37 protein-coding genes and 1 rRNA gene are annotated in these 54,230 nt (G+C 50.4%); 21 read left to right on the forward strand and 17 right to left on the reverse strand.

The features are described from left to right. Together J7438_RS18635 and J7438_RS18640 are read left to right on the forward strand one after the other, a co-directional pair. Positions 1-3,698 (forward strand): transglutaminase-like domain-containing protein (locus tag J7438_RS18635; RefSeq protein WP_209277743.1); only part of this gene is annotated, 3,698 nt, incomplete at its 5' end. A gap of 440 nt (positions 3,699-4,138) precedes the next feature. Continuing rightward, positions 4,139-10,471: an AAA family ATPase gene (locus J7438_RS18640; RefSeq protein ID WP_209277744.1), complete on the forward strand. Its 6,333-nt coding sequence runs from the start codon at positions 4,139-4,141 to the stop codon at positions 10,469-10,471. Between the two features lie 100 nt (positions 10,472-10,571). Here the strand turns inward: J7438_RS18640 and J7438_RS18645 are convergent, their stop codons facing one another. The 4 genes from J7438_RS18645 to gorA all read right to left on the reverse strand — a co-directional run bounded on the left by J7438_RS18645 (position 10,572) and on the right by gorA (position 14,331). Then, the gene (locus J7438_RS18645) at positions 10,572-11,144 is read right to left on the reverse strand and encodes a VapC50 family PIN domain-containing toxin (RefSeq protein WP_286196706.1); all 573 of its coding nucleotides are present in this window, start codon (positions 11,142-11,144) and stop codon (positions 10,572-10,574) included. Further along, complete coding sequence (locus tag J7438_RS18650) at positions 11,144-11,602, reverse strand: helix-turn-helix domain-containing protein (RefSeq protein WP_209277745.1); 459 nt, start codon at positions 11,600-11,602, stop codon at positions 11,144-11,146. The genes J7438_RS18645 and J7438_RS18650 overlap by 1 nt, the downstream gene beginning before the upstream one ends. A gap of 604 nt (positions 11,603-12,206) precedes the next feature. Further along, positions 12,207-12,494: a hypothetical protein gene (locus J7438_RS18655; RefSeq protein ID WP_209277746.1), complete on the reverse strand. Its 288-nt coding sequence runs from the start codon at positions 12,492-12,494 to the stop codon at positions 12,207-12,209. 469 nt (positions 12,495-12,963) lie between these two features. After that, complete coding sequence (gene gorA / locus J7438_RS18660; RefSeq protein ID WP_209277747.1) at positions 12,964-14,331, reverse strand: glutathione-disulfide reductase; 1,368 nt, start codon at positions 14,329-14,331, stop codon at positions 12,964-12,966. A gap of 710 nt (positions 14,332-15,041) precedes the next feature. On the opposite strand from gorA, the gene J7438_RS18665 reads away from it, so the two are divergent. Beyond that, entirely contained in the window at positions 15,042-15,401 is a 360-nt protein-coding gene (locus tag J7438_RS18665) for a nuclear transport factor 2 family protein (RefSeq protein ID WP_209202915.1), read from the forward strand. Positions 15,402-15,871: 470 nt separating this feature from the next. Here J7438_RS18665 and J7438_RS18670 read toward each other — a convergent pair whose 3' ends face one another. Further along, the gene (locus J7438_RS18670) at positions 15,872-17,554 is read right to left on the reverse strand and encodes an NAD-dependent malic enzyme (protein WP_209277748.1); all 1,683 of its coding nucleotides are present in this window, start codon (positions 17,552-17,554) and stop codon (positions 15,872-15,874) included. A 689-nt stretch (positions 17,555-18,243) separates the two neighbouring features. Further along, positions 18,244-19,143: a DMT family transporter gene (locus tag J7438_RS18675; RefSeq protein ID WP_353620159.1), complete on the reverse strand. Its 900-nt coding sequence runs from the start codon at positions 19,141-19,143 to the stop codon at positions 18,244-18,246. Between the two features lie 246 nt (positions 19,144-19,389). Here J7438_RS18675 and J7438_RS18680 point away from each other — a divergent pair, with 246 nt between their 5' ends. Continuing rightward, positions 19,390-19,719 (forward strand): ArsR/SmtB family transcription factor, encoded by a 330-nt coding sequence (locus tag J7438_RS18680; protein ID WP_209277749.1) that lies wholly within the window; start codon positions 19,390-19,392, stop codon positions 19,717-19,719. Positions 19,720-19,730: 11 nt separating this feature from the next. Here the strand turns inward: J7438_RS18680 and J7438_RS18685 are convergent, their stop codons facing one another. Further along, entirely contained in the window at positions 19,731-20,375 is a 645-nt protein-coding gene (locus J7438_RS18685) for a hypothetical protein (RefSeq protein ID WP_209277750.1), read from the reverse strand. Between the two features lie 323 nt (positions 20,376-20,698). On the opposite strand from J7438_RS18685, the gene J7438_RS18690 reads away from it, so the two are divergent. Both J7438_RS18690 and J7438_RS18695 read left to right on the forward strand, forming a co-directional pair. Further along, positions 20,699-22,900 (forward strand): zinc/cadmium/mercury/lead-transporting ATPase, encoded by a 2,202-nt coding sequence (locus J7438_RS18690; RefSeq protein ID WP_209277751.1) that lies wholly within the window; start codon positions 20,699-20,701, stop codon positions 22,898-22,900. A gap of 50 nt (positions 22,901-22,950) precedes the next feature. Beyond that, the gene (locus J7438_RS18695) at positions 22,951-24,120 is read left to right on the forward strand and encodes a pentapeptide repeat-containing protein (protein WP_209277752.1); all 1,170 of its coding nucleotides are present in this window, start codon (positions 22,951-22,953) and stop codon (positions 24,118-24,120) included. Between the two features lie 60 nt (positions 24,121-24,180). Here J7438_RS18695 and J7438_RS18700 read toward each other — a convergent pair whose 3' ends face one another. The 6 genes from J7438_RS18700 to J7438_RS18725 all read right to left on the reverse strand — a co-directional run bounded on the left by J7438_RS18700 (position 24,181) and on the right by J7438_RS18725 (position 34,110). Further along, positions 24,181-25,866, reverse strand: a complete 1,686-nt coding sequence (locus tag J7438_RS18700) for an HlyD family type I secretion periplasmic adaptor subunit (RefSeq protein WP_209277753.1) — start codon at positions 25,864-25,866, stop codon at positions 24,181-24,183. 6 nt (positions 25,867-25,872) lie between these two features. Further along, positions 25,873-28,041, reverse strand: coding sequence for a type I secretion system permease/ATPase (locus J7438_RS18705; RefSeq protein WP_209277754.1), 2,169 nt, complete (start codon positions 28,039-28,041; stop codon positions 25,873-25,875). A 232-nt stretch (positions 28,042-28,273) separates the two neighbouring features. Beyond that, a complete protein-coding gene (gene phoU / locus J7438_RS18710) occupies positions 28,274-29,008 on the reverse strand; it encodes a phosphate signaling complex protein PhoU (RefSeq protein ID WP_163370418.1) in 735 nt (244 codons plus the stop codon). Positions 29,009-29,057: 49 nt separating this feature from the next. Then, a complete protein-coding gene (pstB, locus tag J7438_RS18715) occupies positions 29,058-30,077 on the reverse strand; it encodes a phosphate ABC transporter ATP-binding protein PstB (protein ID WP_286196709.1) in 1,020 nt (339 codons plus the stop codon). A gap of 5 nt (positions 30,078-30,082) precedes the next feature. Further along, positions 30,083-31,771, reverse strand: coding sequence for a phosphate ABC transporter permease PstA (pstA, locus tag J7438_RS18720; protein WP_209277755.1), 1,689 nt, complete (start codon positions 31,769-31,771; stop codon positions 30,083-30,085). Between the two features lie 26 nt (positions 31,772-31,797). Next, positions 31,798-34,110, reverse strand: a complete 2,313-nt coding sequence (locus tag J7438_RS18725) for an ABC transporter permease subunit (RefSeq protein WP_286196711.1) — start codon at positions 34,108-34,110, stop codon at positions 31,798-31,800. A 554-nt stretch (positions 34,111-34,664) separates the two neighbouring features. On the opposite strand from J7438_RS18725, the gene J7438_RS18730 reads away from it, so the two are divergent. Next, on the forward strand, positions 34,665-35,984 hold the full coding sequence (locus J7438_RS18730) for a Na+/H+ antiporter family protein (protein ID WP_209277756.1): 1,320 nt from the start codon (positions 34,665-34,667) through the stop codon (positions 35,982-35,984). 79 nt (positions 35,985-36,063) lie between these two features. Here J7438_RS18730 and J7438_RS18735 read toward each other — a convergent pair whose 3' ends face one another. After that, entirely contained in the window at positions 36,064-37,083 is a 1,020-nt protein-coding gene (locus J7438_RS18735; RefSeq protein ID WP_209277769.1) for a phosphate ABC transporter substrate-binding protein PstS family protein, read from the reverse strand. 482 nt (positions 37,084-37,565) lie between these two features. Here J7438_RS18735 and J7438_RS18740 point away from each other — a divergent pair, with 482 nt between their 5' ends. The 10 genes from J7438_RS18740 to J7438_RS18785 all read left to right on the forward strand — a co-directional run bounded on the left by J7438_RS18740 (position 37,566) and on the right by J7438_RS18785 (position 49,761). Next, entirely contained in the window at positions 37,566-39,695 is a 2,130-nt protein-coding gene (locus tag J7438_RS18740; RefSeq protein ID WP_209277757.1) for a WD40 repeat domain-containing protein, read from the forward strand. Positions 39,696-39,761: 66 nt separating this feature from the next. Continuing rightward, on the forward strand, positions 39,762-39,905 hold the full coding sequence (locus J7438_RS28415; protein ID WP_209277758.1) for an IS1/IS1595 family N-terminal zinc-binding domain-containing protein: 144 nt from the start codon (positions 39,762-39,764) through the stop codon (positions 39,903-39,905). Positions 39,906-39,991: 86 nt separating this feature from the next. Further along, positions 39,992-42,112 (forward strand): F-box/WD repeat-containing protein, encoded by a 2,121-nt coding sequence (locus J7438_RS18750; RefSeq protein ID WP_209277759.1) that lies wholly within the window; start codon positions 39,992-39,994, stop codon positions 42,110-42,112. Between the two features lie 104 nt (positions 42,113-42,216). After that, positions 42,217-44,337, forward strand: a complete 2,121-nt coding sequence (locus J7438_RS18755; RefSeq protein ID WP_209277760.1) for a WD40 repeat domain-containing protein — start codon at positions 42,217-42,219, stop codon at positions 44,335-44,337. 244 nt (positions 44,338-44,581) lie between these two features. Beyond that, positions 44,582-45,124, forward strand: coding sequence for a TRAP transporter small permease subunit (locus J7438_RS18760; RefSeq protein WP_209277761.1), 543 nt, complete (start codon positions 44,582-44,584; stop codon positions 45,122-45,124). Further along, the gene (locus J7438_RS18765) at positions 45,124-46,497 is read left to right on the forward strand and encodes a TRAP transporter large permease (RefSeq protein WP_209277770.1); all 1,374 of its coding nucleotides are present in this window, start codon (positions 45,124-45,126) and stop codon (positions 46,495-46,497) included. Before J7438_RS18760 ends, J7438_RS18765 begins: the two co-directional genes overlap by 1 nt. A 169-nt stretch (positions 46,498-46,666) precedes the next feature. Next, positions 46,667-47,035 carry a glutaredoxin family protein gene (locus tag J7438_RS18770; protein ID WP_209202931.1) on the forward strand — a complete coding sequence of 123 codons (369 nt, stop codon included), beginning with the start codon at positions 46,667-46,669 and terminating at the stop codon, positions 47,033-47,035. Between the two features lie 7 nt (positions 47,036-47,042). Further along, positions 47,043-48,839, forward strand: a complete 1,797-nt coding sequence (radD, locus tag J7438_RS18775) for a DNA repair helicase RadD (protein ID WP_209277771.1) — start codon at positions 47,043-47,045, stop codon at positions 48,837-48,839. Beyond that, the gene (locus J7438_RS18780; RefSeq protein WP_209277762.1) at positions 48,839-49,351 is read left to right on the forward strand and encodes a hypothetical protein; all 513 of its coding nucleotides are present in this window, start codon (positions 48,839-48,841) and stop codon (positions 49,349-49,351) included. Before radD ends, J7438_RS18780 begins: the two co-directional genes overlap by 1 nt. 59 nt (positions 49,352-49,410) lie before the next feature. Beyond that, a complete protein-coding gene (locus J7438_RS18785; RefSeq protein WP_209277763.1) occupies positions 49,411-49,761 on the forward strand; it encodes a cystatin family protein in 351 nt (116 codons plus the stop codon). On the opposite strand, the gene J7438_RS18790 is transcribed toward J7438_RS18785, so the two are convergent. Then, positions 49,707-50,450 carry a glutamine amidotransferase-related protein gene (locus tag J7438_RS18790; protein WP_209277764.1) on the reverse strand — a complete coding sequence of 248 codons (744 nt, stop codon included), beginning with the start codon at positions 50,448-50,450 and terminating at the stop codon, positions 49,707-49,709. The two genes, J7438_RS18785 and J7438_RS18790, sit on opposite strands and share 55 nt — an antisense overlap. Before the next feature lie 394 nt (positions 50,451-50,844). On the opposite strand from J7438_RS18790, the gene J7438_RS18795 reads away from it, so the two are divergent. Genes J7438_RS18795 through J7438_RS18805 form a run of 3 tightly spaced genes read left to right on the forward strand, consistent with a single transcriptional unit; the run spans position 50,845 to position 52,679 of the window. Continuing rightward, a complete protein-coding gene (locus J7438_RS18795; RefSeq protein WP_209277772.1) occupies positions 50,845-51,093 on the forward strand; it encodes a hypothetical protein in 249 nt (82 codons plus the stop codon). Further along, positions 51,035-51,520 carry a glutathione peroxidase gene (locus J7438_RS18800; protein WP_209202936.1) on the forward strand — a complete coding sequence of 162 codons (486 nt, stop codon included), beginning with the start codon at positions 51,035-51,037 and terminating at the stop codon, positions 51,518-51,520. Before J7438_RS18795 ends, J7438_RS18800 begins: the two co-directional genes overlap by 59 nt. 46 nt (positions 51,521-51,566) lie before the next feature. After that, positions 51,567-52,679: a PilT/PilU family type 4a pilus ATPase gene (locus tag J7438_RS18805; protein WP_209277765.1), complete on the forward strand. Its 1,113-nt coding sequence runs from the start codon at positions 51,567-51,569 to the stop codon at positions 52,677-52,679. A 52-nt stretch (positions 52,680-52,731) separates the two neighbouring features. Here J7438_RS18805 and J7438_RS18810 read toward each other — a convergent pair whose 3' ends face one another. Then, positions 52,732-53,220 (reverse strand): GNAT family N-acetyltransferase, encoded by a 489-nt coding sequence (locus J7438_RS18810; protein ID WP_209202938.1) that lies wholly within the window; start codon positions 53,218-53,220, stop codon positions 52,732-52,734. Between the two features lie 78 nt (positions 53,221-53,298). Here J7438_RS18810 and J7438_RS18815 point away from each other — a divergent pair, with 78 nt between their 5' ends. Further along, positions 53,299-53,844, forward strand: coding sequence for a hypothetical protein (locus J7438_RS18815; RefSeq protein WP_209277766.1), 546 nt, complete (start codon positions 53,299-53,301; stop codon positions 53,842-53,844). 299 nt (positions 53,845-54,143) lie between these two features. On the opposite strand, the gene rrf is transcribed toward J7438_RS18815, so the two are convergent. Continuing rightward, positions 54,144-54,230: ribosomal RNA gene (rrf, locus tag J7438_RS18820) — 5S ribosomal RNA — on the reverse strand; the annotation flags it as partial.

Here is a 54,230-nt window from a genome sequence, read left to right on the forward strand (position 1 = left end):
TGGCCGGTTTAACCCGGCAGCCGCCGGTGCTTCATTATCAGGGCCGGGAGTACGAACTGAACGACCGGCACCGGATTATTCTCACCGGTAATCCGGACCATTATTCAGGGCGGCACCTGGATAACACGCTGAAATCACGGATTCCCACCTTCTTTTATAACCCCTTGCCGGACACGGTGCTGGCCAACGCCATCATTCTGCCCAATCTACCCCGGGCCTGGCCTGATCACCTGAAACAACAGGCCCGTGACCGGCTATTAACTCTGTACAACCAGTTCCGGGAGCTGCTGGAGACCACCCCCAGAGATATCACCGATGTGCTGGCCACCGTCCGCCAGATTCTCCGTCACTGTTCCGCTACCGGGGAAGCCACGTCAGCTCAAGTCAACGCCCTGATCAGGCGGGCATTTATGGACAGTCTGGCCGGTGCTGTAACCACGGAATACCAGCAACGGCTGAACACCCTCAACGTCTGGTACCGGGGCCAGTTCCAGGAAGATCCGTCCCTTTTGGCAGGGGTTGACTCGAGCTTTACTGATTTTATCCAACGACTGCAGGCCGCCAACCCCGATGGTGACTTCTCTGCGGAGCCTGTTCGGCAGCTGGTCTACCACTACTGGCAAAGTCTGGACAAGGATGACTCGGGACGCACCGCCATGCTGGTGGAAGGGCCGGCGGGCTGGGGCAAGGATTTTGTGCTGAAAAGAACCATCCGGCTCTGGCAACAACAGCAAGAGAGGAAACAACGGCCAGTACGTCCGTTTGTCCATATCAATGCCAACCCGAACCAGTGGGCCACTCTGGCCGAGAGCGTTAAACAGGCGATGAGCGGGGGGCAACTGATTGCCATCAGTGAGCTTAACCTGATTCCCAGCCACTATGTAGAAGGGTTGCTGAATAATGTGTTGACCGGCCATGCAGCACGGGGATTTCGCCTGTTTGCCACCATCAACCCCGGCTATTTTGCCGGACGGGAAGCGCTGAGCAAGGCCCTGACGAGCCGCTGCACCCAGGTCAGGCTGGCTGCCCTGACCCCGGAAGACCTGGCAAGGCTGGTGCAGGGATTACCCGAGATACCCGACGGGTTGCCCCAATGGCTGGCGGGTCACTTCCATCAACTGGCCACAGCGCTGAATCAGCAGAACAGCCCAGTGCAACTGGCACTGGACGACCTGTTCAGCAGTGCACGGCAGCTGGCCAGTCACCGCCCTGAACAGTGGGACCAGGCTTTGCAACAACACCTGTCACTGCCCTTTCGCGCCTTGCAGACACCGCTGCCTCCGCTGAAGGAGGATACCGCACGGCTGGAACGAATCCAGCAGGAAGAACAACGGCGCCGGGACCTTGAAGCCAGCGCCAACAGCATACCCGGACTGTTGATGCCCATCACGGTAACATTCGGGCCTGTACTCCGTTGTGGTGATCGGGTAATCACGGTGACACCGGAGGCAACAGATCAGGACGTCATAACGATTGTACAAGCCATGCAGCAAGGAATGGAGATCAACCGTAATAGCGGGCCAATGGTAAACCCGCAACAAAGCGGTCATTCGGCTTACCCTTGTGAATTTGGCGATATTGTTGCTCCCCGCCACTACAAGGTCACCAGGTACTTCCCCAAACACCCTTTAGATTCCCGCCAATATCGTCTCTTTTTTCTGGAGACCCGTCTGGATGAAGACGGCCGGTTGCGCAACTACCCCATCGACTGGACAAATGGCACGGTAACACCTTTGCCAGGATGGCCTGATGAGACCGTCTGGCGGACCGACCTTGGCGCAGATGAACTGCCCGGCAAGTTTACGCTAATCCTGAATAACCAGTGGCAGCCCCTGCCTGCCCTGACGCCCAAAGACCAGCTCCGGGCACTGCGCTGCACCCCGGACACCCCCATTGAGCTGGCCCGAAGCGAGCTGACAGGGCAACTGTTAATCAAAAGTAAGGCATCCTCAGCGTCACCGGTAACGGTGGACTTTATCATTGCCCCCGAGCAAGCCTATTTTACCCGACTGGGACCGGGCGAGTGGCTGACATTACCAGAGAGATTGTGCAGTCAACGGCTTGCAGGTCTGCTGACAGAAAAGATTTTTTCCAAAAAAACCACCACCTGCAAAGCCTATGCAGAGCTGCGTAACATCCATGGGATCCCGGATATCCCGCAACGACTCAGGGCGTTGATGGGTTGGCTGGATACATTTTCCGATAGCAAAAATGTGACCGGGCAAGATGAACAGCTGTTGCTGAATATGCTCAGGGAGAAACAGGGGGCTTGCCGACACAAGGCGACGATTTTCCAGGTGCTCTGCCACTATTGGGGTATTCCTGCGCGGCAAGTAGAGAATGCTTCGCACCGTTTTGTTGAAATCAGCCCCGATGGCGGCCACACCTGGCGACAATACCAACTCGGGGGGGGCGGACGGTCCACTGCAGATATCACAGAACCCGACTGGGGGGATTATCATCAACCAGGCTATTGTGAGCTGATACCAATCGAGGGGTATGCCGATTCCGACCAACTTAGCGATTCAACGGAAGACATCATTATTTCAATTAACATTTATCTGGATTGTCTTACAAAACAATTGCAGTTAAGCAAAAGCGCAATCCTTTTTACCACAATTTTGCATGAACTTAGAGATATCTACTCTGCACTCAACAGAATACCTGAAGACTCCGACATTTGTATCAGAGATTTTGGGGAAAATTGGGGGATACTGTTATCGCCACAAATGTTTTATCGGTTTGGTGAAACCATAAAAGATTGGGAAAGTATCATAGAAAAAAGCACCTGGCGTATGGCGGAGAATAATAGCAATAGCGGTATGAAAGGTTGCTTCATTGAAAGTCAAATGAAGATATTATCTCAGCTGATACGGGCACAAGAGCCTGATGTGCACTATTTGAACTGGCTATGTGACCTTTACCGTTCAGTGCCTCAATTTCTGAAATACATATTATTGGCTATCTTACAGAGTTTCTCTGGGTCCTGCGACTCCTGTCAGTTAAAAGACCGGATAAAATCATTGCTTATGTCTTATTCTCTAAAGCCTATAAAAACTAATAGTCTCAGGCCAAGAAGAAATGATGATATACGACTTGCACAGTGCTGCATAAACCTTATCAAAACGATGACCATGAGTCGGTCCCTTTTGGAGCGGCTATCGCAGCATCGCATCCATCAACAACTCCACCATCAGCCTGTGGGCAATAGCGTTATCATCCCTGATAAGCTTATGTCCGGCGAGGCGGCTTTCCTGAACATATCAAAATCTACAAGCTACAAACCCATTATCTTCGATTGCACTTCTTTACCAACAGTAGAGGTAAACAGCAAGATTATTCGAAGAAGAAAATCCGGAATAAGGTCAGAAATTAGAGAAATATATGAGAGTGAAAAGAGTTTTGTAGCGTTAGACAAGTTAATAAAAAAGACATTCTTTTATTGGCTGGCAGCACACCACATGAATGACACTCCTCCCATTTGGCTGACTCGCCTTTATGATTTCTATTATGTTACGGCGCAGCCTTTCTGGGAGATGCTCCTTACGTATAACAATCACAATGTTGATCCCATGGCCCAATTAAAATTACCCCCGGAACCTATAAAAAACTGTTTTAACCAACCTTCCGCTGTCGTTCTTCAAAAGGATGATCTGCTTGCTCTTTTAGACGAGTTTCTTGCATTGATTGCAGATTAGGAAAGCGGATTAGGAAAATAGAGGAAAGGGAAAAGCCTTCCGGGTATGACAAAAACAAGATGGCTTGCCACCATAGAATGAGTCACCCAAGTGGCTGTTCGAGAATGTTCATGCGTTTGCCGTGGAAGGAACTTACTTATTATCTTTTTGTCCAAGAATTTTTTGAACTCACGAACACCGGCATTTATAAATCAGGCACGGATGATCAAATGGACAAAACAACAAATGAAACTATCAACTACTACTCCTTTCCAAATCAAACAATAACCCATTCTTTATTACATCGGGCGGAAGACATAAGGAAAATATCGGGTTTTTCCGATGGAGACGTCAAGCTTCAGCAACCTTCAATCAAGCGAATAAATTTAACAGAATCCCAGTCAGTCCCAACGCCTGATCTGGCACGAAGGCCTGCTGCTGCCTGTCAAGTTACCTGTCACTTGCCAGCTGATCACTCTCCCGCCTGCTTCCCGGATCAGGAAGCGGTCCATCAGAGCCTGAGCACCGGTGAGTTTTATTTTGCCAATACCCCGTTAACCCAACAGAGAATTATTGATCACTTACGCCATGAACAGTCCGCAACCTATTGCATTCGTGCGCTGGATGATCTGGAAAAAAACGGCCTGATGCAACAAACCTGGCTGGAGGACGGCCAGATACGCAACGCAGAAGGTCGGCTATTTACTCATGAGCCGATAACCCTGATTTTTGACCTGACCACCATGACCCCCGGTGATATCGCCAGCTTGAATGACCTGCTTCAGGTGGGGCCCAAATGTAACGATAAACCACTGGGCGACCGGGTCCGGCGGGTATTTCTGGTCAACCACGGGATGCTGGACGGGAGCCAGCCCGCCAACCCCGATCTCTGGCGCAGATTGGGGAAAATGCCGGAAAAGGTCGTAGCAAAAACCGACTATATTACCGATTCGGTCACTGATGAAACCTTGCTGGCCCAAAAAACCACGGAAGACATCCCGGCCAATGTCCCCCGCATCACCATCGACTTTGCCGCGACCGACCATTGGTACCGCCAACTGTTTGGTGGTATCACCCTCAATGGTCGGGGTCGGCTGGTTTCTTCTGACGGGGTCCTGGCCAACCTGAAAGAAAGCACCCACCTGGTGCTTAACAACGCACCCTGGGAAGACCCTGGCTTCCAGACAGCCCTGGCAACGGCCATACGGGTTGGCGGATTCACCACCAACCGGCAGTGGGTCAGGCTGCCTGAGCAGATCTCCCTGTCCGTAGCCCATGTCTGTGCCACCGAACTCAAGGCCCGGAAAGATCAGACGATCAGCGACAACACAGCTTTTTGCCCCCAAAGCCCGTTTGTGGTGATCAACGGCAGCTCAATCGAGCGTCTAAAAGGCCATGTGATGATAGAGGGCACTGCCGTTGTGCAAACGGATATGCTCGCCAATCTGCTGCAAGGTTGCAGGCAACTGGTGCTCACTGGCGAACTGGACGACAAACAGTGGTTATGGTTACTGTGCCGACTGGAGGCGTTACCGGAGAGTAAAAGACCATGGCTGTTTTCCAATTTGCCAACCGACCGGTTGCTCGCTGCAAGTGCTGACCACTGGCCAACCACTGGAGCCAACAACCAACACTGCGCCACTGTCATCTATCAGATCAACCCCGGGGACACTCTGGAATCCCTGCAACAGGTCAACCTCACCAGCCAGGACCGTTTCACCTTTTCCCTGACCAACAGTCCACTGTTGACTGCCCTGATCAATGGGACGCCGATTACCCTGTATGGTCTGGAGCGCAACCCGGAATTGGCTGCCAACCTGGAAACCCTGTTGTTGCCTGCCCCATACCTGTTTATTCATGGGCACAAGATGGATCTGCCAAAGGCACGGGTCACCTTCGTGCCCCCCCCGGGGCAGCAAACCACCGGCTCGGCATTGATCAACGCCCTGCTCAACGTTTCCGACAGCCAACCCGCACCGGCAAACCCGGTCTACTCCCTGCTGATGTCACTGCCTCGCTCCTGTCAAAGGCGCTATCCGGACAGGCCGCCCTGGACCGGGGAGGATTTTCAGCATCAGTTTGAGCAACAGGCCGAGGCAGAGCGCCAGCTGGATGGTAGCCCTGAGCGTCTGCCCTGCCATCAACGCCGTGCCTTGCATGTGCTGTTGGCCAAGGCGTATCGCGGTGATCCGGAGATTTACAGTTTCATCAAGGCCAAAATTGCCGGTTATTATCCGGATCACCCCGCCGACAACCGGGCCGACCGATTCGCCCTGGAGCACTGGCTGGCCCACCACCCGGCCCCGGAGCTGAGGGACATCAATGACGATTTCTGGGCGCTGGCCCGGCACTGTCCGGCCACGGTACACCAGGACAGCAAAGGACCGGATGACATAAATAACAACTCGGTGAAAGAGCTGGCCACCTGTGTGGTCGCCGCCGCCCCCCGGGCACAGCAGTGGACCCTGGCGCAGCGACTGGGGGTCGATCTTCGGCTGGCCCGGCAAAAACGCTTGTTTGACGGGAACCTGCGCTCAGCCTTAAAAGATACCCTGATTGCTCATCGGTCATTACTCAGGCAAGACACCATCATCAGCCAAACGGCCGGGACGCTGGAGAGCCAGATTGCCGCCATTGTGATGAAAGATCAGACCGATCAACAGAAATCACAACAGATCCGGGAGGTACTGGCCACGGCCTTTGAGAATGTTCAGTTACCCGGGCAGTGTCAGGACCTGCCCGACGCCCTCCTTGCCCGGCAGCGCCCTGACCGGTCCCGGCAGGAGCGGCGTCTGGTGCATTTGGCCCGGAGGGTCCGGGAGCATCCCTTGGTGTTCCTGCAAGGTGAGGCCGGAGCCGGCAAGACCTTTATGGCCAGGGCCATTGCGGCCAGGGCCGGTTATCCAGACTGTCAGGTGCTTCAGCTTGGGCCCAACGACACTCAGGAAGCCCTGTTTGGCGGACCGCAGTTGGTCAGTTATTCAATGGGTGATGGGGCGGAGGATCACCGCACCGAATTTCGCGAAGGGCCACTGCTGCAATGGGCATTATCGAAAGATCCGCCCCTGCTGGTGCTCGATGAAGCCAACCTGGCGCCAGAAGGCCTGCTGGCCCCCCTGGCCGGTTTAACCCGGCAGCCGCCGGTGCTCCATTATCAGGGCCGGGAGTACACACTGCCTGAACAGCAACGGCACCGGATTATTCTCACCGGCAATCCGGACCATTATTCAGGACGACACCTGGATAACACATTAAAATCACGGATTCCCACCTTCTTCTACAACCCCCTGCCGGACACCGTGCTGGCCAGCGCCATCATTCTCCCCAACCTGCCAGCGGCCTGGCCTGAGCACCTGAAACTTCAGGCCCGTGACCGGCTATTAACCCTGTACAGCCAGTTCCGAGCGCTGCTGGAGCAGACCACACCCAGAGATATCATCGATGTGCTGGCCACCGTTCGCCAGATTCTCCGGCACTGTGCCACTACCTTGAGCACACCAGGGCAAGTCAACGCCCTGGTCCGGCGGGCATTTATGGACAGCCTGGCCGGTGCGGTCACCCATGACTGCCGGCAGCGGCTGGACACCCTCAACCGCTGGTACCAGGGCCAGTTCCCCGAAGACCAGTCCTTTATCGCAGGGGTCGACCAGAGCTTTGCTGTTTTCCTGAAGGAGCTGCAGGCCGCCAACCCCGATGGTGACTTCTCGCCAAAGCCTGTCCAGCAACTGGCTTACCGCTATTGGCAAAGTCTGGACAAGGATGACTCGGGGCGCACCGCCATTCTGGTGGAAGGCCCGGCGGGCTGGGGCAAGGATTTTGTGCTGGGCAGAACCATCCGGCTCTGGCAACAACAGCAAGGAATGAATCGCCCATTTGTCCATATCAATGCCAACCCGAACCAGTGGACCACTCTGACCGAGCACGTCAAACAGGCCATGAGCCGGGGGCAACTGATCGCCATCAGTGAGCTTAACCTGATTCCCAGCCATTACGTAGAAGGGTTGCTGAATACTGTATTGACCGGCCAGGCAGCACCGGGATTCCGCCTGTTTGCCACCATCAATCCCGGCTATTTTGCCGGACGGGAAGCGCTGAGCCAGGCCCTGACCAGCCGCTGCACCCAAATCAGGCTGGCCGCCCTTGCCCCGGAAGACCTGGCAGAGCTGGTGCAGGGATTGCCCGACATACCCGACGGGTTGCCCCAATGGCTGGCGGGTCACTTCCATCAACTGGCCACAGCGCTGCATCAGCAGAACCGCCCGGTGCAACTGGCCCTGGACGACCTGTTCAGCAGCGCCCGGCGTCTGGCCGGTCACCGCCCTGAACAGTGGCATCGGGCCTTGCAACAACATCTGTCACTGCCCTTTCGCGCTTTAAAGACACCGCTGCCGCCGCTGCAGGAGGAGGATAGCGCACGCCTGGCACGAATCAACCAGGAAGAACAACGGCGCCAGGACCTTGAGGCCATGGCCAATAGCATACCCGGTCTGTTGACGCCCATCACGGTAAAGTTCGGGCCTGTACCCCGTTGTCGTGACCGGGTAATCACCGTGACACCGGAGACAACAGATCAAGACATCATGACGATTGTGCAGGCCATGCAACAAGGCCCGGCGATCAACCGCAAGAGCAGGTCAACGGTAAAGCCGAAAAAAACCGGTCATTCGGCTTACACCTCCACATTTGACGATATTGTGGCTCCCCACCACTACCAGGTCACCAGATACTTCCCCGAACGCCCTTACGATGCCCGCCAATATCGTCTTTTCTTTGTGGAGACCCGTCTGGATGAAGACGGCCGGTTGCGCGACTACCCCATCGACTGGACCCATGGCACGATAACATTTGTACCAGGATGGCCTGTTGATACCGTCTGGCGGGCCAACCTTGGCACCGATGAACTGCCCGGCAACATTGCGTTAACCCTGAATAACCAGTGGCAGCCCCTGCCTGCCCTGACGCCCTCGGACCAACTCCGGGCACTGCGCTGCACTCCGGACACCCCCATCGAGCTGGCCCGAAGCGAGCAGACAGGGCAACTGTTAATCAAAAGTAAGGGATCCTCATCACCGGTCACGGTGGACTTTATCATTGCCCCCGGGCAAACCTATTTTACCCCACTGAAACCGGGCGAGTGTCTGACATTACAAGAGGGATTGTGCAGTCAACGGCTTGTAGAAGTCCTGGAAGAAAATATTTTTTACTCCGAAACCAACACCTGCAAAGCCTATGAAGAGCTGCGTGGTATCAATGGGGTCCTGGATATCCCACAACGACTCAGGGCGTTGATGGATTGGCTGGATACATTTTCCGACAGCAAAAATGTGACCGGACAAGATAAACAACTTTTGCTGAATATGCTCAGGGAGAAACAAGGGGTTTGCCGGCACAAGTCGATGATCTTCCAGCTACTCTGCCACTATTGGGGTATTCCAGCCCGGCAAGTAATGAATGCTTCGCACCGTTTTGTTGAGATCAGCCCCGATGGCGGCCACACCTGGCGACAATACCAACTCGGTGGTGGCGGACGGGTTACTGCAGATATCACAGAACCCGACTGGGGGGAGTATGGTCAACCAGGTGGTTCTGACCTGAAGCCACCCGCTACAAGAGGGTATGCCTATTCCGACCGATTTATTAATTCAACGGAAAGTGGCTCTGTGTTACGGCGCAAAATTGAGAAGTCTCTTGGGTGTCTTGAAGCTTCATTACTGTCGTGCAATAAAAGATCAGTCTTGACTGATCTTATGCGCCAACTTAAAGATGACTATTCTACATTCATCAGAGGACCGGAAGACTCCAGCGCTTTGCCGGATAATTGGGGGGTGCTATTATCGCCACAAATGTTTTGCCTGTTTGATGACAAAATACAAGACTGGGAATGTATCATAAAAAAAAGTGCCTGGAATTTTTCAGTTGTCAGGGATATTGGAAGAGAAGATATCAAAAATCAACTGAAACCATTATATCGACTGATACATGCACAAGAGCCTGATGTGCACTATTTGAACTGGCTATGTGACCTTTACCGCTCGGTGCCTCAATTTCTGAAATATGAATTATTGACCATCTTACAGACGCTCTCTGGGTCCTGTGATTCCTGTCAGTTAAAAAGCCGGGTAAAAGGAATGGTTGAGTCTTATTCTCCAGGACCCGGAACAGATAGGCGTCTTGAATACGAAAATCCACGATTTTCACAGTACTGCATAAACCTTTTCCAAACGATGACCTTGAGCCACTCCCTTTTGGGGCGACTATCCCAGTCTTGCATCCATCAACAACTCCACCACCAGCCTGTGGGCAATAGCATTATCATCCCTGAAAAACTGATTTCCGGCGAGGCGGCTTTCCTGAATGTATCAAAATCTACAAACTACAAACCTATTATTTTCGACTGTACTTCTTTGTCCAAAAATGCGATGAACGATAAGATTGCTGAAAAAATAAAATCCGGCTTAAAGCCAGTAATTAGCGAAATATGTGAGAGTGAAAAGGTTCGTGTTTCCAACGGAGCAATAAGAAAAATATTCTTTATTTGGCTGGCAGCGCATCACAGGAATGATGCCACTCCTCCAATTTGGGTGACTCAACAATATAATATCTATTCTGAGGCAAAGCGGCCTGACAATGAGCCGTTGCTTACAGCTGCTAATCAGCAAGATGACCCCATGACCGAATTAAAATTACCTCCAAAACGTTTAAAAGAGTATTTTAACCGGCCTTCCGCTGTCGTTCTTCAAGAGGATGATTTGCTTGTTCTTTTAGATGAGTTCCTTGCACTAATCGCAGATTAGGAAAATAGGGTAGAACGGACCTCCTTTTTTCCGGCAGACAGAAACTCGTAGAGCTTTTCGAAACGATTCAGGTTGATTGGCGGGCTTTTTATGGGCAGTGTTACAAGGCCAGTCTGATAGACTCAAACCAGGCTACAGATTCCGGCAATCGCTGCTTTCTGAGTTTATAAAGGTACTCATCAACGGTGACGGGCGGATTCTTCAAGCCAGCTCTTGCTGAACGTATGGCCCCGATCACCTCTGCCGGATGTAAATCGATCAAATCATGAATAAAGCTGTCCGGATGTATGGCCTGAAGTCCATAAGGCTCAAGCGCGTCATCCGGAAAGTCCTTCAGATTATACGTTACGATCACATCGGAACTGGCAGCAATGGCAGCAGCGACCACATGCCGGTCATCCTCATCCGGTAAGACAACTGAGTTAATCAAATGTTCATAGCCTTCCACCAAGGCATCACGAACATGGGCATTCATTAACTCCCTTGTTCGTTGCAGGTAGCCTTCATCAATGTCTGGCTTGTTTGCCTTCAGGTTGCGCGTCCACTCATCATGAATTGCCTCTGTCCATTTAGCCCGGAAGGTATCGGTCAGGGCCAGTCGCATCAGAACATCCCGGAGGACAGACGGGTAAAGCACACAGGCATCATAAACTACCGTAAACTGAGAGGCCATCAATACTCCGGATCATACTTCTGGGACAGGGCAGAAAGCTCATCCAGCGCAGATGACCGCCTGGCATCCACAGCCATCTTGTAGTCCATCAAATCCTGATAGCGAACCCGCCGATGACGCCCCACCTTATGATGGGGAATTTCCCCCTGTTCCAGCATCCTGACCAGATAAGGCCGGGAAACATTGAGAATATCTGCCGCCTCCTGGGTCGTTAGCTCAGCATGAATAGGAATAATTTTTACCGCATTACCCTGCCCGAGTTGAGCAAGGATATCAGCCAACAAACTCAAGGCTCGGGTAGGGATGGAAATAGCGTGTTTCTTCCCATCTCTGGCACTGATATCAATCTGCTGGGTCTCCCCCCCGGTTTCCAGATAGGCGGAAATCTCCCGGCTACACTCTTGCGCTATGGCCACTTCTTCGGCGGTGGGCAACGCCAGTTTGTCTTTGATCGTCATAATAAATCCCTGAAGACTGGCTTCCTGAATAAGGTTACTTCTTACAGTCTAATCGAAATAAACGAAATAGCAATAAACGAAATATTCGAAAACGCTTCGGCACATTAACAGCTGCACATAATACGTATTCCCAAGCCAGCCAGCTAACTAATAACGTCACTGCCCGTGGGTTTACCCACAAACTAACTTCAGCCCTTTTTCCAAGGAGGTGACACTTATCAATCTGCTGAAAATCAGCTGTAGGTACATTTATGATCAGTGGTTTCTACTGCAAATCCATCAGGGGGCACCCATTTTCAGGGTGGCGTTTTGTTATTTGTAGCGTGGCATCGGCCTGCGCTGGGCCATGGAATTCCAACTTACTTATTGAGGGAAGAAACGAACACGGCGAATAAAGTAACCACCGTCAATAAAGAAGGCTATTTTGTGCATACATCCTCGGAAACGCAAAAAGCCTGCAACCGTGGCCATTCGCTAAATTTATGAATGGGCACTGTTACAGGCCTGTTACTAAAGATATAGCCGCCGGGGCTGAATGTGCAAGTTTAAGTGACTTTCAGCCCGGTCCAACCCACAACGTTCTCCTCTGCCTCCTCTGCTTTTATCAACCTTTGGTATCTTCCAGCGCCCCGGTCAGGGTGCTGGCGGCTTCGGCGTCGGTTTCCCCGTGTTCCATATGGTCGATATGGGCGAGGCGGCTGAGGTAGCGGAGGACTTCGATCAGCTTTTTCCGGTCGTTCCAGGAGGTGGACACCCCGGTTTTCAGGTAGTTTATACCCTGTTGGGCGGATTCCTGTTTGATGGTCTCGTGGATGGCAAACAGGGCGTGGCGCACAATGGAGGCATCGAAACCGTGTTCTTTACCGTGAAAATCCCGGAACTCAAGATGCAAGCAACCGCCCTGTACAGAACAAAAAACTTTCGTATTAATAAAAAACTCAGGCTTATTTCTGTGCCTGCTGTGCCTGAGCCAGATAGCCGTAATCGACCAGTTTGTTCAACCAACGGCCGCATCCTTCCTGACCATCAAACCCTCGTAATCAGAGTTAGGATCAATGGTAGTTCATTTTCGTAATCCTCCCAGTGGAGCCCATGGCATGACTGGCGAAGAAGAGATAACCGATGTTGCAGCATCTCGATCGCAGGGCAGAATTCTAGCGGGAATGGTCAGTAGCTGACATACTTCCATAGGGCGGCCTCTCGCAGATGATTCTTTTGTCACATGAAAATCATAGCTGCGTTTGGTCGCCTCTCCTGTTTGGGTATTTTGGCTCCGGGACGTAAATCCTATGCTCCGGGGTCTGTAGTTGTGCTCAGTATGAGACTTTCACCCAAACAATAATCATCCTCCACCAATTGGCTCACCGCATAGTAACAAACTCCTCAGCGGAGGTTGGGTGAATGGCAACGGTGTCATCAAACTGAGCCTTGGTAGCTCCCATCTTTAAAGCAACAGCAAAACCCTGGAGCATTTCATCCGCACCGTGACCAATCGCATGGATACCGACGATTTTTTCTTCTGCACCGACAGTTATCAGCTTCATTCGTGATGGCTGGCGATGACTGGTCAATGCGCTGTACATGGCCGTAAACTGGCTGGTATACACTTTGACATTATCATCACCGTAAGCTTCACGGGCAGCCAGTTCCGTTAAACCCACTGTACCGATCGGAGGGTGGCTGAAGACAACCGTGGCCACATTGTCGTAGTTCAAATGCTCATCCGGTTTATTATTGAAAAGGCGCTCTGACAGGCGGCGACCCGCAGCAACAGCAACCGGTGTCAATTCAACCTTGCCGATGTTGTCACCCACGGCATAAATGCCAGCAACATTGGTATTCTGGTATTTATCAACCGGAATGTAACCCCGTGCGTCCACCGTAACACCTGCTGCATCAAGATTAATACCCGCAGTATGTGGCTTACGGCCTACAGCCCAGATCACCGTATCAACATTTAATAAGTTACCGTTTTCCAAATGAACGGTCAGACTTCCATCGTCTTCTTTTACAACTTCTTTTGGTACTGAATGGGTATGAAGCTGAGGACCTTCGGACGCCATTACTTCTACCAGCGTATCAGACAGCATCGCTTCAAAATTACGCAATGGCTTGTGTTTACGAACCAGCAAATGCGTTTCACTGCCCAGGGCGTGTAGCACACCGGCCAGTTCAACAGCTATGTAACCCGCACCCAATACAGCCACCCGGCCAGGGCGCTCAGTCAACTCAAAGAACCCATCCGAGTCGATACCGTATTCGGCTCCGGGAACGTCTGGAATCAGGGGCTCACCACCGGTTGCAATGGTGATATGGTCCGCTGTGTAATGCTCACCATTCACCTCTACTGTTCTGGCATCAACAAATCGTCCATAGCCGTTTATTACGGTAATTTTATTATTGCCAAGAACCCGTTCATAAGAAGCATGTATACGACTGATGTAAGCCTCCCGACTATCGACGAGCTTGCTCCAGCTAAATGACTGCAACTGCTGGTCAATGCTGATATCAAAGCCGTAGTCAGGCCCATAACGACAGGCATCAGCAATTTGCCCGGCAAACCACATGGCTTTCTTGGGAACACACCCTACGTTTACGCAGGTTCCTCCCAGATGCTTAGCCTCTACCAGCGCCACTTTTTTCCCGTACATAGCTGCACGATTTGCTGAAGCGATACCACCGCTTCCGCCGCCGATTACCAGATAATCAAAGTGGTTTGATGTCGTCATTTTATTGTCCTGATCATTGCAGAGCCGACATAAGCCTGCCCCGTGAAAGTCTCTGAGTACTATAAGGTCAAACTGCCCGATTTAAAGTATTAATGTGCATTTGATACCTAACTAAGTAGTTAACCAAATGAAATCATATTTGTTACATCTATTCCGAAGGTTACATCCAGAGGGTAAACGCAGTAACAGGAAAACTGCACCAGACATCTGGCTATAAAATATGAATGACCTGCTTACTCCTTATTTACCAAGGCCTGTAGAGACATTTATAAAAGCTGGCACACCGCTTGTATTATGTCAGGCGAGAACAAAAATCGTCAGAACATAACAACAATAACAACGACGACTCCCAGCCTACAAAAATAATAATATATGGCCGGGCCACTCAAGCAGACAGGTTTGCACGGTACTTTAAGGTAGCCGACAAACAGGGATAAGAAAGCCGAGAAGACTGACTGAGTCTGGTAACAGGCGACAAAAGGCAGCGCGGGCATTCGACAGGGAAGAAATAAAGAGCTTCTGCGTATCTGTAAACCTGTTTGTTTGTTTATTTTTTCATTCTATAAACTTCTCCCCCCCCTTTCTTATTTAACTCTCTTCTTTACTCCCCGGAATCCAGCCTGTGACAACTTGAAGCAGGTCGATATGTCGAGTTAGTGCTATGTTGTGAATTTTGGGTATCTACTCACAAACCATTGGTATCTCAAATTATGACCAACGATGAACAAATCGAAGCCGCCAGAGCCTATATTGCTCTGTCCAATGCGCACAGGCTGGACTGGATATCTCAAATGTTTGATGAAAGTGCCAGCTACTACTCTGCCTTTCTTGGTGACTTCCAGGGAAAGGCCGCCATTCTTGATATGATGACTGCTTTTTTTTCAGAAATCCCTGATGTGAACTGGCATGTTAACAGCTACCGCAGCCTGAATGGCTGTTGTGTAGAACTTGAGTTTGTCAGAACAGGTACTGATATTGCGTCGGATGAATCTGTGAATGTACCAGGTGTAGAAAGGATTTTTTTCTCCAAAGAAGGTCTGATCAGTCGTATAGAAGTGCATAAACCCTGAACCATGTTCGTCTGTTACCCGGGTTACACTCTTCACAACCCAGTACTCAACAAGTAACAGTTTACCCTTTTTCCATGGCATGACCTGAACGGTGCAGGAAAAATAATCTATCTAAATATCAAACAGTTAAGCAACGACAGAAGTTATTGGCACACCCTTTGTATATAACCAGTCGCAAACAAAAAAATGCCAAATAATAACAACTACATGGCAAATCCTGACCACCAATAACAAAAACAACAGGTCGGTGATTAAAGCAGATAAGTTTGCATGATACTGAAGGACATCAACTGGCAAAGTGCTGGAATGTAAACAAGATTGCCGCAGCTTTTTTAAAGACTGCACCATCAGGAAGGCAACGGGACATACCAGACATCTGTCAGTCAATAACAACAATAAAGATGCCTGGTAGTTTGTAAACTTATCTGCTTATCCTTTTCTACGCTGTAACGTAAATCTGGGTACTACTTTCAAGAATCAGACAGATAAACTCTGCAATATTCAGGGCTCCAGCGCTTGCCTCTGACTCTGGCTTCCAGTGTAGTTTGTTCACATTTAGGTGCCAGCCCCTCTTCCTGCGCCTTTCTGGCTACGGCAATCGCTATATCACAGGTCACCTGATGAATACGGTTCAATTCAGGAAGAAGAGCGGCGTCCGGATTCATAACCGCTGGCGAGGCCATGGCCAGTGTTTCCACCGCTGCATCCAGCATACCATCAGATACTCTTTCAGCATCGCTGGCCAAGACACCAAGACCCAGCCCCGGGAAGATATAGATATTGTTACATTGGGCGACAGGGTAACGGTTACCATTGTACTCAACCGGATCAAATGGGCTACCAGTAGCAATCAACGCCCGACCTTCACTCCACTGAATAATATCTTCTGGCGTGGCTTCAACCTGGCTGATGGGGTTGGACAGTGGGAAGACAATGGGGCGCTCATGGTTCTCAGCCATTTTTTCAATGACTTCCCGGGTGAACAGGCCTGGCTGACCTGATACTCCAATGATAGCGTCTGGTCTGGCGTAGGTGACAACGTCTAACAATCCGGGATTCTCATCACACCCCCATTGACGGAGCTCTTCACAACTTTGTACCAGGCGCTGCTGGAACGGCCGCAGGTCTGCCATCTGATCATTCAGCACGCCATGGCGGTCAACCATGAAGATTCGCTGACGGGCTTCTTCTTCACTGAGTCCCCGACCAACCATCAGGCGGATCAACTGCTCGGCAATACCGCAACCAGCTGAGCCGGCACCAAGGAAGGCAATGGTCATCTCCTCAATGGACTTGCCTGCGGCTTTGGCCGCCGCCAGCAGTGATGCGGCAGTCACACCGGCTGTACCCTGAATATCATCATTGAAAGAACAGAGTTCATCCCGGTATTTTTCCAGCAGTGGTGTTGCATGGTCGATGGCAAAGTCTTCAAATTGTAACAGTGCTTTCGGCCAGCGACGTTTCAGTGCACGAATAAAGTCGTCCACGAACGCATAGTATTCATCATCTGCAATTCGCTCATGACGCCAGCCCAGGTAATTCGGGTCATTCAGTAACTGTCGGTTATTGGTGCCGCAATCCAGGACGATAGGCAGTGTTTTGTTCGGTGCGATGCCACCCACCGCACTGTAGAGAGACAGCTTGCCAATACAGATCCCCATACCGCCAATACCCTGGTCGCCCAGGCCCAGAATACGCTCACCATCCGTGACAACAATCACTTCAATATTGCGCTTGAAGTTGGCCAGCATGGCTGAGATATGTTCACGCTGGGGATAGGAAATGTAGATGCCTCTTGGTCGACGGTAGAGGTCGCTGAAGCGCTGACAGGCCTGCCCTACAACCGGCGTGTAGATGATAGGCAGCATTTCCTGAAGATAACGTTGCAGGAGAGCATAAAACAGTGTTTCGTTGGTATCCTGCAATGCGCGCAGATAGATGTGCTTCAGTATCGGCGTAGGCTTGACGGAGAAAGACTTATAAGCTCGACGACATTGTTCCTCCATCGACTCTACCCTTGGCGGCAGAAGACCATGAAGGTCCAGCTCACTCCGCTCCTCCATAGAAAAAGCGGTCCCTTTGTTCAACAGGGAGTTTTCCAGCAACAAACGGCCTGTGAGGCCAGTATGGATGCTTTGGTCGTGTTCGCTCATTGTTTTCCTACGTTTTTTCGGCCGATGTGTCAGCCGTTTTTTCAACAAAAGTGTAACCGCAACTGCTGATATAACAGGCAGTGTCAGCAGGGGCACAAAGGATAATCCTTAGTGCAGGAGCAGAACAAACGGAATAACCGAAATAATCAAACATGTATATCGTCGGCAGCAACTGTCTGAAAAACAGACTGTCTCAAAGATTTGGTGGATTTTGCCCTGAGGCTAAGAACTGGTATTTTGTTACCTTGCAGTAGCATTGTCACATTTTGTGGTAGCCAGGTAACAAATCACAACCGACGAACTGTGCATTATTTAATCATAAAAAAACACGTCATCATTCGGAAACCACGTACAGCAAGGCATCAGGGAATTGTCTCTATTTTTGGCACAGCAGTTGTATTAGTTAAAGCAACAAGAACAAAACACCCACCATAAAAACAATAACAGGGTTTGGTGCCGACTCATCAGAGCGTTTTATAACAAGAACAATAAAGAGTCGGCAGTAACAAGCAGATGGGTTTACAAGGTGCTTTTTTGCGGACACAGCACCAACAGGGATACCAGAGCGCTTAGAAGATCAGCTAAATCCGGAGTAATATCGGAAAGGCGGCCAGGCAAAACTGGGGAATATGGAAGTTAAATAAAGCTATTTTCCACACAGCTTGCAAACCCATCTGTTTGTTTTCCTTTTAAACCTGCTTTCTGGAGCGTCTAAGCTGCGAAAGTAGCATCCCGGTCATCATCAGGCCGCACCCTAAAAAACCTCTCAGTCCAAGCTGCTCGTCCAGCAATAACCTGCCTCCCAGCACTGCAAAAACAGCTTCCAGGCTCATAATGATAGCCGCATGGGAAGAAGCTGCATCTCTCTGGGCAATGATTTGAATCGTAAAGGCGACCCCGGTAGAAAGAACGCCGGCGAACAGCAGAGGCCCTGCACTTTTTAGAATGGCATCAAGGCTGATAGGTTCAAGATAAAGAGCAACCATCATGCTGCATAAAGCGGTCATAAAAAACTGTATTAATGACAGCCTCAGCGGATGAACATGCCGGGAAAGCCAGCCAATAAGCAGTATTTGAACGGCATACATAAGGGCAGAGCCTAACGTCAGCACGTCACCTTTATTGAAGTTCAGGCCATCCTGTACGGTCAGGAAGTACAGGCCCGCCAGCGCAATGGCTCCACCCAGCCAGGTTGCAGGGCGGGTACTATGCCCAAACCAGATCCCCAGTATTGGTACCAGAATGATATAGAAACCGGTGATAAAGCCAGAGTTACCCGCTGTGGTATACAACAGACCAACCTGTTGAAAGGATGAAGCAAGAAAAAGCACGACACCGGTCAATGGCCCCCATTTCAGCAGCAATTGACTGTCGTATTGCTTTTTATGGCCGGAGACTTTCTTTCTGGAGATGTTTTCCAATAGAAAATAAACCGGTAATAACGAAATAAAGCCCAGAGCAAAACGGCAGGCATTAAACAGAAATGGTCCAAGATGCTCCATGCCTTTGATCTGGGCAACAAAGGCAAATCCCCATATGGCAGACACCCCCAGTAGTAGAATATCTGCTCGAAGCGCTTTGGTTTTCACAGTGCACAACCCGGCTTGTTGTGGCCATCCTTTTGTCAGGCTGGCCCGATTATTATTGGTGAAGGCTTATACCGCTATCAGCGGCTTATCATTGTCGCCTGATTTTTTTGCTCAGATCATTTTGCCACCAGCAGCAAAGCTCGAAAAGCGTTTATCGACTGATGGTGCAAACCCGGGAAAATAGACTAAGCCTTCATGGCACAATACCATTACCAATAATTACTTTCTTAAGGTTCGGACAAGCCTATGGTCGATATGCATCAAACCTGTTGTTCTCTGCTGCCTGAGCTGTCTGAACAGGACATGGGGCGACTGGCAAAAATTTTCCGGCTGCTGGGAGACACCAAAAGACTGCAGCTGGTCATTGCCTGTCTTGAAGAGCCACAGCCTGTATGCTGTCTATCGGAAATTTCGGGCATGTCGCAACCTTTAACCAGCCATCATCTGCGCAGTTTGCGGGAAGCCCGAATCCTGCGATCAACCCGCAAAGGAAAGCAGGTACTCTATGAGTTGGATGACCACCATATCCGTCATGTCATTCTTGATATGGCTAATCATGTTAAGGAGCGTCAGTAAGATAGTACGGGTTATTGCTTGAGTTTATTTTCCTGGATGCTGAAAGCTGCTTCAATATGAGGTCTAAGGATGGATCTGTTTTTATGTTGAGTCATAGACAAGGCAATATCCACTTTGGAAAACTCATTGAGCTTGTTTTTCTGTTTTTGCATCTCTTTGATGTGGCCGAATGCATTTTCAAGATGAACTCTTGCCCCATGGGTAGTTGCACCCTCAGCAGGAGTCGTATCCACGCAATAAGCGCCATTAAAATCGTACGCCTCCATTCTTTCACCACTGGCATGGTTTATAGAGTTGAAGGCAGCTGATACCAAGGCACCAGCGGCAGTGGCATGGTTTTTTTCAGACTTGCCGTTTTGTACACCATGAGAACTGAAAGATTCTTCTATCAATTCGCCAATCGAATTTAAGTACATCATTTCGTCAATTCTGGCCTGAAATTCATCCGGTGTGGCAATGTCTGAACTATGCTCTATCTTTCGCTCCGCCAGTGAGGTTGATGGTTTAGTGTTCTCCCCCGAGGCTTCTGGTATCTGCTTGATGGCCTCAGTGGAAGTCACCTGTTTATTGTCAGCGGTTTTACCCGGAGAATCAGACACAATGTCATTATCTGAAATAGTCAATTGTGATGAAGAACCTGTGGGGTTAATGCTCATTATTCTTTCTCCTGATAACCATTCAGCCTGATTCAAAAATCCATTATTTCTGGTATTCAGCTTAGCAGTGGATTTCTCCACAGAGTGGTTACTGCGCTACGCTCCGTGAATCAAACACGGGTTTATGCTCTGGTCCATAATAAGGAAGGATTAATCGAACAGACGCTTAATAATTACACAATGCACTTAACAATATTCATTTTCATGGCTTGACTCACCATAAATATAAAATTATTTTTATATAAACTTATTTTTATATTAATACGAGTGAAGTCATGTCATCCTGCTCAGCAACCCACAGTGACAGCCCACAGAGTGACACAATGAAAAGTAGCGGTGCTGCATCTTCATGCTGCGGCAATAACACTCAATCAGAAGCTTCTACAATAGAAAGTCAGACTTCTTCGGTATCCGATAGTATGCAGCTAAGCTGGATCATCACCGGCATGGACTGCCCGGGCTGTGCCGCCAAAATTGAGAATGCCGTAAAGGGGCTGAACGGTGTTACTCAGGCTCGGGTCACCTTTGCAACGGAGCGCCTGCTGGTAGAGGTCGAAAATCGAGCAGGCATCAGTGATGACATCTTTAAGACTCTCAAAGAACTGGGCTTTTCGGTTAAGGACGACGCCGTTTCAGAAACGGCAGCTGACAGTGTCCTGAAAAAATACTGGCGCATTATATCACTGGCCTTATTTATGCTGGTCGCGGTGTTGATTCAGGGCACCTTTCCCGTTGCTGGCAACGTGTTTTTTTACCTGGCGACACTCTGGGGTCTCTACCCTGTTGCGACCAAAGCATGGCAATTAGCCAGGAGTGGCTCTCCCTTTTCCATTGAAACCCTGATGAGCATCGCGGCCATTGGTGCCCTGTTTCTGGGTGAAACCGTTGAAGCCGCCATGGTGCTTCTGCTATTCATGATTGGTGAGCATCTGGAGGCGTTTGCGGCAGGGCGGGCTCGACAGGGTGTCCAGAAGCTGATGGCACTGACGCCAGAAACGGCTTACCGTATTGACCGCGATGGACATAAAACAGAGGTTTCTGCCCATACGCTGACACCGGGAGACATCATCGAAATATTACCGGGCAGTCGCCTGCCCGTTGATGGTGAACTCTTAACGCCTGACGTTAGCTTTGATGAAAGCGCACTGACCGGCGAATCCGTCCCTGTTGAACATAACCCCGGTGAGAGTGTAATGGCTGGCTCGCTATCTGTGGATCGGGTTGCCCGACTCAGGGTGATTTCAAAGCCCGGAGAGAGTGCGGTTGACCGTATCATCCGTCTGATCGAAGAAGCAGAAGAGCGAAAAGCGCCCGTTGAACGTTTTATTGATGCATTTAGCCGCTGGTATACACCATTAATGATGTTTCTGGCGGCACTGGTGGCTGTTGTTCCTCCGCTGGTGTTTGCCGGGCTCTGGGTAGAATGGATCTACAAGGCACTGGCACTGTTACTGATCGCCTGCCCATGTGCACTGGTGATTTCAACACCTGCTGCTGTTACCTCGGCCCTGGCCAGAGCGTCTCGCAACGGTGCACTGGTCAAGGGTGGTGCTGCCCTTGAGCTGTTGGGTTCGGTCACAACGGTCGCTTTTGATAAAACCGGCACACTGACTGAAGGAAAGCCTGCAGTTACTCACATAGCATCCTTTGACCGCTCAACACTCAACCAAGAACAGGAAATCCTGCGACTGGCTGCATCCGTCGAGTCAGGTTCAACACATCCACTGGCCAAAGCCATCGTCGCCAAAGCTGATGAGATGAATATCAGGATCCCTGCCGCCGGGAACATTGTGGCCAAAGCCGGACTGGGTGTGCAAGGTCAGGTTGAAGGTAAAGCCGTGGTCGTTGGCTCACCACGACACTTACAGGGCAGTATTGATCTGATTACAGGCGCTCAACAGAAACTTGAACAGCTTGAAGAGCAGGGTAATACCATCGCGGTGGTGACGGTTGAAGGACATTTGGTGGGCTTTATTGCCCTGCGGGATGAACCAAAAGCCGAGGCTCCGAATGCCATCGCAGCCCTTAAGGCCATGGGTATCAACAGTATCATGCTCACTGGTGACAACCCACGGGCTGCGAAAGCCGTCGCCAGCCAATTGGGAATGGCCTATCGCGCGGATCTCCTGCCCGGAGATAAGTCTGCTGAAATAGAGTCGCTACGAAAACAAGGCCAGGTTGCCATGATCGGTGACGGTATCAATGACGCCCCTGCACTGAAGACGGCAGATATCGGCATTGCCATGGGATCGGGTGCCGACGTCGCTCTTGAAACCGCAGACTGTGCGCTGACCCATAACCGTGTGGTAGAACTCGCGAACCTTATTGGTCTTTCCCGCGCCACCATGTCCGTTATCCGCCAGAACATTTTCCTGGCCGTGGGCAGTAAAGCCGTGTTCCTGGTCACTACCCTGCTGGGCATGACCGGACTCTGGGTTGCTGTCCTTGCCGACACCGGTGCCACAGCCCTGGTCACCGCCAATGCTCTCAGGCTATTGCGAAATAAAAAGAGGCTAAACCTTTAACCTATCCGGGCGACTCAGAATGAAATGAGTTTGTCCGGAGATTTCCACCTGTGCCACAGAAACAACGCCCATCATCGAAGTCTTCAGAACAGAAGTCTTCACCAAAAAAGAAGGTTTCAACAAAGTCGGGTAACCACAATATTCTGGATACCGATGGGCTCAAAACCTCTGGCTTAAGAGCCAATAAAAGCATTCTGGTGAACAAAGAGGTTGGCAAATATCAGGTCCAACAGACATCAGGGCTGGCTTCTCAATTTGAGCAGGAAAAAGAGAAGGCTGCGCGGCAACGGGCATTGCTGGAAAGTCTTCACCCCGGATGGACCGCCCCGGATCAATCCGACTTTACCGGGCTATCTTTGAATCATCGGGATCTGGAGCGCATGCGCTTTAAAAACAGCCTGATGCAGCGCTGTAAATTCCGGTCCGGGAAACTGCGTGGCGTTTATTGGAAAAACTGTGACCTGCGCGGTGCCGATTTTCGCCATACCGATCTGCGGGACTGCATTCTGGATGGTTGTAATTTGAATGGGGCCGACCTTCGTCACGCCAACCTGGCCAATGCCAGAGTCATTGATTCCGACCTCTCAGCAGCGAATTTTGATCATGCCGTGCTGGATAAGGCGGTGATTGAGAACTGTGATATGACCGCACAAACCTTCCACAACAGTTCCTGCCGGGAAATACGTTTATACAACAGTCATATCATCCACGGATTCTTTGATAATACAGATTTCTCACAGGCAGAGATTCAGGATATGGAGTTTCGTCACTGTACCCTGACCAAAACCTCATTCAACAATGCGGCGATCCAAAACGCATCCTTCAAAGGGTGTGAAAGTTTTGATGAAGGGCCTTCTTTTTCCGGGGCAACAATGAATGAAGTAACCATGGCTGACTGTGAATTACAGTCTGTGAGTCTGGCCAATACCGACATATCTCAGTGTGTCTGGGAACGTGTCAGCTTAACCAGCGCCCAATTGGATAATGCCGTATTCAACAAGGTCAGCTTCAATGAAGGCGTTTTCACCGACTGCTTCAGTGTGGAAAAGGCACCCACCTTTACCCATTGCCATCTGAATCATTTACTGATCGAGCATACCGACCTGACCGATGCGCACTTCAGCCAGAGTTGTTTTATCGGAACCATTATCAAAGACTCAGATATTGATCAGTGGCAACTGCACAATACCCGAATCGCACCGGATACAATGATTGAGTAAGGCTGGCAATACTGCTGCTTCAGTGGCTATGATCACACCGGAAAACCAGCCTCATCCTGTTTATCTTTCTGTCAACGCATTCTGCTTGGCCCTGAGAATAGGCTTAAGCAGATAGGCCATCAGCGTCTTATCTCCGGTGATAATGTCCACATTGGTTCTCATACCGGGAATAATCATAAGCGGTTTATCTTCTGAGCCGACGAAGTTATTTTTGGTCCGGATTCGGACAATATAAAAGCTCTCGCCTTGCTCATCCTTGATGGTATCAGCACTGATGTGCTCAACCTCGCCTTCAAGCCCACCATAAATCGCAAAGTCATAGGCCGTCAGCTTAACCACAGCTTTCATCCCCAGGCGCAGAAAACCAATGTCTTTGGGCTGAATTTGCGCCTCAATCATCAGGTTATCTTCCAGTGGCACAATCTCCAGCAGACTCATGCCGGGCTGAACGACCCCACCCAACGTAGTGACATGGATTTTCTTAACAATGCCATCCATGGGGGATTTAATCAGAGTCCGGTCCACCTGGTCTTCAAGGGCATGATTGGACTCACCTAACTGATCCAGATGAACTTCAGTTTCCTTGAGTTCCTGAACAATATCAGCACGATATTCCTGAACGACCTCTTCTTTACGGGACAATGCTTCCTGATGGGCCGCCTGTAACTTTGGAATACTCAGCTCAGTTCTTCGCATTTGTGACTCAAGGTCATTCACCCGCTGTCTTAACTGAATCAACTCAACCCTGGAGACAACACCCTGCTCTGCCAGAGGAACGGTCAACTCAAGTTCATCCTGTCCCAGTTCAAAGCTGGTGGTCAAAAATATCAGCTGATCTTCTGTGGTGGCTAACTCATGCTCAGCCTGGACAGCCTGCTCCCGGGCGACATTGAGTTCTGCGATGAAGCGGTCGGCACGCTGATAAAAAATTTCCCGCTCTCGCTCCATATAAGCCGGATAGTCGTCCAACTCAGCCGGGAAGTTCAATGTTTCACCAGACAATTCGGCTCTCAGTCTGGCCGCTTTGGCAAGTTCACTGTAATACTCAATGGCACTTTCCCGAAAGGTGGAAGAGAAACGGGTGTCATCCAGCTGCATCAACGGTTGCCCTGAATGCACCTGTTGCCCTTCTGCAACAAAAATCTGCTCCAGAATCCCACCTTCCAGATTTTGCACCACCTGCAACCGCGACGATGGAATGACGATACCCAGGCCCCTGGTAATTTCATCCAGCCGGGCAACACTGGCCCAGACGATGGAGGAGAACAGCGCCAGCAGCATAGTGTATATCAGTAAACGGCCACCTTTTGGCGTTCTTATCAGCATGGCGACATTGGTATCAGAGATATATTCCATATCATCTGGTAGCACTGTGTCTTCTATCTTTTCTAAAGCGTTCTCTGAAGAAGTCTCTGAAGAGTTCTCCAGAGAATCCTCTCCTTTGCCATCCTCAGAAGCACTCTGCTCCTGGCCATCAGCAACATTAAATGCCTGTTCTGACTCAGCCGACTCTGAAGAGTTCTCTGAAGAGGTCTCTGAAGAAGCCTCTAAAGAGTTCTCCAGAGAATCCTCCCTTTTGCCATCCTCAGAAGCATTCTGCTCCTCGCCATCAGCAACACTAAATGCCAGGCTTGGCATCAACTGTTCTGACTCAGCCGGCTTGGTAATGTGGCCTTCTGACGGTTCAGTCTGATTCACAGGAGCCTCTGTCGAGCCCTTTACGTCCTTATCATCGCTGCTACTCATTCCAGCCTATCCTATTTTGAGTTTGCCCTGCCTTAACGCCGCATGTACCTGATCCTTGGGTCCATCCGCAACAATACGTCCACTGTCCATTACAATCAGTCGATCCACCAGATCCAGCATTGAGGCCTTATGGGTAACCAATATCAACGTCTTGCCGCTGCACCGGGTCTTTAGCTGCTCCTTCATTCGCAGCTCTGTGGTGTTATCCATGGAACTGGATGGCTCATCCATCACCAGAATCGGTGGATTCATCAGCAGGGCACGGGCCAGGGCAATGCTTTGTCGCTGCCCTCCGGACAGGTTTTGCCCACGCTCACCCACGATCATATCCAGCCCATTAGGGTGCTTATTGGCAAATTCCGTTACTCCGGCAATCTCAGCAGCCTCAAGCAACTGGCTGTCTTCAACATGGTTTGCCCCCAGGGTGATATTGTCTTTAATGGAGCCGTAGAACAGCGTGATATCCTGGCTAACGCAGCCAATACTGGAGCGCAGGTCAGTGGGATTGATCTGTCGTAAATCAACACCGTCAACCCGAACCGCGCCTTCTCCCGGTTCATAAAGTCCCAGTATCAGCTTTTCGATGGTCGTCTTGCCCGAACCAATCCGCCCGATAATCCCAACCTTTTCACCGGCGTTAATTCTCAGGCTGACATCTCTTAAGGCCTGAATTTCCTGCTCGGGATAGGAAAAGTTAACCCCATCAAATTCAATACTGCCTTTCAGGTCCGGACGATTAACGTAATCCCTGTCTTCAGGACGTTCGGTTGGCATGTCCATGATCTGATTCAGGCCATCCAGAGCCGATTTGGCCTGGTTATAGCGGGTTGCCAGCCCGGCAATCTGAGCCATGGGTGCCAGACAGCGGCCTGAAAGCATGACCGAGGCAATCAGCCCCCCCATACTCAACTCGCCTTCAGCAATCAAATAAACCCCAAGAATAACCATACTTATATTGGCCATTTGTTGAACATAGGCACTGAAGCTGGTGGCAGAAGAAGTGAGCAGTTTGGTTTTAATGCTCCAGGTGGCAATATGGCTAACGGCTTTTTCCCAACGGTACTGAATATCACTCTCGGCCTGGGCAATTTTCAGGGCTTCCATTCCTGAGAGGCTTTCAATCAATGTGGCATTTTTCTGCTGACTGGAACGGAGTGTTTTTTCAACGGAATTTTTGAGAGGCTCCTGAATAAGGAAACTGTAGAGGCCAATGATGAGCATGGCGACCAAAGGTACGACGGCCGTCGGCCCACCGAGCATAAATATCACGAAAAGAATGATACAGGTGAACGGCAGGTCAACCAGCGCAGTGACCGTTGAAGAGGTAATAAACTCCCGAATACTTTCGAAATCCTGAAGGTTTTTCGCAAAGGAACCAACAGAAGCGGGCTTAGCCGTCATGCTCAACCCCAGAACCTGCTCCATGATGGCAGAAGAGAGCAAGATATCAGACTTTTTACCGGCCAGATCAATAAAATAGCTGCGCACCATTTTCAAAATAAAATCAAAACTGAAAACAATAAACGCACCAATGGCCAAAACCCAGAGTGTATCAAACGCCTGGTTGGGAACCACCCGGTCATACACATTCATCACAAACAGCGGGCTGGCAACCACAAAGACGTTGATCAACAGTGATGCCAATAAAACATCACGGTAAATTCTCCATGAACCGAGAATAGTTCCCCAGAACCAATGTCTGGATTTAACCGTTAATTTCTGTGGGGTCCGACGATCATAACGATGCTTTTCACGGACATAGATAACATAGCCACTGTAAAATTCATTTAATTCTTCAATACTGATTGTTGTCGTGCCCTCACCGGTTTCCGGCATAATAATCCGGGCAGTGCCTTTTGCATGGTCAATATCAGACAAAATGCAGGCTTTGCGTTTATTCAGTAACAACACGGCAGGAACAACCAGTGACGATATTTCGGCAATCTCTCGCTTATGAACTTTACAGGCCAGCCCCGCTCTTTCGGACGATCGAATAAATACTTCTGCAGTAAATTTTCCTTTCTCAAGGGGCATTCCAGCTTTTAAAGATTCCCGTGAATACGGATTGCCATAATGGCGGGTTAACAAGGCGAGGCATTCAAGAAGGTCATCGCTGCTGACGGGTTGTTCATCAGGGATATCCCAGCCGTCATGAAGGGTACTGGAGTAATTCATAGCTACCTGCTGATTGTTTCATCCGTGTTTTCTTACAATAGATTGATTCAGAAACAAACAGCATGATTGCCTGAAAGGTATTAATAACTAAAGATTAGCGCAAAATACCAAACAGCTAATTGAAAAATAAAAAATTGAAAACCAAATTTTTAAATAGTGCTCATATCAGAAATAAAAACCGGGGAATTAAATTCCCCTAAACCATTTTGATTAAATAAAAGACATTACTGCTTCAATCATCCAGCTGCTTATCAAACACCTCTTCCTGCATCCGTTTAAGACCAATGTGTCTGACATCCTTGCCTTTTACCAAGTAAATAACATACTCGGCAATATTTCTGGCATGATCACCAATACGTTCCAGAGAGCGTAATACCCACATAATATTCAAAACACGGGTAATGGAGCGGGGATCTTCCATCATATAAGTGACCAGTTCCCGGGTGGCACTTTTATACTCCCGATCAACCGCTTTATCCTCTTTGGCCACCGCAAGGGCCTGCTCTGCATCAAACCGGGCAAAGGCATTCAGCGCATCCTGAGTCATCTGGCGGACATGGCTGCCAATATGACGGGTTTCAATATAGCCTTTGGGTGCTTCCCCCTGTTCTGACAATTTTATGGCAAATCGCGCAATTTTGGCCGCTTCATCACCAATGCGCTCCAGGTCCGTCGCCACTTTGGTGCATGCCAGAACCAGACGTAAGTCGCTGGCTGCAGGCTGGCGGCGGGCCAGAATTCTGGAACACTCCTGATCAATGGACGTTTCCATAAAATTGATGTCGGTGTCTTTTTCACAAACAACGATGGCCAGGTCACTGTCGGCATTGATCAGCGACTCAATGGCATCACTGACCTGCTTCTCGACCATGCCGCCCATGGACAACAGGTTATTGCGCAGCTCTTCCAGTTCATGGTTGAACTGCTGAGAAATATGGTGGGTCAGCAAATCGCTTTGGTTAGGCATGGGTAATCCTTGGAGGCGGCCAGAAGCTGTTGAGATTCAGGAAAGAACTTCAGCCATAACGGCCAGTAATGTAGTCTTCAGTCTGTTTCTTGCGGGGGTTGGTGAACAGTCTGTCGGTGTCGCCATACTCAATCATCCGCCCCATATACAGAAATGCAGTGTAATCCGACACCCGTGCCGCCTGCTGCATGTTATGGGTGACAATCACAATGGTAAATCTGGACTTCAACTCATTGATCAACTCTTCAATCTTCAATGTGGAGATGGGGTCGAGTGCAGATGCCGGCTCATCCAGAAGCAATACTTCGGGTTCCACCGCAATGGTCCGGGCAATAACCAGACGCTGCTGCTGCCCGCCGGACAGGCCCAGTGCGCTTTCATGGAGGCGATCCTTCACTTCATTCCAGAGCGCAGCCCCTTTCAGCGCCCACTCCACAACCTCATCCAGTACCCGCTTTTTATTGATGCCCTGAATTCTCAGGCCATAGGCAACATTTTCATAAATACTCTTTGGGAATGGGTTGGGCTTCTGGAACACCATCCCCACCCGACGACGAAGATCAGCCACATTGACGGATTTTTCGTAGATATTTTGCTGCACACCGGAAGTATCGGTGAGCCGTATCTGCCCATCCACACGACAGCCATCCACCAGATCATTCATCCGGTTCATACTGCGTAGCAGCGTGGATTTACCACAACCCGAAGGCCCGATAAACGCCGTTACCCGCTGTTGCGGTATCTTCATGGAGATATCAAACAGCGCCTGTTTTTCGCCATAGAACAGGTTCAGCCCAGACACCTCCATACTGGTCGGTTCAAGCTCAAGATTCAGTACAGAACGACCACGCCCGAGAGACTCAGGATTAACAGCCCCGGGAAGTGCGGAAGCCGGTTCAGCACGACCATCAGCGGTAACACTGGCGTACTTCTCAGAGCTGTTTTCAGGATACGTTATGGCGGTTTTCACAGTAAGAGCCTCTCTCAGAGTCTTGTTCAGGCTTTCATCCTTTTTTTCATCCCCTTCCGGCTTTCTATCGATGACGTTATAAAGCTCTTCCGCAGACATCGTGTTCAGTCCTCAAGGCTCTTGTATTTTTCCCGTAACCGGTTGCGAATCGCTACGGCGGACAGATTCAGCACAGCAATAACCATCACCAGCAGCAACGCAGTGGCATACACCAGCGGTCTGGCGGCTTCCACGTTCGGGCTCTGGAAACCCACATCAAAAATATGAAAGCCCAGATGCATAAACTTCTGATCAAGATGCAGATAAGGGTAGTTGCCATCCAGCGGCAAGCTGGGAGCCAGCTTAACAACACCCACCAGCATCAGTGGTGCTACTTCCCCAGCCGCACGGGCAACCGCCAGAATCAAACCGGTCATCATGGCCGGGCTGGCCATGGGCAGCACCACCCGCCACAGCGTTTCTGCCTTGGTGGCACCAAGGGCCAGACTCCCTTCCCGAACAGAGCGGGGAATGCGGGACAACCCCTCTTCAGTAGCGACAATCACCACCGGCAGGGTCAGCAGAGCCAGGGTGATGGATGCCCACAGCAGCCCCGGAGTACCAAAGGTGGGGGATGGCAGGGCCTCGGCAAAAAACAGATTATCGATTTTTGCCCCGGCAAAGTAGATGAAAAAACCAAGACCAAAAACCCCGTAAACGATGGAGGGAACCCCCGCCAGGTTATTAACTGCCACTCGGATGGCCCGGGTCATCCAGCCCTGACTGGCGTACTCTCGCAGATAGACGGCAGCGATAACACCGAAAGGGGTCACCATAATGGACATCAGAATCACCATCATCACTGTGCCAAAGATGGCGGGGAATACGCCGCCTTCGGTGTTGGCTTCCCTGGGGTCATCCAGGATGAACTCTCCGACCTTGTCAAAGTAGAAGCCGATTTTATCGGTCAGTGACAGGGTATTGGGCTGATAGGCACGAACCACCTTACTGATTGGCTGTTCCAGGGTTTGACCAGCAACGGTTCTGGCCACAAAGCTGTCGCGGTTGAACGCCCGGTAAAGATCACCCAGCTGGGTTTCCAGTTGCTGATATTCCTGATTCAGTCGTTTTCGCTCAGCCTGAATCTCTGCCTGACGGACAGGATCCATATCACCGCTCAGTTCCAAACGACGCTCGGCCAGCCGCAACTGCTCAATTGCGGCGTTAATTGAGCCAATGTCGTGCTTTTCAATCTGATAGATTGCTTGATAAATCCCGAGAGCCCGATCCAAACGCTCATTGAAAACGGTCCAGGCCGATTCACCACTGGCAATGGTGGCACCATCTTCCTGAACGGACTCAAGGAAACCGTAGAAATTGCCCCATTCACGACGCTCAAGCACCATGATGTCTTCAGGGTTCTGGCGGTTACTCAGCCACTCATCGACGATCCAGACAAAGTCAGCACCACTCAGGTCCCGATTGCCCTGCTTCAGCAGATCACGGGTATATAGCTCCTGGCCGTTGACCACTTCAAGGCCGGACGACTCCAAACGAGCCGCAGGAACCTCTTCACTGTCAGTAATCTCTCCGGCAACCATTCGGACAGCCTGCCCCGGAGGCTGGTAATCAGCCACCATAATCTGGCCCGGCCAGAAGTGCCCCAGCCCCCGCACAGCAATCAACCCCAGCAGCCCGATCACCAGAACCAGACTGATGGCAACCGCACCGGCATTCAGCCAGACCCAGGGAGCACCGCTGTTAATCCAAGCACCAACAGAGCGTTTTCCGGGGCTTTGAAGGGAATTATTCATGGTCATTTCCTATCCTCTTTCCCTTCTTAGAGCGAGCTGTATTTCTTGCGGAGTCGATGACGCACCATCTCCGCCGCCGTGTTCACCACAAAGGTAAACAGGAAAAGCACCAGGGCGGCCAGAAAGAGAATTCGGTAATGGCTGCTGCCCACTTCAGACTCTGGCATCTCAACGGCAATATTGGCCGCCAGCGTCCGCATGCCCTCAAAGATATTGGCATCCATAATGGGCGTATTCCCTGTGGCCATCAGCACGATCATGGTTTCACCTACCGCCCTTCCCATACCAATCATCAGCGCAGAGAAAATACCCGGACTGGCGGTCAGAAGAACCACCCGGGTCAGGGTCTGCCAGGGCGTTGCTCCCAACGCCAGGGAACCATAGGTCAGGTGCCGGGGTACGCTGAATATCGCATCCTCCGCGATGGAAAATATGGTTGGAATAACGGCAAAACCCATGGCCAGTCCTACCACCAGGGCATTACGCTGGTCGTAGGGAATGCCCAGCTCGGTGGTCAGCCAGGTGCGCATATCACCGTCAAACAGCCAGAGTTCCAGACTGGAACTGAGTGACATGGCCAGGGCACCACTGAGTAACACCACGGGCACCAGCAATCCGGCCTGCATACCGTCAGGAATCCGGTGACGTATAGTTGAAGGCAAGCCATCCCAGGCAAAAGCAAACATCAGGATGCCCGCTGGCACAAAGAGCAACAGGGCGAAAATACCCACCAACTGATTTTCAATCAGCGGGGCCAGCCACAGTCCCGCCAGGAAACCCAGAATGACCGTAGGCAGGGCCTCCATCAGCTCAATCACCGGCTTTACCTTTCTGCGCATGCCCGGAGCCATAAAGTAGGCGGTGTAAATAGCCGCACAAATGGCCAGCGGCGCTGCCAGCAACATGGCGTAAAACGCCGCCTTGAGCGTCCCGAACGACAGTGGCATCAGGCTCAGTTTGGGCTCGAAATCATTGTTTGATGCCGAGGACTGCCAAATGTAATCCGGCTGATTGTAAGACTCATACCAGACTTTACCCCACAGGGCAGACCAGGATATTTCCGGATGCTCATTGTTGATTTTCAGGAATTGAGTCTCACCCTGGCTTGCCAGAATGAGATAATTGCCTCTTGGCGCTACGGCCATTTGATCAATTCGACCCACAGCCAAGGGCTCCACCAGCAAAGAACGGTTTGCCGTGGTGTAATACAGACCGACCTGACCCTTCACATCCGACGCCAGAAAGCCCTTGCGCCGATGCTCCGGAACAATCTTGTCGATGGGATCACTGCCGAGGCTGAAAGAACGAATATTGTGCAAATTCAGACGGCCATCTTCACGAACCATAAACCACTGGGCGATATTGCCTTCTGAGTCACCCACCAGCAGGGACACCCCACCCAACAGAAACGTCATCGCGGTAACGTCCACTCCCTTAGCGGTCAGGTTGAGCGTCTCATGGATATAGGGACGGTCAATATCGCTGATATTGATCACCGTCAGTTGATTGCTGCCGCTGAGGACATAAAGCCAGGTTTGTTCCGGATCAATCAGCAACTGGCGGATATCCAGGCCACCCTGCGCAGAAAGTCCACTGATAACCGGCAGGGCGACGGACTGCTGATCAACAGTGACGGATTCGGTTAAAAAATCCGCTTCCTTATGGACAACCTCCATCACCAGCCGGTTATTGCTGCTGGCGGCCATTAACAGCTTTTCCTCACCGTCACTGATTGCCAGTTGCGCAACCGGAGCCGAAAAGTCCTTGATGGCAAAGGGCTGCCGCTCATAGGGGTAGCTGACTTCCGGTGTGATCTTCCGGCGGTCATCTGGCCAGGTAATCCTATAGCCCTGATCGAACAGTATGACCTCACCGTTTGTCAGACCGGCCGCCATCAGATTGGAACCAGCAGCATCCCTGACCACCCTGACCACCTCACTGCCCGCAGGTATTGGCAGCAACTCATTCTGTAGCCATTCACCGGTTTGGGTGGAGAAAAAACGCAGATTACCGGAAGCCTCTGCTTTCATGGCCACTTCTGCCTGCTCTTCAACGGCGAGAAATATCGGTGCTTTTTTCGTAGCAACTGGCTCATCAACGACAGTCACGGGCGATGGGTATGAAGCAACCTGGTTAATCTCAGCGCGGTTAAATAGCGGCAGGACCTCGTAGAGGAGGTAAAAGAAAATCAGAAGAATCGCCACAATCACGCCAAGACCACCGGAGGCAACCCCCCAACGGGCGAGACGGTCTTTCAAGAAGCGCAGAGAACGATATTTTTTTAGTGCCGGTGTATTGAAATCAATACCCGGGCTGTTATCCATCGAATTTTGATACATGGCGCAAGTCAGATTAAATCATGCCCGTAACTTACAGAATCAATATGACAGTAATGTGACACCGGGAAAAAATCATTGCCCGGGCCGACGGATCATTGTAATTTAGTGACGGCCATTGACTGATGTAAGCCTGAATTTCAATGCTTACAGGCCTGTAGCAAGTGCATCATGATCAGAGAAAATAACGATGTTACCCAGAAATCTGCTAACAATACCCGGTACTGACACTCAATCAGAACAGTGTAGCTCTGCCCTTTCCATGATCCCTTCCCTGCATGCCCACCGACACCATCATCACCATTGAAGTACTGATTCGACCCTGATCGAATACATTTACTTTTATCGCCTGAGCTTCTAGCCTCAATGTGTAATATATTAATTTACAACTAGAAAAAAGAGTTCAAGGCACAACCAATCAAGGAATGCGATAGCTCCTGACGAGCTCTGCACTGATCTGCTTTAGACTGATCTGTTATAGATCGTGCTTTGGATAATGCTGTGGATTGAAGTATCGCAAACCGCTTATAACTCAAAAGAACACAAACTGGATTATTATGAACGCTGTCATTTTGGCTGTTGCCATCATGCTGACCTTGAGTGTCTTGCGTGTAAACGTTGTACTTGCCCTTTTTTTAGGGGCTATTGGTGGAGGTCTTGCCGGTGGACTGGGGTTTGATGCAACACTTACCGCTTTTGCCGAAGGGTTGGGGGGTGGTGCCAGCATCGCCATCAGCTACGGTATGCTGGGTGCCTTTGCTATGGCCATATCCGCATCCGGGATTCCCCAGTGGCTGGCCGATCGAATTATTCAGAGGGTAGCCCGGACCCACAAAACTGCTGGCCTGAGGATCTCGATCCTGGGAAGCATTCTGCTGATGGCCTTTGCCTCCCAGAATGTGGTCCCCGTCCATATCGCCTTTATTCCTATTTTGATCCCACCGCTTCTGGGTGTTTTCAGCTCTTTACAGCTGGACCGCAGGGCGGTAGCAAGCACTCTGTCGTTTGGTCTGATCGCCACCTATATGCTGGTTCCCATTGGTTTCGGCAATATCTACCTGACCCAGATCCTGGCGGGCAACCTCAACGATAATGGCTTGAACATTGACCCTGACCTGATGCCATCGGCCATGGCTCTACCAGTACTCGGCATGTTTATTGGTCTGCTTGTGGCTGTGTTCTGGACTTACCGTAAACCCCGCCACTACCACATTGCAGAGAGCGCCCTGAAAACCGCTAAGGAACAGCAGCCATCCATGGAGCCAAAGGCCGTGCTGATTACCCTGGTATCCATTGCGGCGGCACTCGGCGTGCAACTGTTCACGGACTCCATGGCCATGGGTGCAGCCACAGGCTTTATGATGATGATCCTCGGCGGCATTGTGCACTGGCGGGAAGCGGATGATGTCTTTGCCCGGGGTGTAAGAATGATGGCTCTGTGTGGATTTATCATGATCTCTGCCTCTGGCTTTGCCGAAGTACTCAGGACAACCGGGGATATTCCTGCCCTGGTGGCCATGGTTGAAGAGCTGGTTTATGGCAGCAAGGCACTGGCCGCATTTCTGATGCTGCTTGTTGGATTGATGATCACCATGGGTATTGGTTCTTCCTTCTCAACCATTCCCATTATTGCCACACTTTATGTCCCACTGGCATTGGCTCTTGGCTTTTCACCTCTGGCAACCGCAGCGCTTGTTGGTGCATCCGGCGCGCTTGGTGACGCAGGCTCTCCAGCCTCAGACTCCACCATTGGCCCAACCGCCGGGCTGGATGTGGATGGCCAGCACGACCACATTCGTGACACCGTTATTCCAACGTTTATGCACTACAACATTCCCATGATCCTGTTTGCCTGGATTGCGGCGATGATTCTGTAATCAAGGCGGATCCTTTGAAGGGTTAACCAAAAAATAAAGCCACTGAAGACAGTGGCTTCATATCAACTCAGCAATAACATTACTTGCTGGCAATCGTCGTATTATCCAGTCCGAGCTTAGCCAGGTATTTATCAACCACCTTGCCTGGCAGTGGAATATAGCCATCCTTCACAACCACTTCCTGCCCCTGTTCAGAGAGCAGCAGCTTAACAAATTCGCGCTCAAGGGGAGACAATGGCTTGTTAGGCTGCTTGTTCACATACACGTACAGAAAACGTGACAGAGGATAGCTGCCATCAACCGCATTCAGTGGCGTCGCCTCAACAAAAGACTGGCCTTCTTTCTTCGCCAGTGCAACGGTTCTCACGCTGGAGGTTTTGTAACCAATACCGGAATAGCCAATACCATTCAGTGATGCAGAAACCGACTGAACCACCGAGGCGGAACCTGGCTGCTCATTCACACTGTTTTTAAAGTCCCCCTTGCACAGGGCCTTCTTCTTGAAGTAGCCATAAGTGCCGGATACCGAGTTACGTCCATACAGCTGCACAGAGCGGTTCTTCCAGGATCCACTCAGGCCGATATCCCCCCAGGTCTTCACTTCACTGTCTGCGCCACACTTGCGGGTTGAAGAGAAAATCGCATCCACTTCGGCCATGGTCAGACCTTTGATGGGATTATCTTTGTTAACAAAGACCGCCAGCGCATCAATCGCTACAGGAATGGCCGTTGGCTTGTAGCCATGCTTTTTCTCAAATGCTTCCAGCTCCTTGTCCTTCATTTTCCGACTCATAGGGCCGAAGTTTGAGGTACTTTCGGTCAGAGCGGGAGGTGCAGTAGAAGAACCCGCCGCCTGAATCTGAACATTCACATTGGGATAAATGCGCTTGAAATCTTCGGCCCAGAGCGTCATCAGATTTGCCAGCGTGTCTGAACCCACGGAGGACAGGTTACCGGACACGCCACTGGACTTACTGTACTTTGGCAGGGATGGATCCAGCTGGCTGGCCATGGCAGCACCACTGGCCAACGCCAGCGCTGCGGTAGCAGACACTGCCAGGACTCGCTTAAATGCAGTTACGTGTGTTGTTATTTTCATCATTTGCTCTCCGGGATTTACGCGCCCTGTTCGATTAACAGCACCTTCTCATCTTAAAGGGCTATCAAAGGTTGATCTGAGGCGTGAGCCTCCTTGCTTGACTTCCGGGAATCAAATATAGAGCTTGAATATGACAATTCTATGAAAGCGGAGATTGCTGAGAACTTTTGCCCGGCAATCCCATCCATGATATCTGAATGACAATCACCTGAAGATCGTAATTCACAATGGCACTTCCCGTTACCGTGAACACCAACGGCAATTATGGCGATAGCCCGGACTGCGCCGGAGTAACACCTGAGATATCCCGTTATGTGTGGAGCAGCAACGGTATGTCGGTTGTGCCCTGCCAGGACCAGTTTTCTTCAGTGACGTTAGCAGACAGGTCTTGTCTAAACGATCATTCCAAAAACCTTGAACTTTTGACTACCTTTCCCATCCAAGGTAACTGACCGGCAATCACCAGACGAGGGCAATTCACCATGGCACTTCCCATTACCGAGAACAACAACGGCATTTATGGCGGCAGTCCGGAATGTGCCGGAGTAACACCTGAGGCGTCCCGCTGTGTGGGGAGCAGCAGCGGTATGTCGATTGTTCCCGACGAAGACCAGAGTTCATTGCTGACATTGCCAGAGATTCCCATGCGCACGCTGCTGGGCTGCTTACCTTCCCGGGATATACTCGTCATCGCAAAAACGTGTAAGTTTTTTAATCAGGTAATCACCAGTGAACATCTGCTGGCCAGAAGGTGGTTTGCAACATTGGCAGAACACCAGCAAAACCAGTTCAAAGAGATTGCCCGGTGCATCAGTGATCATGACCTGCTGAACTGGCTGGAACAATTTACCACGAATACAACAGCAGCCGATGAACTCCTCAGCCAATTCCTTCCAGAGCAAACAACAGACGATGGTCTTAAAACCGGTGAAGCACAAAAAAACAAATACTTCCCCCATGCCCTGTTTTACAAGGTGGGTCAACTCATGGCTGGCTGTCAACAATTCGATCCGGTTCTGGAAAAGCGCATTATTATTGAAAAGCCGGAAGTCATTGACGTCAGCTTTAGCACCCATGGCAACCATTTAGTGATCTTCAGAAGCAGTAATACCGGGACAATCCTTGGCTGCACAGGGAACGGCCAATGGAATGAACAAGCTGGTTTTAGCTATCGCTCCTGGTGCACCCCCGAAGAACCTGCTTCAACCGCCCCCATGACCAGCTTCATCGCCCGTGGCCGTCATGTATTGACCTGGGATGACCGCCATACTGCGAAAATCTTTGCATACAAACCCGATCACAGCTGCACAGAGCAACTCACTCTGGTCCATGAAGACAGGATCATATCAGCTGACCTGAGTTACGATGGTCATCAGGCAGTCATTACCTGTAATGATGGCAGTATCAAAATCCACCGCTGGAACGACACTGGTCACTGGACGTTAACAGCCGACATTGCCGATGACACGTGCTGGAAGGCCTGCTTCAGCTCCGATGGCAGTCAGGTACTGGCCCGTCCATTGTCCCCCAGGCCCCCCGGCCCGTGCGCAAAAATCCTCAGTCAGAATGAGGAGGGTGGCTGGACATCAGAAACCATTGGCGACCCCAGTGCTAAACTCGTCAGGTTTAGCCCCAATGGCAACCCGTTACTGATGTTCGGTTCCAGGGAGATGGCAAAAATCCTTCGCCTGAACAAAAAAGATGGCATCACGATGGAGAGCATCAAACTCGATAACGATGACTACAGGATCACGCATGCTACAGCCAGCCCCGATGGTCGCCATGTCTTTACCGTCAACCAAACACCCGGAACCAGGAGCAAAACCCTAACAATCTTCAGTCATGACGGCAACGGTAACTGGATAGGGAAAACTGACCATATCCCCATTTTGGAACACGATCATCCTATCCTATACCCCCAATTCAGCCCCGATAGCTGCCATGTAATGGCTAGAGAAGATCTTTGTAGCGTAGCAATCCTCAGCCATGACAAACACGGCAACTGGATACATAACTCTATTTCTGATCCCTTTTGGAAAACAATAGGAAAAACCTTTTTCAGTCCCGACAGCAGCCATGTGACAGTCATCCCCAATGGTTATCGTGCCCGCTGCTACATATACGGTTATAACGGAGCCAAAGGCTGGATAGAAAAAGCCACCATTAGCCCTAACCATGACTGGGGATTGCTACACATTAAGGCCAGTTTCAGTGCTGATAGCCGTCATATTGTCTCTTTCTGTTGCAACGAAAAGAACTTGAATACCGAATATCAGGCAGAAATCTACGGTCGCGATGAGCATGGCAATTGGCGACCAAGAGCCACTATCACCCATAACGGCCCGATCAACTCCGCACGCTTCAACGCCCATGCCAGCCTTTTAGTGACCGCAAGTGCGGATGGCACTGCAATCATCCTGGGCCGGAATACCGAAGGCGACTGGGAGAAGAAGACCGTTCTGAAGCATGCCGACCCGGTTCAGTATGCCAACTTCAGTGTTGATAGCAGGCAGGTGGTGACCGTAAGTGGCAATTACACCGTGGAAATCTGGCGTCTTGTCGCTACTGGCATGTCTCTGGACGAAACTATGCAGATTGAATCCAGTCCATAGCGATATTTCGGGCCGGGATCTGCGCCCGGTTCCATCAAGAAAGATCATAAGGGGTCGTGAGAGATAGTGAAATTGCTCAACCTTCATGGGAAAGCCTATCATGGCTCCGCTGGTACCATAGATGGTGTTGTGAAAAACGGGAAAGCACCTTCAGGCATACAGCGCTTTCAGTGTCGTTATTGCAGACAAAGCTTCCAGCTTGAGTTCTAGACGATCATTCCGATTGCTGTGAACTTTTGTCCGGCAATCCCATCCAAGATATCTGAATGGCAACCACCTGAAGATCACAATTCACAATGGAACCTCCCGTTACCGCGAATACCAGCGGCAATTATGGCGATAGCCCGGACTGCGCTGGAGTAACACCTGAGATATCCCGTTATGTGTGGAGCAGCAACGGTATGTCGGTTGTGCCCTGCCAAGACCAGTTTTCATTACTGTATTTGCCAGAGCCTCCCATGCTCAGGCTGTTGGGCTATTTATCTTTCCGGGAGATACTTGCCACCGCAAAAACGTGTACGTATTTAAATCAGGTAATCACCGATGAACATCTGCTGGCCAGATCGTGGTTTGCAAAATTGGCAGCACACCAGCAGAACCAGTTTAAAGAGATTGCCCGTGACATCAGTGATCGTGACCTGCGGCACTGGCTGGGGCAATTTACCACGGATACAACGCTAGTCGGTAAACTTTACAGCCAATGCCCTGAAGAGCAGACAACAAACGATGGTCTTAAAACATGTAAAGCACAAAGAAGGAAATACTTCCCCCAGGTCCTGTTTTACACGGTGAGTAAACTGATGGCTGACTGTCGACAATTCAAACCGGTTCTGGCAGGGAAAATTCTTCGTACTGATGGTATTACCATCAGCTTGAACACCCATGGCGACCATTTAGTGATCTTGAAAAACTATCAAACCGGGATAATTTTGGGCTACACAGCGAACAGCTCGTGGCATAAACAAGCCAGATTTAGCTTCGATTACGACTTCGGCACAGGTTTTCCTCAGCCCAACTTTAAGACCCACGGCCATCATGTGCTGGCCTGTAGAAAAAATACCGCAAAAATCTTCGCATATAACGCAGACAAGAGCTGTACGGAGCAACTCGCCATTATCCATGAAGGCAAGATCAGCTCAGCTGATTTAAGTTGTGATGGTCATCATGCCGTCATTACCTGTGATGATGGCAGCGCCAGAATCCACAGCTGGAACGACACTGGTCACTGGACGCTGGCAGCGGATATTACCGATTTCAGGCGGAACTTGAAGGCTCGCTTCAGTCCGGATGGCCGCCGGGTACTGACCCACTCAGACTCATGCACAAAAATCCACGGACGGAACGAGGAGGGTGACTGGACATTAGAGGCCACCAGTGACTTCTATGCCGACTCAGTCACCTTCAGCCCCGATAGCAGCCATGTGCTGATGTTCAACTGTTATCAGGAGGGGATCGTCGCAAAGACCGCAAAAATCCTCAGCCTGAACAAAGATGGTGGCTGGCTGGAGAGTAACCCCCTCACTCACAACGAAGGCTCGGTCATACGCGTTATAGCCAGCCCCGATGGTCGCCATGTCATTACCGTCAACCGGAAAGACGGTGAAACTGACAGCATAACCATGAAAATCCTCAGTCGCGACAGCAACAGCGACTGGACAGAGAAAACCGGCAATATCCCGATTATTATCTACAGTGGTGCCCAGCATTGGCCCAAATTCAGCCCCGATAGCCGTCATGTGATGGTTAGCAAAAATACATCTAACCTTGAAATCCTCAGCTGTGACAAACGCGGCAACTGGATACCGACCTCTATTCCCTGTCTGGAAAAGAGTAAAAGAGCCTTCTTCAGTCCCGATAGCAGACATGCGGCAATCATTAGCTCTGATGATCGCACTGCCAGAATATACAGTTATGATGAAGCCAGAGGCTGGACAGAAAGCGCCATCATTCCCCATGACTTTCAAGGGCCATACAATAACGCCAGCTTCAGCCCTGATAGCAGACACATTGCCACTTTCTGTTGGTGCCCGGTTAGCCTTTCGAATGACAACGTTCGTAGCAAATTCAAGGTAACAATCTACGGTTACGATGGGCACGGCAAGTGGCTGCCAAAAGCCCTTATCAGACATGCTGGCCCGATCTATTCCGTACGCTTCAACGCCGATGGCACCCATCTGGTAACCGCAAGCGAGGATGGTACTGCAGTAGTCTTTGGCCGCAATGCCGAAGGCAACTGGGTGAATAAGGTCATTCTGAGACATGACTACCGGATCAATTCTGCCTTCTTCAGTGTCGATAGCAAACAGGTGGTGACCGTAAATGGCTCGTACAACGTAAAAATCTGGTGCCTTTTCGCTGCTGGCATGGTTCTGGACAATCCGCACGAAACCCCAACCCGCCTTCTTCAGAGTCGATAGCAGACAGGTATCTTCTAAACGATCATTCCAAATACCTTGAACTTTTGACCAACTTTTCCATCCAAGGTAACTGATCGGCAATCACCAGGCGAGGGCAATTAACCATGGCATTTCCCATTAACGAGAACAACAACGGCAGTTATGGCAGCAGTCCGGACTGTGCCGGAGTAACACCTGAGGCGTCCCGTTGTGTGTGGAGCAGCAGCGGTATGTCGATTGTTACCGACAAAGACCAGAGTTCATTTCTGAAAATACCACGGATTCCCATACTCAAGCTGCTGGGCTGCTTATCTTCACGGGATATACTCGCCATCGCAAAAACGTGTAAGTTTTTTAATCAGGTAATCACCAGTGAACATCTGCTGGCCAGAAGGTGGTTTGCAGCATTGGCAGAACACCAGCAAAACCAGTTCAAAGAGATTGCCCGGGACATCAGTAATCATGACCTGCAGAACTGGCTGGAACAATTTACCACGAATGCAACAGCAGCCGATGAACTCCTCAGCCAATTCCTTCCAGAGCAAACAACAGGTGACGTTCTTAAAACCTGTGAAACACGAAAAGATAAATACTTCCCCCATGCCCTGTTTTACAAGGTGGGTCAACTCATGGCTGGCTGTCAACAATTCGAACCGGTTCTGGAAAAGCGCATTGTTGAAAAGCCGAAAGTCAATGGCGTCAGCTTTAGCACCCACGGCAACCATTTAGTGATCTTCAAAAGCAGCAATACCGCGACAATCCTTGGCTGCACAGGTAACGGCCAATGGGATGAACAAGCTGGTTTCAGCTATCACTACTGGCGCAACCCCGAAGAACCGGCTTCAACCCCCCTCATGACCAGCTTCATCGCCCATGGCCGTCATGTATTGACCTGGGATGACGGCCATACTGCAAAAATCTTTGCATACAACCCCGATCACAGCTGCACAGAGCAACTCACTCTGGTCCATGAAGACAGGATCATATCAGCTGACCTGAGTTACGATGGTCATCAGGCAGTCATTACCTGTGGTGATGGCAGTATCAAAATCCACAGCTGGAACGACACTGGTCACTGGACGTTAACAGCGGACATGTCTGATGGCATGTGCTGGAAGGCCTGCTTCAACTCCGATGGCAGCCAGGTACTGGCCCGTCCATTGTCCCCCTGGACCCCAGGCCCGTGCGCAAAAATCCTCAGTCAGAATGAGGAGGGTGGCTGGATATCAGAAACCATTGGCGACCCCAGTGCCAAACTCGTCAGGTTTAGCCCTAATGGCAACCCGTTACTGATGTTCAGTTCCGGAGAGATGGCAAAAATCCTTCGCCTGAACAGAAAAGATGGCAACACGATGGAGAGCATCAGACTCGATAACGATGACTACAGGATCATGCATGCTACAGCCAGCCCCGACGGTCGCCATGTCATTACCGTCAACCAAAAACCCGGAACCAGGAGCAAAACCCTAACCATTTTCACTCATGACGGCATCGACAACTGGACAGGGAAAACTCCCCATATTCCCATTTTTGAAGACAATCATCCTGACCTATCCCCCCAATTCAGCCCCGATAGCTGCCATGTGATGGCTACCGAAGATCTTCGTAGCCTGGACATCCTCAGCTATGACGAACACGGCAACTGGCTAAAGAAATCTATTCTCTTGCAGCAAAAAATGAAAAAAGCTTTTTTCAGTCCCGACAGCAGCCATGTGGCAGTCACCATGCCGGATTATGGTGCCTGCTGCTGCATATACGGTTATGACGGAGCCGCGAGCTGGATAAAAAAAGCCACCATTAGCCCTAAACATGTCCATGACTCGGAATTGCCAAAAATTGAGGCCAGTTTCAGTGCTGATAGCCGTCATATTGTCTCTTTCTGTTGCTACGAAAAGAACGTGAATACCGAATATGAGGCAGAAATCTACGGTCGCGATGAGCATGGCAATTGGGGACCAAGAGCCACTGTCACCCATAACGGCCCGATCAACTCCGCACGCTTCAACGCCAATGCCAGCCTTTTAGTGACCGCAAGCGCGGATGGCACTGCAATCATCCTGGGCCGGAATCCCGAAGGCGACTGGGAGAAGAAGACCGTTCTGCTGCATGCCGACCCGGTTCAAAATGCCGACTTCAGTGCTGATAGCCGGCAGGTGGTGACCGTAAGTGGCAATTACACCGTGGAAATCTGGCGTCTTGTCGCAGCTGGCATGGACGACACTATGCACGTTGAATTCAGTCCATAGCGATATTTCGGGCCACTGCGCCCGTTTCCATCAAGAAAGATCATGAGCGGTCGTGAGAGATAGTGAAATTGCTCAACCCTCATGGGAAAGCCTATAATGGCCTCGCTTAACGTGTTCTGTTTACTGCACTTTTTCAATCAAACACCAAAATGACCCTTTCAGGGCCTGGTAATGGAACACTGAAAAATAATGATAATAACAAGCGGCCAGCATCGAATGCTCTGGCTGCCGGGGGAAAGACAGTATGAATCCCGCCTGGAAACATGCCAGGTCGGTGGTAGCCGCCATCGACCAATTCACAGAACACACCGGAAGATTAATCAGCTGGCTGACATTACTGCTGGTATTCGTCGTCTGTACCGTGGTGGTTTTGCGCTACTTGCTCAACATCGGTTCTATCGCCATGCAGGAATCGGCCATGTATCTGCACTCCATGGTTTTTCTGGGTGCCAGCGCCTACACACTCAAGCACAATGGCCATGTCCGGGTTGATGTCTTCTATCGAACCATGAGCCCGGGGAAGCAGGCACTGGTCAACAGTCTGGGCACCGTTTTCCTGTTGATACCGGTCTGTTTGTTTATTGGTGTAATGAGCTGGGATTACATCGCACGTTCCTGGCACATTCTGGAACAGTCCCAGGATCCCGGAGGGCTGCCTTTTATCTATCTGCTGAAAAGCCTGCTCCTGGTGATGGTGGTTACCCTTGTGCTTCAGGGTGTAGCCGAACTGATGCGTTCTCTCATGATCCTTACCGGTAAAGAAAGCCGTCAGGAGGACAGATCATGATGGACGCCATTCCTTTTCTGATGTTTGCCACCGTCTGCCTGGTGCTGCTGGCTGGTTATCCCGTGGCGTTTTCCCTGGCAGGTACCGCCTTGCTGTTTGCCGGAGCCGGATCACTGTTTGGCGTATTTGATTTCTCGCTGATGAACGCCCTGCCCAGTCGGCTGTTTGGTGTTATCACCAACCAGACCCTGATTGCGGTTCCACTGTTTGTCTTTATGGGCGTAATGCTGGAAAAATCCAAAGTGGCAGAGAGTCTGCTGGAAAGCATGGCCCGCCTGTTTGGCAAAACCCGGGGCGGCCTTGGTCTCTCGGTGATTGTGGTTGGCATGCTGCTGGCCGCCAGTACCGGCATTGTCGGCGCTACAGTCGTCACCATGGGTTTGTTATCCCTGCCAACCATGCTGCGTCGGGGCTATTCCCCGGCACTGGCAACCGGTACGATCTGTGCCACGGGGAGCCTTGGGCAGATTATTCCCCCGTCCATTGCCCTGGTTCTTTTGGGGGATGTTTTATCCAGTGCCTACCAGCAGTCACAGATAAAGATGGGTGTCTTCTCACCGGATACGGTGTCTGTTGGCGATCTGTTTGTTGGTGCCATCATTCCCGGCTTACTGCTGGTTTTCTGTTATGTCGTCTATCTGGTGATAGTTGCCCGCGTTAAACCGGATGCTGCACCGGCACTGACTGATGACGATCTGACGTCCATGTGCAGCAATCGTTCCCTGTTATCCTGCCTGTTGCCACCGCTGGTGTTAATTGTCGCGGTTCTGGGCTCGATCCTGGCGGGTGCCGCAACACCAACCGAAGCGGCCAGTGTCGGTGCGGTTGGTGCGATCCTGCTGGCAATTCTGCGCCGACAACTCAGTATCAAAACGCTGAGAGAGGTGGTTCGCTCAACCACACAGGTCACCTGCATGGTGTTCATGATTTTGATTGGAGCTTCCATTTTTTCCCTGGTATTTCGTGGCTTCAATGGTGAAGAGTTGATTCACAGCTATTTTGAAGCCATGCCCGGTGGGGTGTTCACTGCCGTACTGATTGTCATGCTGGTGATGTTTCTGCTGGGCTTTATTCTCGATTTTATCGAGATTACCTTTGTCGTCGTGCCCATGGTTGCCCCTGTGCTGCTGGCTATGGGGCTGGATCCTGTTTGGTTGGGGATTATGATTGCAGTCAATCTGCAAACCTCATTCCTGACGCCACCTTTCGGTTTCGCCCTTTTCTATTTACGGGGGGTTGCACCGCCAGAAGTGGCGACAGCCGATATCTACAAAGGGGTGATTCCCTTCATCATCATTCAACTGATGGTATTGTGTGCGCTAGCGATATGGCCAGAACTGGCAACGTGGCTGCCGGATAAGGTTTATAACTAGAAAGATGGCAGGCACCCAAACCTGCCATTTAGACTACAAAATATAATTGTCATTTCTTATCCGTGGCACATCATACATCGGGCATTTGATTTCGTATAAACCCCGTGGTCATCAGTCATAGGCTTTGGCTTAACTGATACAATGGGACTTTTCACTGGTACTCAAACCTATGTTATTAAAAATTATTCGTAATGTATTAGGCTACGGTATTGCGGCAGCAGATAAGCTGACCCGCCCGAAAGCGATGGCACGTTCACCGGAGCAGCAGGCCCGGGTGAATGCACAGACAGCCAATATGACGCTCTACCAGTTCACGGCCTGCCCTTTCTGTATCAAAACCCGCAGGGCCATTCACATACTTGGCCTGAACATCCAGACCATGGATGCCATGAACGATACTCAGGCCCGTAATGAGCTGCAACAGATGGGCGGCAAGGTTCAGGTACCCTGCTTACGTATCCAGGAAGCGGGCAAAGACGATATCTGGATGTATGAGTCCGGCGATATTATCCAATATCTGCAAAAGAGCTTTGGCTAATCACGAAATGGTCTACCAGCTCCGCCCCTATCAAAAAGATGCCGTTCACAGTGTGATACGGCATTTTCGCAAATCCAATGACCCGGCCCTGCTGGTGCTGCCCACAGGTGCTGGCAAGAGCCTGGTTATCTCCGAGCTGGCCCGTATTGCCCGTGGCCGCGTTCTGGTTCTGGCCCATGTGAAAGAATTGGTGGAGCAGAACCACGGCAAATACCAAAGCTATGGATTGCAAGCCTCCATCTTCAGTGCCGGACTTGGCCAGAAAGAAGCCTCTGAACAGGTGATATTTGGCAGTGTGCAAAGTGTTGTCAGAAATCTTGAACAGTTTCAGAACGCACCGGGCCAGAAAGCATTTACCCTGCTGGTTATTGATGAGTGTCACCGGGTATCCATGGAGAAAACCTCCAGTTACCACAAGGTCATTGACCACTTTAAACGCCTGAATCCAAACCTTAAGGTTCTCGGTCTGACAGCAACCCCCTATCGCCTGGGGATGGGCTGGCTGTACCAGTATTATCAAAGCGCTGAAAACAAGGGGTCGGTCAGAACTGAAGAGCCTCGCTTTTTCAAAGAGTGCCTGTTTGAGCTGCCACTGTCTTACATGGTTGATAATGGTTATCTCACGACACCCGAGGTGGTTGATGCCCCCATTGTTTTATACGACTTCAGCCAACTATCCCGGGATAGCTTTGGACGTTATGGCGAACAGGAACTGAATCAGCTATTGAAAGGAAAAACCCGGGCCACCCGGGAAATCATCAATCAGGTAAAAAAAGAAGCCGCTACCCGTAAAGGTGTCATGGTGTTTGCCTCAACAGTAGACCATGCCCGTGAGATTATGGGTTACCTGCCAGACGATGAGAGCGCCCTGATTATTGGCGATACGCCCGCAAAAGAGCGGGACCGCCTGATTGCCGCGTTCAAACAGCAGCAGCTTAAATTCCTGGTGAATGTGTCAGTGCTCACCACCGGTTTTGATGCCCCCCATGTAGACCTGATCGCCATACTGCGGCCAACAGAGTCCGTCAGCCTTTATCAACAGATCGCTGGCCGTGGGCTGCGCCTGGCACCGGACAAAAAAGACTGCCTGATTATTGATTACGCGGGCAACCGCTTCAGTTTATACAGCCCGGAAGTGGGCGAACCCAAACCGGATTCCAAAGCAGTGCCCGTCACGGTTCCCTGTCCTGCCTGTGGCCATGAGAATCATTTCTGGGGAGTGGTCGATAGCGATGGCGATCTGGTTGAACACTATGGTCGACGCTGTCAGGGCTTTGCAACGTTTTTGGCTGACAACGGCAGCGAAGTGAAAGAACAATGTGAGTTCCGCTACCGCTTTAAAGAGTGTGACCAGTGCGGTGCTGAAAACGATATAGCCGCCAGAAAGTGTCACAGTTGCCAGAACGGACTGGTTGACCCGGATAAAAAACTTCGAGAGGCACTCAACCTGAAAAACTGTCTGGTGATTCGGTGTTCTGGTATGGAAATGAATGCGGATAAAGACGCTCAGGGCAAACAGCGCATCAGGATCACCTACCACGATGAAGATGGTGCCGAAGTCAATGAGTTCTTCAGGCTGGATACTCCCTCTCAGCAAGGTGCGTTCTATCATCATTTTGGCAAGCATGCCCTGATTAATCGTGCTGAGTCATTCAGGGCGTCAACGGTGGATAATGTTATCCACAGCCGCAAGAAATTTCGCAAACCTGACTTTGTGATAGCGCAGAAGGAAAAGCATTACTGGAAAATCATTGATAAGCTGTTCGACTACGATGGCAAATACCGCAAGGCCGAAGCGCTCTGATGCACGTCACTTATCACATAACCGGGAAAACCCAGAACCGCATCAACCAGTTGATGATTAAATACAGTCCGAAGCATACGCTGTTGATCTGGGTTGCCTCACTGGCCTGTTTACTGATGCCACTGCTGGTCTTTCGGAACAGCCTGAGCAACATTCTGCTTTCCGGACTCTTTGGCTCTGCCTTAATTACTTTCCTGATACTGAATCTCGGCCTCAGGTATGCCGTGCATAAACGCTTTGGTCTTCATTACCAGCCGGACCTTGACCTGGAAACCCGCACTCTGTGCCTTGAGGAAAATGGCATCAGCATCCGTTCATCATTACTGAAACCGGCTTTTCGCCCCTACAAGCAGGTAAAGATGATCACAGTAGAAGACAATATTATTGTAATCGCAGGAAAAAGCGGCTGGCTGGAGATGATCCCACGGGATCAGGTGACAGAAGGCAACTGTGGGTTATTGCTGGATACGCTCTGCCAGAGAGCCGGGAAAAAAATAAAAAGTTCCAGCTGAGTCGATAAAGATAAACTAAAATTTTGTCAGGTAAACAGCACTGCACGGTTTGAATAGCGATGTTCAAGCTCCCCGTTATTATTCTGTTATTGGTTACCTTATTATCTGCCTGCATCACAGAAAATCCTGTGTATGGCAATAAATATGCTGGTAAAAAGAGCGCCAGCGGCTGGCTGGAAATACCACCAAACCCTGAGATGCTGAACATGGCAAAATTTGCGGCCAGGGACTTACAAAACGACTCGGTACTGAAAGTAACAGAAGCAAAACGCCAGAATATCCTCGGTACCTGTTATATGCTTGCTTTTCAAATGAGCAGTGGTACACAGTGGCAAGCGGAACTTTACCAAGACCCTTACGGTAAACTGACCCTGCTTGAATTGTTTAACCCATTGCCCGCAAGAAAATGAACGATAGCCTCGCCTGCCCGGGCCCGGTCATCAGGCAATCCAACCGCTCCCAACGCCTTATCAATTAATCGATCACCCACCATGGTGCGCAGCCTATCGCACACATCCATAAAAAATCCGTCGACAAATTCAGGATGCGCCTGCCAGGTCAGGATAGAAGACCCCCGTCGAGTAATGGCGTTCACGCAGAAATCCGAGGTTGCCAGCACGGCAAAGCCCGGCGCCACTTGATCCACCTGATCCTGGTGCACAGCCAGAACACGAATAATGCTACCGGACGTAAACCCCCCGAAATCACACAGCGCTTTCACCGGATAAGCACCTAACCCCCATCCTCCGGGAAACTTACGAACACGGCCTCCCAGGGACTGATGAATAATCTGATGACCAAAACAGATGCCCACCAGCAATGCATCACTCTTGGCAAGGTCGATAATCAACAGCCTGAGTTTCAGAATCCACGGCTCTGAATCATAAGCAGAAGACTTGCTGCCACTGATAATCCACGCGTCACATTGGTCAACGGAGGATGGAAAGCTGCCTTGATAACAGCGCCAGACAGAGTACTGCCACTGACCGGGCATCACCCGGTCAACCATCATTTTGTAATCATTATCAAAGGTGCCAAAACGCTTAATAGAGTCTGGATGATGTTCATCGCATAATAAAATACCCAGTCGCTTGTTCAATGCCAGCTTCCCCGAAACCTGTCTTCTGCATTAGTACAGTCTATATCGACCAGAAGCCCATTGAGGATACAGACCAAAGGGAACCTCTCAGAGCCTGCTGTACAAGAACCCCATGGTTGCCTCTACAGCCTCACAAGGCTGATATCCGTCGCCCTCACGCCGAGGCCATAACAAGTTTGAACAAATAATTCATTTTTTTTTCATTCAGAACTTGCGTTATCCACACACCCAACATTATAATGAGAATCGTTATCATTAAGATTAAAGATGTTACATATCGGCTCAACCTGACTCTCCCCAAGCCTTTGTTGAGCCACCCAAGCACTTAACCCGCTGACTTATGGAGGGACTGCCATCGAACGAAATTTCAGACCTGACTAACTGGCGAATGCCAGTGATTCGCAAATCCTCATCTTTAGGGCCTGAATTTCAGGCCTTTTTTTTGTTGTTTCTTGATCCGATCCTGTCCATTATTGATAAGCTGAAACATTGCGTGTTAAGTATGCAGCAAGATATAGGCTATCAGGCACCTTTCGGATGGCAACCCTGCTGCGTTGGTCTAATCAGAAAAAGAGCCGCTACCGATGGAACTACAGAAGTACAAAATGCCCTTGCTTGGCGGGGAAATGAAAGAACTCGCTGACTATGAGAACAAGGTCGTTTTAATCGTCAATACTGCCAGTAAATGTGGCTTCACTCCCCAATACCAAACCCTTGAAGAGCTATACAACAAATACAAGGATCAGGGGCTGGTCATCCTGGGCTTCCCCTGCAATCAATTTGGTCGTCAGGAACCCGGAGACAGCGAAGAGATTGGTGCTTTCTGTCAGAAGAACTACGGGGTTACCTTCCCGATGTTTGAGAAAATTGAGGTGAATGGTGATCATGCCGCGCCACTCTATAAAGATTTAAAATCCGAAGCGCCCGGACTGCTGGGTACTCAGAAGATAAAATGGAACTTTACCAAGTTCCTGATCGGTCGTAAGGGCGAGATCATTGACCGCTATGCCCCCACCACCAAACCGGAAGATATCGAAGAAGACATCTGCAAAGCATTAAGAGAGAGCTGAGCGAGCCGACAAACTAAGAGTCTCAACAACCTGACACTCTTATACCGTGGATATTAACAAAGCACTCTCCCTGCTGGCTGATCGTAACGGTTCAGAACTGTTTCTGACGGTCGGCTACCCCCCCTGTTTGAAAATCAATGACCAATTGGTACCGATAGCCAAGACTTCGCTGGCCAGCGAGCAGGCCCACCATATTTTTGCCACCATGATGGGCGAAGAGCGCTTTAGAGAATTCTGTGAGACCCGTGAAAGTAATTACGCGATACAGAACCCGGAGTCCGGTCGTTTTCGTATCAGTGCGTTCTTCCAACGAGGGGAACCCGGAATGGTGATCCGGCGCATTCACCATGATATTCCTTCCCCCCGGGAGCTTGGCCTGCCGGATGTTTTTTGCGACCTGATTCTTCAGGAGAGAGGTTTAATCCTGATTACCGGGCCTGCTGGTGCCGGTAAAACAACCGCGATGGCATCACTGGTGAACCATCGCAACACTACGGGTAAAGGGCATATCATCACCATTGAAGACCCTGTTGAATTTATCCACAGCCATAAGCAATGCATCGTCACCCAGCGAGAAGTTGGACTGGACACCCAATCTTATGAAGAAGGTCTGTCGAACGCCCTGCGTCAGGCACCCGACCTGGTGGTGATTGGTGAGATTCGCACCCCCGAGGTGATGAGGCATACCATTGAATTTGTGCAAACGGGTCACCTCTGTATTGCAACCCTGCATGCCAATACGGCCTATCAGGCGCTGGAACGCATCATTCACTTTTTCCCCCGGGAGCAACACGAAGAGGTTCTTCTGGATTTATCACTGAGCTTGCAGGGGATCCTGGGGCAACAGCTGCTCAGCTCTGAAGATGGCACGGCAGCCTATCCTTCCCATGAAATCCTGTTAAATACACCGGCGCTGGCCGATCTCATCAAAAAGGGCAAAGTGGATGAAATCCATGACCTGATGGAGCGCTCCAAAGACTCGGGTATGCAAACCATTGACCAATCCATCTTCAAGCTGTTTGAGGCTGGAAAAATCAGCGCCCAGCAAGCTATCCAGCATGCTGACTCCTCCAATAACATGCGCCTGCTCATAAAGATGCATGGTCATCAGGGAGGGGAAGATAACTCCCTGTCACACTTGACCATTTCCACGGATTGAAGCAGCCTGAGAATAACACGGTGCAACAGGTATTTATCGGCTGCGCAACCACTTACCCATGCTCTTCTATTAATGAACGCTGCCAGATGGATGTATCAATAACCTGATCAAACTTAACCCCACAGCGTTCCATCACTCCCACCTTTCTATACCCCAGTTTCTGATGCAATGCCTCACTGCGCTGATTGGGCAGGGCAATCACACCAATCATTTCCCGAATCCCCAACGCTTTTGCCGCACTGAATAACGCCTGATACAACAAGGTACCCATGCCACGTCCACCAGCACCATCGCGCAAATATATGGAACCTTCCGCCGTATAACGATAGGCGGCCCGAGCATGATAATGGGCAGCGTAGGCATAGCCGAGCACCTCACCATCTTGTTCATAGACCAGAAAACAGTGTGCTTTCTTCAACCTTTGATTGATCTCTTCAGGGGTCACAGGATTAACTTCAAAAGTCACCGTACTGTGCAAAACATAGGTGTTGTAGATATCCGCTATCTGGGCACAATCATCTGGTTTGGCGGTTCTTATCATCAATGTACTGCCTGTCCATCACAAAATTATGTGAATGCAGCATATTTGAAATAACCATGGAAATCACTGCAAACCGACATGATTGTGTCAGCACCACTGACCGTCCTGTTATCACCTTTGCAGGGAACTAAAGATATGATCTTCCTATCAAATTCTCTGAACAAACTATTGAGGATCATACCCATGACAGGAAAAACACACTTAAACATATTCTTTGCAACCCTGCTCTGTATTAGCTTTTTCAGCTTTGCGGAACCTGTTCAACCATGGAACACGGGGAACATAAGGCTGTATGGCTTGCTAATACCAGTAATCCAGGTAGAAGAAGGATACATCAATGGCTTTATTGCCTGTTATTCACATGACATGGAAATGCCATCTTACCCCGTAGAAGAGGACATTTACGTAAAAGGCTTTGTCGCTATGGAAGAAGGGCAGTACAAAGGACGCATTTTTCATCCCGAAGGGTATTTAGATATGGATATCAGCCCTGTATATACAACACCCAGCGCTATGTGCCAGGAGTACATACCCTCCTGCCAAAATGAGAACGCTGAATGCTGGGCAGGTGGTGATACCGGCGGCTACTTTGGTCGCCTTCTTCGGGCAATTGATGCCGAGTGATATTCTTTCGGCCTCGTTTCCGGGGCTGTCACGAAAGTCGCACAAGCACTGGAACCACAAAGGGCACAAAGGCCACAAAGTATTTTTATTAAAGGCTTAGTGTTCTTTGTGGTTCCTAAAAACGCTTTTTGATCTCTCTTTTACGACTACTATCTTGCGGCTCTTTTTTGAAAAATTTTTAATTTGAGACATTTTGAGCCCGCTGCCCATAACGACAGTTAAGCACAATAGTGCAGCTGATAACGAGGTAGAAAATGACAAAGCCCAGTTGATTGCTCAACTGGGCTTTTCTGTTGGGTGCCTGGCGATGACCTACTCTCACATGGGGAGACCCCACACTACCATCGGCGATCGGTCATTTCACTGCTGAGTTCGGGATGGGATCA

The sequence above is a fragment of the Thalassotalea sp. G20_0 genome (assembly GCF_017744175.1).
Taxonomy (GTDB): domain Bacteria; phylum Pseudomonadota; class Gammaproteobacteria; order Pseudomonadales; family Endozoicomonadaceae; genus Endozoicomonas.

Excerpts from the sequence above, each read along its gene's own strand:
- J7438_RS18645 (WP_286196706.1), bottom strand. The coding sequence starts at position 11,144 with ATGGCCTCTCAGTTTACGGTAGTTTATGATGCCTGTGTGCTTTACCCG.
- J7438_RS18650 (WP_209277745.1), bottom strand. The coding sequence starts at position 11,602 with ATGACGATCAAAGACAAACTGGCGTTGCCCACCGCCGAAGAAGTGGCC.
- gorA (WP_209277747.1), bottom strand. The coding sequence starts at position 14,331 with ATGACGACATCAAACCACTTTGATTATCTGGTAATCGGCGGCGGAAGC.
- J7438_RS18665 (WP_209202915.1), top strand. The coding sequence starts at position 15,042 with ATGACCAACGATGAACAAATCGAAGCCGCCAGAGCCTATATTGCTCTG.
- J7438_RS18670 (WP_209277748.1), bottom strand. The coding sequence starts at position 17,554 with ATGAGCGAACACGACCAAAGCATCCATACTGGCCTCACAGGCCGTTTG.
- J7438_RS18680 (WP_209277749.1), top strand. The coding sequence starts at position 19,390 with ATGGTCGATATGCATCAAACCTGTTGTTCTCTGCTGCCTGAGCTGTCT.
- J7438_RS18685 (WP_209277750.1), bottom strand. The coding sequence starts at position 20,375 with ATGAGCATTAACCCCACAGGTTCTTCATCACAATTGACTATTTCAGAT.
- J7438_RS18690 (WP_209277751.1), top strand. The coding sequence starts at position 20,699 with ATGAAAAGTAGCGGTGCTGCATCTTCATGCTGCGGCAATAACACTCAA.
- J7438_RS18700 (WP_209277753.1), bottom strand. The coding sequence starts at position 25,866 with ATGAGTAGCAGCGATGATAAGGACGTAAAGGGCTCGACAGAGGCTCCT.
- J7438_RS18705 (WP_209277754.1), bottom strand. The coding sequence starts at position 28,041 with ATGAATTACTCCAGTACCCTTCATGACGGCTGGGATATCCCTGATGAA.
- phoU (WP_163370418.1), bottom strand. The coding sequence starts at position 29,008 with ATGCCTAACCAAAGCGATTTGCTGACCCACCATATTTCTCAGCAGTTC.
- pstB (WP_286196709.1), bottom strand. The coding sequence starts at position 30,077 with ATGTCTGCGGAAGAGCTTTATAACGTCATCGATAGAAAGCCGGAAGGG.
- pstA (WP_209277755.1), bottom strand. The coding sequence starts at position 31,771 with ATGAATAATTCCCTTCAAAGCCCCGGAAAACGCTCTGTTGGTGCTTGG.
- J7438_RS18725 (WP_286196711.1), bottom strand. The coding sequence starts at position 34,110 with ATGTATCAAAATTCGATGGATAACAGCCCGGGTATTGATTTCAATACA.
- J7438_RS18730 (WP_209277756.1), top strand. The coding sequence starts at position 34,665 with ATGAACGCTGTCATTTTGGCTGTTGCCATCATGCTGACCTTGAGTGTC.
- J7438_RS18735 (WP_209277769.1), bottom strand. The coding sequence starts at position 37,083 with ATGAAAATAACAACACACGTAACTGCATTTAAGCGAGTCCTGGCAGTG.
- J7438_RS18740 (WP_209277757.1), top strand. The coding sequence starts at position 37,566 with ATGGCACTTCCCATTACCGAGAACAACAACGGCATTTATGGCGGCAGT.
- J7438_RS18750 (WP_209277759.1), top strand. The coding sequence starts at position 39,992 with ATGGAACCTCCCGTTACCGCGAATACCAGCGGCAATTATGGCGATAGC.
- J7438_RS18755 (WP_209277760.1), top strand. The coding sequence starts at position 42,217 with ATGGCATTTCCCATTAACGAGAACAACAACGGCAGTTATGGCAGCAGT.
- J7438_RS18760 (WP_209277761.1), top strand. The coding sequence starts at position 44,582 with ATGAATCCCGCCTGGAAACATGCCAGGTCGGTGGTAGCCGCCATCGAC.
- J7438_RS18765 (WP_209277770.1), top strand. The coding sequence starts at position 45,124 with ATGGACGCCATTCCTTTTCTGATGTTTGCCACCGTCTGCCTGGTGCTG.
- J7438_RS18770 (WP_209202931.1), top strand. The coding sequence starts at position 46,667 with ATGTTATTAAAAATTATTCGTAATGTATTAGGCTACGGTATTGCGGCA.
- radD (WP_209277771.1), top strand. The coding sequence starts at position 47,043 with ATGGTCTACCAGCTCCGCCCCTATCAAAAAGATGCCGTTCACAGTGTG.
- J7438_RS18780 (WP_209277762.1), top strand. The coding sequence starts at position 48,839 with ATGCACGTCACTTATCACATAACCGGGAAAACCCAGAACCGCATCAAC.
- J7438_RS18785 (WP_209277763.1), top strand. The coding sequence starts at position 49,411 with ATGTTCAAGCTCCCCGTTATTATTCTGTTATTGGTTACCTTATTATCT.
- J7438_RS18800 (WP_209202936.1), top strand. The coding sequence starts at position 51,035 with ATGGAACTACAGAAGTACAAAATGCCCTTGCTTGGCGGGGAAATGAAA.
- J7438_RS18810 (WP_209202938.1), bottom strand. The coding sequence starts at position 53,220 with ATGATAAGAACCGCCAAACCAGATGATTGTGCCCAGATAGCGGATATC.
- J7438_RS18815 (WP_209277766.1), top strand. The coding sequence starts at position 53,299 with ATGATTGTGTCAGCACCACTGACCGTCCTGTTATCACCTTTGCAGGGA.